The organism is Planobispora rosea, from assembly GCF_014648175.1.
Classification (GTDB): domain Bacteria; phylum Actinomycetota; class Actinomycetes; order Streptosporangiales; family Streptosporangiaceae; genus Planobispora; species Planobispora rosea.
In genome coordinates this window covers 1-55,721 of record NZ_BMQP01000008.1, presented here as the reverse complement: position 1 = coordinate 55,721, position 55,721 = coordinate 1, and the positions used below count along the sequence as shown (strand labels likewise).

55 protein-coding genes (1 of these 55 running past the window's edge) are annotated in these 55,721 nt (G+C 72.3%); 26 read left to right on the top strand and 29 right to left on the bottom strand.

All coding sequences use genetic code 11. The annotated features are described in order from the left end of the window. The 5 genes from IEZ08_RS10135 to IEZ08_RS10120 form a co-directional block, all read left to right on the top strand. A protein-coding gene (locus IEZ08_RS10135) for a YncE family protein (protein WP_189242048.1) crosses the window boundary here: on the top strand, positions 1-1,364 show its 3' portion. Its footprint begins 70 nt before the window's first position; only the last 1,364 of its 1,434 coding nucleotides appear in the window; its start codon lies off the left edge, out of view; the stop codon is at positions 1,362-1,364. 13 nt (positions 1,365-1,377) lie between these two features. Beyond that, a complete protein-coding gene (locus IEZ08_RS39450) occupies positions 1,378-2,388 on the top strand; it encodes an ABC transporter substrate-binding protein (RefSeq protein ID WP_068920621.1) in 1,011 nt (336 codons plus the stop codon). Between the two features lie 92 nt (positions 2,389-2,480). Next, positions 2,481-3,479 (top strand): FecCD family ABC transporter permease, encoded by a 999-nt coding sequence (locus IEZ08_RS10130; protein ID WP_203863487.1) that lies wholly within the window; start codon positions 2,481-2,483, stop codon positions 3,477-3,479. Continuing rightward, the gene (locus IEZ08_RS10125) at positions 3,476-4,462 is read left to right on the top strand and encodes an iron chelate uptake ABC transporter family permease subunit (RefSeq protein ID WP_084779464.1); all 987 of its coding nucleotides are present in this window, start codon (positions 3,476-3,478) and stop codon (positions 4,460-4,462) included. Before IEZ08_RS10130 ends, IEZ08_RS10125 begins: the two co-directional genes overlap by 4 nt. Positions 4,463-4,488: 26 nt before the next feature. Then, positions 4,489-5,325 carry an ABC transporter ATP-binding protein gene (locus IEZ08_RS10120; protein WP_203863486.1) on the top strand — a complete coding sequence of 279 codons (837 nt, stop codon included), beginning with the start codon at positions 4,489-4,491 and terminating at the stop codon, positions 5,323-5,325. On the opposite strand, the gene IEZ08_RS10115 is transcribed toward IEZ08_RS10120, so the two are convergent. The 5 genes from IEZ08_RS10115 to IEZ08_RS10095 form a co-directional block, all read right to left on the bottom strand. Then, positions 5,315-5,989: an NUDIX hydrolase gene (locus IEZ08_RS10115; RefSeq protein ID WP_203863485.1), complete on the bottom strand. Its 675-nt coding sequence runs from the start codon at positions 5,987-5,989 to the stop codon at positions 5,315-5,317. The genes IEZ08_RS10120 and IEZ08_RS10115 overlap by 11 nt on opposite strands. Before the next feature lie 53 nt (positions 5,990-6,042). After that, a complete protein-coding gene (locus tag IEZ08_RS10110) occupies positions 6,043-7,899 on the bottom strand; it encodes a DUF4434 domain-containing protein (protein ID WP_068920618.1) in 1,857 nt (618 codons plus the stop codon). Positions 7,900-8,055: 156 nt separating this feature from the next. Next, positions 8,056-9,144, bottom strand: a complete 1,089-nt coding sequence (locus IEZ08_RS10105) for a glycosyltransferase (protein WP_084779462.1) — start codon at positions 9,142-9,144, stop codon at positions 8,056-8,058. Positions 9,145-9,164: 20 nt separating this feature from the next. Continuing rightward, positions 9,165-10,427, bottom strand: a complete 1,263-nt coding sequence (locus IEZ08_RS10100) for a nucleotide sugar dehydrogenase (RefSeq protein WP_068920617.1) — start codon at positions 10,425-10,427, stop codon at positions 9,165-9,167. Positions 10,428-10,556: 129 nt separating this feature from the next. Beyond that, the gene (locus IEZ08_RS10095) at positions 10,557-12,224 is read right to left on the bottom strand and encodes a glycosyltransferase family 4 protein (protein WP_068920616.1); all 1,668 of its coding nucleotides are present in this window, start codon (positions 12,222-12,224) and stop codon (positions 10,557-10,559) included. 57 nt (positions 12,225-12,281) lie between these two features. On the opposite strand from IEZ08_RS10095, the gene wecB reads away from it, so the two are divergent. The 3 genes from wecB to IEZ08_RS10080 all read left to right on the top strand — a co-directional run bounded on the left by wecB (position 12,282) and on the right by IEZ08_RS10080 (position 15,980). Beyond that, positions 12,282-13,451: a non-hydrolyzing UDP-N-acetylglucosamine 2-epimerase gene (gene wecB, locus IEZ08_RS10090; RefSeq protein ID WP_068920615.1), complete on the top strand. Its 1,170-nt coding sequence runs from the start codon at positions 12,282-12,284 to the stop codon at positions 13,449-13,451. A 72-nt stretch (positions 13,452-13,523) separates the two neighbouring features. Further along, positions 13,524-15,596 carry a glycosyltransferase family protein gene (locus tag IEZ08_RS40210; RefSeq protein WP_068920614.1) on the top strand — a complete coding sequence of 691 codons (2,073 nt, stop codon included), beginning with the start codon at positions 13,524-13,526 and terminating at the stop codon, positions 15,594-15,596. A gap of 141 nt (positions 15,597-15,737) precedes the next feature. Then, entirely contained in the window at positions 15,738-15,980 is a 243-nt protein-coding gene (locus IEZ08_RS10080; RefSeq protein ID WP_189242045.1) for a hypothetical protein, read from the top strand. Between the two features lie 142 nt (positions 15,981-16,122). Here IEZ08_RS10080 and IEZ08_RS10075 read toward each other — a convergent pair whose 3' ends face one another. Next, the gene (locus tag IEZ08_RS10075) at positions 16,123-16,929 is read right to left on the bottom strand and encodes an SDR family NAD(P)-dependent oxidoreductase (RefSeq protein ID WP_068920612.1); all 807 of its coding nucleotides are present in this window, start codon (positions 16,927-16,929) and stop codon (positions 16,123-16,125) included. A 248-nt stretch (positions 16,930-17,177) separates the two neighbouring features. Here IEZ08_RS10075 and IEZ08_RS10070 point away from each other — a divergent pair, with 248 nt between their 5' ends. Continuing rightward, positions 17,178-18,158: a YihY/virulence factor BrkB family protein gene (locus tag IEZ08_RS10070; protein WP_068920611.1), complete on the top strand. Its 981-nt coding sequence runs from the start codon at positions 17,178-17,180 to the stop codon at positions 18,156-18,158. A gap of 82 nt (positions 18,159-18,240) precedes the next feature. Here the strand turns inward: IEZ08_RS10070 and IEZ08_RS10065 are convergent, their stop codons facing one another. The 3 genes from IEZ08_RS10065 to IEZ08_RS10055 all read right to left on the bottom strand — a co-directional run bounded on the left by IEZ08_RS10065 (position 18,241) and on the right by IEZ08_RS10055 (position 21,266). Continuing rightward, complete coding sequence (locus IEZ08_RS10065; protein ID WP_068920610.1) at positions 18,241-19,737, bottom strand: flotillin family protein; 1,497 nt, start codon at positions 19,735-19,737, stop codon at positions 18,241-18,243. Between the two features lie 36 nt (positions 19,738-19,773). Next, the gene (locus IEZ08_RS10060; protein ID WP_068920609.1) at positions 19,774-19,974 is read right to left on the bottom strand and encodes an NfeD C-terminal domain-containing protein; all 201 of its coding nucleotides are present in this window, start codon (positions 19,972-19,974) and stop codon (positions 19,774-19,776) included. Positions 19,975-20,237: 263 nt separating this feature from the next. Continuing rightward, positions 20,238-21,266, bottom strand: a complete 1,029-nt coding sequence (locus tag IEZ08_RS10055) for an acyltransferase family protein (protein ID WP_189242044.1) — start codon at positions 21,264-21,266, stop codon at positions 20,238-20,240. A gap of 313 nt (positions 21,267-21,579) precedes the next feature. On the opposite strand from IEZ08_RS10055, the gene IEZ08_RS10050 reads away from it, so the two are divergent. The 4 genes from IEZ08_RS10050 to IEZ08_RS10035 all read left to right on the top strand — a co-directional run bounded on the left by IEZ08_RS10050 (position 21,580) and on the right by IEZ08_RS10035 (position 25,480). Next, positions 21,580-24,111 carry a nitrate- and nitrite sensing domain-containing protein gene (locus tag IEZ08_RS10050; protein WP_189242043.1) on the top strand — a complete coding sequence of 844 codons (2,532 nt, stop codon included), beginning with the start codon at positions 21,580-21,582 and terminating at the stop codon, positions 24,109-24,111. A 61-nt stretch (positions 24,112-24,172) separates the two neighbouring features. Further along, positions 24,173-24,580 (top strand): roadblock/LC7 domain-containing protein, encoded by a 408-nt coding sequence (locus IEZ08_RS10045; RefSeq protein WP_068920606.1) that lies wholly within the window; start codon positions 24,173-24,175, stop codon positions 24,578-24,580. Beyond that, positions 24,577-24,924: a DUF742 domain-containing protein gene (locus IEZ08_RS10040; protein WP_068920605.1), complete on the top strand. Its 348-nt coding sequence runs from the start codon at positions 24,577-24,579 to the stop codon at positions 24,922-24,924. Before IEZ08_RS10045 ends, IEZ08_RS10040 begins: the two co-directional genes overlap by 4 nt. After that, positions 24,905-25,480, top strand: coding sequence for a GTP-binding protein (locus tag IEZ08_RS10035; protein WP_068920604.1), 576 nt, complete (start codon positions 24,905-24,907; stop codon positions 25,478-25,480). The genes IEZ08_RS10040 and IEZ08_RS10035 overlap by 20 nt, the downstream gene beginning before the upstream one ends. Positions 25,481-25,505: 25 nt before the next feature. Here IEZ08_RS10035 and IEZ08_RS10030 read toward each other — a convergent pair whose 3' ends face one another. The 11 genes from IEZ08_RS10030 to xylA form a co-directional block, all read right to left on the bottom strand. Next, entirely contained in the window at positions 25,506-27,293 is a 1,788-nt protein-coding gene (locus tag IEZ08_RS10030) for an ABC transporter ATP-binding protein (protein WP_068920603.1), read from the bottom strand. 1 nt (position 27,294) lies between these two features. After that, a complete protein-coding gene (locus tag IEZ08_RS10025) occupies positions 27,295-27,723 on the bottom strand; it encodes a lasso peptide biosynthesis B2 protein (protein ID WP_068920602.1) in 429 nt (142 codons plus the stop codon). Further along, positions 27,720-27,977 (bottom strand): lasso peptide biosynthesis PqqD family chaperone, encoded by a 258-nt coding sequence (locus IEZ08_RS10020; protein WP_068920601.1) that lies wholly within the window; start codon positions 27,975-27,977, stop codon positions 27,720-27,722. The genes IEZ08_RS10025 and IEZ08_RS10020 overlap by 4 nt, the downstream gene beginning before the upstream one ends. After that, positions 27,977-29,821 (bottom strand): asparagine synthase-related protein, encoded by a 1,845-nt coding sequence (locus IEZ08_RS10015; protein WP_068920600.1) that lies wholly within the window; start codon positions 29,819-29,821, stop codon positions 27,977-27,979. Before IEZ08_RS10015 ends, IEZ08_RS10020 begins: the two co-directional genes overlap by 1 nt. 18 nt (positions 29,822-29,839) lie before the next feature. Next, positions 29,840-30,073, bottom strand: coding sequence for a keywimysin-related RiPP (locus tag IEZ08_RS39440; protein WP_229803021.1), 234 nt, complete (start codon positions 30,071-30,073; stop codon positions 29,840-29,842). A 337-nt stretch (positions 30,074-30,410) separates the two neighbouring features. After that, positions 30,411-30,782: a DUF742 domain-containing protein gene (locus IEZ08_RS10005; protein ID WP_068920599.1), complete on the bottom strand. Its 372-nt coding sequence runs from the start codon at positions 30,780-30,782 to the stop codon at positions 30,411-30,413. Then, positions 30,779-31,168, bottom strand: coding sequence for a roadblock/LC7 domain-containing protein (locus IEZ08_RS10000; protein WP_068920598.1), 390 nt, complete (start codon positions 31,166-31,168; stop codon positions 30,779-30,781). The genes IEZ08_RS10005 and IEZ08_RS10000 overlap by 4 nt, the downstream gene beginning before the upstream one ends. A gap of 4 nt (positions 31,169-31,172) precedes the next feature. After that, positions 31,173-33,548 carry a sensor histidine kinase gene (locus IEZ08_RS09995; RefSeq protein ID WP_189242042.1) on the bottom strand — a complete coding sequence of 792 codons (2,376 nt, stop codon included), beginning with the start codon at positions 33,546-33,548 and terminating at the stop codon, positions 31,173-31,175. A gap of 265 nt (positions 33,549-33,813) precedes the next feature. Then, positions 33,814-34,533: a DUF998 domain-containing protein gene (locus IEZ08_RS09990; RefSeq protein WP_189242041.1), complete on the bottom strand. Its 720-nt coding sequence runs from the start codon at positions 34,531-34,533 to the stop codon at positions 33,814-33,816. A 272-nt stretch (positions 34,534-34,805) separates the two neighbouring features. Further along, positions 34,806-36,215 (bottom strand): xylulokinase, encoded by a 1,410-nt coding sequence (xylB, locus tag IEZ08_RS09985; RefSeq protein ID WP_189242040.1) that lies wholly within the window; start codon positions 36,213-36,215, stop codon positions 34,806-34,808. Beyond that, the gene (gene xylA / locus IEZ08_RS09980) at positions 36,212-37,363 is read right to left on the bottom strand and encodes a xylose isomerase (protein ID WP_189242039.1); all 1,152 of its coding nucleotides are present in this window, start codon (positions 37,361-37,363) and stop codon (positions 36,212-36,214) included. The genes xylB and xylA overlap by 4 nt, the downstream gene beginning before the upstream one ends. Positions 37,364-37,533: 170 nt before the next feature. On the opposite strand from xylA, the gene IEZ08_RS09975 reads away from it, so the two are divergent. Next, on the top strand, positions 37,534-38,859 hold the full coding sequence (locus IEZ08_RS09975; RefSeq protein ID WP_229803020.1) for an ROK family transcriptional regulator: 1,326 nt from the start codon (positions 37,534-37,536) through the stop codon (positions 38,857-38,859). Here IEZ08_RS09975 and IEZ08_RS09970 read toward each other — a convergent pair. Next, the gene (locus IEZ08_RS09970) at positions 38,828-39,067 is read right to left on the bottom strand and encodes a hypothetical protein (protein ID WP_068920594.1); all 240 of its coding nucleotides are present in this window, start codon (positions 39,065-39,067) and stop codon (positions 38,828-38,830) included. The two genes, IEZ08_RS09975 and IEZ08_RS09970, sit on opposite strands and share 32 nt — an antisense overlap. 53 nt (positions 39,068-39,120) lie before the next feature. Then, positions 39,121-39,570 (bottom strand): MarR family winged helix-turn-helix transcriptional regulator, encoded by a 450-nt coding sequence (locus IEZ08_RS09965; RefSeq protein WP_068920593.1) that lies wholly within the window; start codon positions 39,568-39,570, stop codon positions 39,121-39,123. A gap of 80 nt (positions 39,571-39,650) precedes the next feature. Here IEZ08_RS09965 and IEZ08_RS09960 point away from each other — a divergent pair, with 80 nt between their 5' ends. Continuing rightward, positions 39,651-40,160, top strand: coding sequence for a VOC family protein (locus IEZ08_RS09960; RefSeq protein WP_068920592.1), 510 nt, complete (start codon positions 39,651-39,653; stop codon positions 40,158-40,160). A 73-nt stretch (positions 40,161-40,233) separates the two neighbouring features. Here the strand turns inward: IEZ08_RS09960 and IEZ08_RS09955 are convergent, their stop codons facing one another. Together IEZ08_RS09955 and IEZ08_RS09950 are read right to left on the bottom strand one after the other, a co-directional pair. After that, entirely contained in the window at positions 40,234-40,884 is a 651-nt protein-coding gene (locus tag IEZ08_RS09955) for a response regulator transcription factor (protein ID WP_068920591.1), read from the bottom strand. 1 nt (position 40,885) lies between these two features. Beyond that, the gene (locus tag IEZ08_RS09950) at positions 40,886-42,136 is read right to left on the bottom strand and encodes a histidine kinase (protein WP_068920590.1); all 1,251 of its coding nucleotides are present in this window, start codon (positions 42,134-42,136) and stop codon (positions 40,886-40,888) included. A 159-nt stretch (positions 42,137-42,295) separates the two neighbouring features. On the opposite strand from IEZ08_RS09950, the gene IEZ08_RS09945 reads away from it, so the two are divergent. From IEZ08_RS09945 to IEZ08_RS09935, 3 genes are all read left to right on the top strand, one after another. After that, positions 42,296-43,315, top strand: a complete 1,020-nt coding sequence (locus tag IEZ08_RS09945; protein WP_084780849.1) for an ABC transporter ATP-binding protein — start codon at positions 42,296-42,298, stop codon at positions 43,313-43,315. Beyond that, the gene (locus IEZ08_RS09940) at positions 43,312-44,100 is read left to right on the top strand and encodes an ABC transporter permease subunit (protein ID WP_068920589.1); all 789 of its coding nucleotides are present in this window, start codon (positions 43,312-43,314) and stop codon (positions 44,098-44,100) included. The genes IEZ08_RS09945 and IEZ08_RS09940 overlap by 4 nt, the downstream gene beginning before the upstream one ends. An 87-nt stretch (positions 44,101-44,187) precedes the next feature. Next, positions 44,188-44,454: a hypothetical protein gene (locus IEZ08_RS09935; protein WP_068920588.1), complete on the top strand. Its 267-nt coding sequence runs from the start codon at positions 44,188-44,190 to the stop codon at positions 44,452-44,454. A gap of 52 nt (positions 44,455-44,506) precedes the next feature. Here the strand turns inward: IEZ08_RS09935 and IEZ08_RS09930 are convergent, their stop codons facing one another. Beyond that, a complete protein-coding gene (locus IEZ08_RS09930; RefSeq protein WP_068920587.1) occupies positions 44,507-44,920 on the bottom strand; it encodes a winged helix-turn-helix transcriptional regulator in 414 nt (137 codons plus the stop codon). Positions 44,921-45,025: 105 nt separating this feature from the next. Here IEZ08_RS09930 and IEZ08_RS09925 point away from each other — a divergent pair, with 105 nt between their 5' ends. After that, complete coding sequence (locus IEZ08_RS09925) at positions 45,026-45,961, top strand: NADP-dependent oxidoreductase (RefSeq protein WP_189242038.1); 936 nt, start codon at positions 45,026-45,028, stop codon at positions 45,959-45,961. Positions 45,962-46,037: 76 nt separating this feature from the next. On the opposite strand, the gene IEZ08_RS09920 is transcribed toward IEZ08_RS09925, so the two are convergent. Then, positions 46,038-47,144: an NADH:flavin oxidoreductase/NADH oxidase gene (locus tag IEZ08_RS09920; RefSeq protein WP_189242037.1), complete on the bottom strand. Its 1,107-nt coding sequence runs from the start codon at positions 47,142-47,144 to the stop codon at positions 46,038-46,040. A 132-nt stretch (positions 47,145-47,276) separates the two neighbouring features. On the opposite strand from IEZ08_RS09920, the gene IEZ08_RS09915 reads away from it, so the two are divergent. From IEZ08_RS09915 to IEZ08_RS09900, 4 genes are all read left to right on the top strand, one after another. Next, entirely contained in the window at positions 47,277-47,624 is a 348-nt protein-coding gene (locus tag IEZ08_RS09915) for an ArsR/SmtB family transcription factor (protein WP_068920585.1), read from the top strand. A 132-nt stretch (positions 47,625-47,756) separates the two neighbouring features. Further along, a complete protein-coding gene (locus tag IEZ08_RS09910) occupies positions 47,757-48,812 on the top strand; it encodes a saccharopine dehydrogenase NADP-binding domain-containing protein (protein ID WP_068920584.1) in 1,056 nt (351 codons plus the stop codon). Between the two features lie 130 nt (positions 48,813-48,942). Continuing rightward, positions 48,943-49,983 carry an alpha/beta fold hydrolase gene (locus tag IEZ08_RS09905; protein WP_203863484.1) on the top strand — a complete coding sequence of 347 codons (1,041 nt, stop codon included), beginning with the start codon at positions 48,943-48,945 and terminating at the stop codon, positions 49,981-49,983. Positions 49,984-49,987: 4 nt separating this feature from the next. Continuing rightward, the gene (locus tag IEZ08_RS09900) at positions 49,988-50,917 is read left to right on the top strand and encodes an alpha/beta hydrolase (protein ID WP_189242036.1); all 930 of its coding nucleotides are present in this window, start codon (positions 49,988-49,990) and stop codon (positions 50,915-50,917) included. 13 nt (positions 50,918-50,930) lie between these two features. On the opposite strand, the gene IEZ08_RS09895 is transcribed toward IEZ08_RS09900, so the two are convergent. After that, on the bottom strand, positions 50,931-51,266 hold the full coding sequence (locus IEZ08_RS09895; RefSeq protein ID WP_068920581.1) for a winged helix-turn-helix transcriptional regulator: 336 nt from the start codon (positions 51,264-51,266) through the stop codon (positions 50,931-50,933). A 186-nt stretch (positions 51,267-51,452) separates the two neighbouring features. On the opposite strand from IEZ08_RS09895, the gene IEZ08_RS09890 reads away from it, so the two are divergent. Both IEZ08_RS09890 and IEZ08_RS09885 read left to right on the top strand, forming a co-directional pair. After that, a complete protein-coding gene (locus IEZ08_RS09890) occupies positions 51,453-52,316 on the top strand; it encodes an NAD(P)-dependent oxidoreductase (RefSeq protein ID WP_229803019.1) in 864 nt (287 codons plus the stop codon). Positions 52,317-52,403: 87 nt separating this feature from the next. Beyond that, entirely contained in the window at positions 52,404-53,294 is an 891-nt protein-coding gene (locus IEZ08_RS09885) for an NAD(P)-dependent oxidoreductase (protein WP_068920579.1), read from the top strand. A 40-nt stretch (positions 53,295-53,334) separates the two neighbouring features. Here the strand turns inward: IEZ08_RS09885 and tsaA are convergent, their stop codons facing one another. Continuing rightward, positions 53,335-53,736: a tRNA (N6-threonylcarbamoyladenosine(37)-N6)-methyltransferase TrmO gene (gene tsaA, locus IEZ08_RS09880; protein ID WP_068920578.1), complete on the bottom strand. Its 402-nt coding sequence runs from the start codon at positions 53,734-53,736 to the stop codon at positions 53,335-53,337. Between the two features lie 247 nt (positions 53,737-53,983). On the opposite strand from tsaA, the gene IEZ08_RS09875 reads away from it, so the two are divergent. Next, on the top strand, positions 53,984-54,844 hold the full coding sequence (locus IEZ08_RS09875; protein ID WP_203863483.1) for a class I SAM-dependent methyltransferase: 861 nt from the start codon (positions 53,984-53,986) through the stop codon (positions 54,842-54,844). Positions 54,845-54,894: 50 nt separating this feature from the next. Here the strand turns inward: IEZ08_RS09875 and IEZ08_RS09870 are convergent, their stop codons facing one another. Further along, on the bottom strand, positions 54,895-55,485 hold the full coding sequence (locus tag IEZ08_RS09870) for a hypothetical protein (protein ID WP_068920577.1): 591 nt from the start codon (positions 55,483-55,485) through the stop codon (positions 54,895-54,897). Between the last annotated feature and the right edge of the window lie 236 nt (positions 55,486-55,721).

The window sequence follows — 55,721 nt, the reverse complement described above, 5'->3', positions numbered from 1 at the left end:
CCGCAACCGCGTTCACCCCCGCCGCAGCCGCGTCCCCGCAACCCGGTGAGCAGGTCACGAGCGGGGAACCCGAAGCCGCCGGGGCCACCGCCTCGCCCGGCGCGACGGACCAGACCTCCGGCACCCGGGTGGGACCCGGATCCCGCCTGGTCGTCGCCGACCCCGCCGCGAGCCAGGTGCACGTCTACGCGATCCCGTCCCACCGCAGGACCGCCACCATCACCGGCCGGACCCCGTCAGGCCACGCCGGCATGCTCCCCCTGCGCGACGGCCGGGTGCTCTTCGTCGACGAGACGAACCACGAGCTCGTCGCCCTGCAGGTGACGGGCGTCCCGCGGATCGTCGGCGCGGTCCCGCTGCCCGAGGGGGAGGTCACGCACATCGCCGTCGACCCGGCCAACCGCTACGCCGTCGTGGCCGCCGCCGAGGAGCACGACCACGAGGAGGAGTCCCAGGAGATCGGCCAGGCCGAGGAGGAAGAGGAGGGCCACGGCATCCTCACCCTCGTCGACCTCGGCACCTACACGCCTTCCAGCGTCGAGGTGCACAGCGCCCACCCCGGCGTCATGATCGGCGGGGAGCCGCTGACCATCGTGCACCGCAACGACGCCGACAACACGCTGGAGACCTTCCCCGTCTCGGCGATCCTGGCCTCCGCCGGAGGCCACCTGGAGCCGACCTCCAGCGTCCCGACCGGCGCCGCCGGGCACGGCGAGGCCCTCGCCGGCGACCTGGCGCTGACGGCGACCGACGCCGGTCTCGACACGGCCCGGCTCCGGGCGGGCTCCCTGACCCCGGTCAGGACCGTGCCCTGGCCCGCGGAGACCGGCCGCGCCTTCTACGTGCGGCTGAGCGCCGACGGACGGAACCTGGTCACCTACACCTCCAACGAGTCCGGCGACGACTGGCAGAACTGGCTGCACGACGCCTTCCTCGTCGACCCGGCCACCGGCCGGTCCGTCACCACCCGCCTGGGCACCGGCTTCCTGTTCCGGTTCGGGCTGTCCGACCGGTACGCCGGTTACGTGCTCCAGCAGCCGGGCGGGGACAAGGTCTCCTTCGTCGACGTCCGTCCCGGCTCCTCGCGCTACGGAAAGATCACCGCGAACGTCCAGCTCGGCTCCCTGCCGGGCGGCCCGGCCGTCGGCTCGCCCCCGTGGGGCACGCAGGGCCGCCGGATCGCGCTGGACCCCACCGGCGCCCTCGCCTACGTCAGCGGCGGCGGCACCGGGCGGATCAGCGTGATCTCCCCCGACCACGGCCGGACCGTGGGCACCATCACCACCCCCACCCGGCTGGACGGCGGCGGCGCCCTGACCGTCGTCACCCCCGGCCGGTCCGACGCCGACACCGTCGGCCGCTGAGGAGCAAGGCACCATGCTGCGTAGATTCCTGCCCGCCGTCCTCTGCGCCACCCTGCTGAGCGGGTGCGGCGCCGGGGCGTCCCCCTCCCCGGGGGCCGGGACGACGACGTCGGGCACGCCGGAGGCCGCGGCGGCGACATCGGCCGCGCCCTCCGTCCAGGTCACCCCGGTGACGGCCGCCCTGACCGTCACCGACCCGGCGGGCAAGCAGATCACCCTCACCGAGAAGCCGGAGCGGATCGTCTGCCTGACCGGCATCTGCGACGACATGCTCGTCGAACTCGGCCTCACCCCCGCCGGGACGACCACGCCCAAGCTCCTGGCCCGCCCGGACTACCTGGGCGCGGCCGCCGGGCAGGTCCCGGTCATCCCGGGCAGCTTCGGCGGCGAGGACGTCGCGAAGATCGCCGAACAGCGGCCGGACCTGGTCATCGGACTCGCCGGAGTGCACGACCAGCTCAGGACCGCGGTGGAGAAGTTCGCCCCGCTCTGGGTGGTGGAGGTCAAGGACTACGAGCACTCCGTCGGCTACCTGCGCGCGCTCGCCCGGCTCACCGACCGGGGCGCCCAGCAGGCCGAGGCCGAGCGGAGGTTCCGTACCAAGCTGGCCGAGGGAGCGGCCACCGCGAAGGCCAGGGGACTCGACGGCACCACCGTGCTCGCCATGTACGGCGGAAGCTCGGTGGGGGTGAACACCACCGACGACGTGCTCGGCGACTTCATGTCGGAGTTCTTCGCCTATCCCTGGCCGAGCAAGGGAGGCGGCTTCGAGACCGCCCAGGCCTACAGCGTGGAGGAGATCCTGGCCAAGGCGCCTGATGTGATCTTCATTCAGTCCTTCACCTTCGGCCCCGACGCCAAGACCGTGACCGAGACCCTCCGGGACAATCCCGTATGGAAGCGGGTCCCCGCCGTGGCCAACGGCAGGGCCTTCGAGGTCCAGCCCGAGCTGTGGGCCTCCGGCCGCGGGACGAGGGCCTTCGGCATCATCCTCGACGAGGCCCTCGCCAAGGTCTCCGGTTGAGCCAGGTGTCACCTCCGCGCGCCGCCGCCTCACCGCCGGGAGGCACGCGCGGAAGCCTGTCCGGGAGCCCGCGCCCGGGCCCGCGTGCCGCCGTGATCGTGGCGGCGGCCGTCGCCGTCCTGGCCCTGGCCGCCGTCTGCCTGGGGCAGCCGGTGATCCCGCCGCACCGGCTGCCCGCCGTGCTGGGCGACCGGGCCTCGGTGGAGTTCGTGGTGCTGTGGGAGCTGCGGGTGCCCCGGCTCGCCGTCGCCGTCTTCGGCGGCGCGGCGATCGGGGCGGCCGGGCTGCTGCTGCAGGAGGCGCTGCGCAACCCGCTGGCGGTCCCGGAACTGCTCGGGGTGTCCTCCGGGGCCGCGCTGGCGGTGGCGGTCTGCGTGGTGTGGGCGCTGCCGGTGCCGTACGGGCTGCACCCGCTGCTCGGGCTGGCCGGTGCGGCCTGCGGCGGGGCGCTGTGCCTGGCCGCGGCCCGCACCGCGCGCGGCGCCTCGGCGACGCTGCTGGTGGGCGCCGCGGTCTCCACCGCGATCCAGGCGCTGCTGCTGGCGGTGATGGCCACCGCCGAACGCATCCAGTACGACATGTTGTTCCGCTACCTCGTGGGCAGCCTGACCGGCGTCATGTGGGAGCAGGCCGCGCACGTGCTGCCGTGGTCCCTGCTCGCGGTCCCGCTGGTGGTCCTCTGCGTGCCGGTGCTCGGGCTGCTGCGGCTCGGTGACGACACCGCCGCCGCCCTCGGCAGCCGGGTGGGCCGTGCCCGGCTGGGCGTGCTGGCCGTGGCCTCGCTGCTGATCGGGTGCGTGACCGGACCGTGCGGGCCGCTGGCGTGGGTGGGTTTCGTCGCGCCGCTGCTGGCGCGGCGGCTGCGGCCCCACGACGAGGCCCGGACATGGCTGCCCTGGTCGGCCGCGCTCGGCGCGCTGGTGGTCCTGGCCGCCGACCTGGTGGCCCGGCTCGCCCTCGCCCCGGTGGAGACGCCGCTCGGCGCGTGGACCGCCCTGCTCGGCGTTCTGGCGGGAGCCGTCCTGTTGCGCGGGGAGGCGGTGCGTCCGCGCGCGGCGGCGCGGGACGGGCGAGCGGGGGGATCACGGTGAGACGGCTCGTCTGGATCCTGGCGGTCGCGCTGCCGGCGACCGTACTGGCGCACCTGCTGGCTCCCGGCATCGGGGACCTGGGCACGCTGCTCGGACCCGCCGGCACCCTGGAACACCGGATCATGTGGGAGCTGGGCGTGCCCCGGCTGCTGGCCGCGCTGCTGACCGGTGCGGCGCTCGGCGTGTCCGGGCTGGTCCTCCAGCTCACCCTCCGCAATCCGCTGGCCGCCCCCGAGCTGACCGGGGTCAACCCCGGCGCGGTGCTGGGCATCCTTGCCGGGCTGACGTTCGGGCTGTTCCCGGCCGACTCGGCGGGCGGCGCGCTGGCCGCCGCGCTCGCCGGGAGCGCCCTGGGCGGGTCGGCGACCTGGCTGCTCACCTCCAGGGATCCCGGCAGAGCCATCGTGTACGGCCTGCTCGGCAGCGCGCTGCTGGCCGGGCTGGTCACCCTCCTGCTGGCCTACCAGCCCAGCCGCTTCGGCAACGCGTTGCGCTGGCTCGTCGGGTCGGTCCAGGGGCGGGTCTGGGAGCACCTGGGGTTCACCTGGTGGTGGATCACCGGATGGATCCTGCTGATCTGGGCCGGATCGGCGGTGCTCGGCGTGCTCGCCCCCGGCGACGACCACGCCGCCGGGCTGGGCCTGCGCCCGGGAGCCGCCCGCGCGGCGGCGCTGACGGCGGCGACCGCGCTGGCGGCGGGCGCGGCGAGCCTGGCCGGGGCGGTGGCCTTCGTCGGCCTGGTCGTCCCGCACGCGGCCCGGTGGCTGGCGGGAGCCGACCCGAGGAGGACCGTACCGGTGGCCGCCCTCACCGGGGCCGCGGCGATCGCCGGCGCCGACGCGGTCGCCCAGTTCGCCGACCGCCTGATGGCCGGTGCGGAGGTCACCCAGCGGCTGGGGGTGCCCACCGGCGTGGTGACCGCCCTGGCGGGAGCCGCCGTACTGGTGACCGTGGCGCGCAGGGCCGCCCACGTCCCCGGGTGATGACGACGACAGGAGAGAGGGCTGGGATGATCACTGTCAGCGGGCTGGAGTTCGGCTACGGGGACCGCACGGTGCTCGACGGGATCGACCTGACCGTCGGGCACGGCGAACTCGTCGCGCTGGTGGGTGTGAACGGTTGCGGCAAGAGCACCCTGCTACGGCTCATCGCGGGTCTGCTGACCCCGCGCCGGGGCACCGTCCGCCTGGACGGGACGGACCTGGCGAGCCTGTCCCGGCGGGAGGTGGCCCGGCGGCTGGCCGTGCTGCACCAGGCCCTGGCGCCCGTCCCCGGCCTGACCGTGCGCCAGCTCGTACGGCAGGGCAGGTACCCGCACCGGGGCCCGCTCGGCATGCTCGGCGAGCCCGACGACGGGGTGGCCGAGGAGGCGATGGAGCTCACCGGAGTGGCCCACATGGCCGGCCGGGTGCTGGACACCCTCTCCGGCGGGGAGCGCCAGCGGGTACGGCTGGCGCTGGCCGTCGCCCAGCGCAGCCCGATCCTGCTGCTGGACGAGCCGACCGCCCACCTGGACGTCCGCCACCAGCTGGAGGTGCTCGCCCTGGTCCGCCGGTTGCGCGACAGCCGGGACCTCACCGTGCTGGCCGTACTGCACGAGCTGGACCACGCGGCCCGCTTCGCCGACCGGATCGTGGCCCTGGCCGGCGGACGGGTCGCCGCCGACGGCCCGCCCCGCGAGGTCGTCACCGAGGAGCTGCTGGCGACCGTGTTCGGCGTGCGGGGGCGGGTGGTCCACGACGAGCGCAACGACGCCCCCCACTGTTTCCTGGACCACCCGCTCGACGCGGCGCACGGCCCCGCGGTCGCCGGGCCCGCCGTCCACGGGCCCGCGGTCAGTCCTTGAGGGAGCGGAGCATCGGGGGGTGCAGCAGCTCGGCCGGGCCGCGGCGGTAGAGCTTGGCGGGGCGGCCGCCGTCGCGGGTGGTGGTCCGGCCGGTGGGGATGAGGAAGCCCTCGGCGTTGGTCACCTTGCGGTGGAAGTTGCGCGGGTCCAGCGGGCGGCCCCAGACGATCTCGTAGACCCGGCGCAGGTCGGCGACGGTGAACTCGGGCGGGCAGAAGGCCGCGCCCAGCGAGCTGTACTCCAGCTTGGCGCGGGCCCGCTCGATGCCGTCGACCATGATGCGGCGGTGGTCGAAGGCCATCGTCGCCAGGTCCTTGACCGGCTGCCAGCTCATGTGCGCCTCCCGGGAGGCGGGCAGGTCGGGGGCGAGGCCCAGGTAGGCGACGCTCAGCACGCGCTGGCGGGGGTCGCGGTCGGGGTAGCCGTACGTCTGGAGCTGCTCCAGGTGGACCGGGGCTCCGGGCAGGCCGGCCCGTTCGGCGAGGACCCGGGCCGCGGCGGCCGGCAGGTCCTCGTCGAGCTGGATGAAGCCGCCCGAAAGGGCCCAGCGTCCTTCGTAGGGCGGCTTGTCCCGCAGCCAGACGAGCGCGCTGAGCTCCTGGCCCCGCACGGTCAGGACGACCAGGTCCACGCTGACGGGGACGCGCGGCACCGGAGAGGTCACGGCAGGAACGTTACACCGATCACGGTCGTCGGGACGTGCGACGTTCGCAGGGTTCACAGGGTTATCCGGACGTGCAGCGGCTCGGCCGCCCTGCGCCCGTCGGGCCCGGTGATCTCGATCCGCACCCAGGTGTCCTCGGGGACCTGGCCCCAGTCGAACGGGACCCAGGCCGTCCCCATCCCGGCGGGCGTGCCGGGAGGCGGCGGTTCGAGGCCGACCCCGGCGACGGCGACGGTCCTGGGCGTCTCCTGCCCCTCCCAGGTGATCGTCGCCTGGCTCTCGGCGGACAGGTTGTAGCCGCGGATCTCGATGCCGTCCTGGATGTCGCGCGGGAGCCGTACGGCGTCCACCGGGATGGGCCGGTCGTGGTCGCGGGCGATCTCCTCGGCCAGCGACGGGGTTCCCGGGGCGGCGCAGGTGAAGAAGTCGCTCCACATGTAGGAGACGACCTTGGAGACGTACCGGCCGACCTGGGTGACGGCCCGGTCGAGCCGGTCCTTGTCCGTGCGTCCGCGGGTCCCGGTCCGGGTGCCGCAGGGTTCGGCCCCGGAGGGCTCGAACGCCTCGACGTTGGCCCACAGCTGCACGTCGTAACCCTGCTCGGCCATCCGGTCCCGGGCCCCGGCCATCTCCCGGTAGTAGTCGCGGGTCGAGCCGTGATATGCCTCGCCGTTGCTCAGGCCCTCCCCAACCACCGGCCGGAGCCTGTCGTCCACCGGCTCGTCGCGCTCGTCCGGCCAGAACAATCCGACCTTGCCGGTGCCCCGGCTGTCCTGCGGCGCGACGATCCCGACGCCGGTCCTGGCCAGCGCCTCGAATCCGGCCGCCACCTCCTTGGGCGTGGCGCTGAACGCCTTGCTCTTGCGCGCCTCCAGGTAGGGGCTGACGAGGATCGGCTTGTCCGGCATCACCTGCTCGACGATCCCGTGCTGGGAGGCGTAGACCCGCAGCGTCGGATTGTCCTTGGCCGCCTCGTCGGGGTCGTCCGCGCCGGAGTAGACCATGTCGCGCATCTGGAGCTCGAACGGCTGGTAGAAACCGCCGAGCGAGGCGCGGCCCTGGAAGCGGTCGCCGTAGTCCTGCAGGATGCGCCGGGTGAGCGTGGTGAGGGTGTTGACGCCCCGCTCGGAGGCCCGGGTGCTCTGGCCCGGGTCGCGCGGGGCCAGCGGCAGCGCCGGGAAGACCTTCATGCCGAACTGGTCGCCGAGATCGAGCAGCTCGGTGAGGCTGTCCTCCTTCGCGGCGGCGATCAGGATCACGTGGTAGGCGCGGCCCTGGGAGCTGAGGTTCCCGCAGCTGGCGTCGTCGCTGCCGTCCCCCGGGGCGATGAGCCGGTAGAAGACGGTGTCGTCCACCTCGATCTTCTTCTCCACCTCGGGGCAGCGGAAGATGCCCGGCCCGAACGCCTCGTCGGTCCGGTAGACGAACGTCCAGCTGACCCGGTTGCCCGGGTTCAGTGCCTTCAGGTCGTTCTCGGCCGCCGTCACGCAGGGCACGCCGTCCTCCTCGCACGGCGCGTAGCGGGAGTCCACCTCCCCGTCCTTGAGGACGCGGCCGTCCTCGTCGACCGGCCGGGCCTGCAGGCCCCACCCGATCCGGATCACGGTGTCGCCGCCGACCTGGTGGATGGCCCGGAACTGGCGGCGCCAGGTGCAGTGGTCGGTGGTCGGGATGAGCCAGTAGCCCGTCACCGCGTACGGTGCCTTCACCGCCGTGTCGAACGTTCCACACGGGTCGGTGAACGTGGCGGCCGCGGGTGTGGGGGCCGCGGTAGAGGAAGAGGCGGCGGAGGGGGAGGCGATCGGCGAGCTGTCACTGGACGGGGCGGGGTCGTCGGCCGGCAGGACCAGCATGACCGCCGCCACGGCGGCGAGGATCGCCACGCCGAGCAGAGCCGTGAACCAGCGCACGTTCAGGACACTACCGTTCTCGTGATCAGAGCGACGTAAGGAAGCCCGCCGTGCTGCGGGCCGTACGGGCCGCCGGAGCGACCACCCGGGACGTGCCGGGCACGGGTGCCGGAGCTGCCGCCCTGGGCGTGCCGGGCGTGGGTGCCGTGCACGGCGTCAGTTCTTGACCCCCGCCCAGGCCTCCAGCTGGGCGACGAAACGGCGGGCCGAGTTGGGCCAGTGATGGTTGGCACGGGCCGCCGCATACCCACGGGCGCCCTGAGCATGCCGCTCCTCGACATCGTCCCTGAGGGTGAGCACGGCCTGCGCCACCGCCTTGGGATCCCGCCAGGGCACGACCATGCCGCTGTTGTAGCGCTCGACCAGCTCCACCGCGCGCGGCGACGGGGTCGTGATCACGGGAATGCCGTGGGCCATGTACTCCACGATCTTCGTGGGCATGGAGTGCCGGTAGTTGGGCTCGTCGTGCAGGAGCGAGAGCCCGGCCAGCGCGCCGTCGAGCCGCTTGAGCGCCTCGTCGTTGGGCATGAAGTCGCGCCACTCCAGCAGGCCCTCGGTCACCGCCTCGTTCAGCGCGGGCCGCGACTGCGGGTCGGCGTAGCCGATCAACTCGACCGACACCCGGTACGGCTGGAGCAGGCGGGCCACCTCGATGGCCTCGCGCACGCCCCGCGCCTCCGACAACCAGCCGAGGTAGACGATCCGGTCGTCGCCCGGCACGACCACGTCGTCGGGGACCCACGTCTCGTTCGGCACCACCAGGTGCGCCTGGCGGAACCTCCCGGCGTAGGCGGTCTCGGCCAGCAGCAGGTGCAGGTGACGCTCGGCCGTGCCCTCCAGGAGGCGGGCCATGAACCGCACCGGCGGGCGCAGGAACGCGGGCAGCCAGGGCTTGAGCGACAGCGTCGCCGGGGTGTCCTCGTGCACGTCCCAGACCACCGGCGGGCGCCTGCGCACGCCCGCCACGGCGAACAGCAGCTCGGGGTCGTGGATGACGGCCAGGTCGACCTGGCCGCGCATGCGCTTGAACACCTTGCGCGCGGCGCGCACGGCCGCCAGCCGCTTGCGCTCCGCCGCACGGGGCAGGTCGATGCCGTTCACCCAGGGCCGGGCCATGACGCCCCGCGCGGTGTACGGCGCGGCATACGTGACCTCATGACCGGCATCCACCAGCGCCCGGATCTGCCGGTGCAGGATCCGGGCGTCCTCGGGGTGATGGACCACCGTCATGACGAGCACGTGCACTGCGCGCAGCCCCTTCGTCGCTAGAGCCGCTCGACGCGTTCACCCTCGGCGAGCACGCCTCGGGTGTCGAGCACGAGCTTGCCGTGGTCTTCGATGACCGACAGGTCGAAGGCGGCGTGCTGCTGGAGCAGCAACGTGATGTCCGCCTCGGCGACCGCCTTGGAGAGGTTGTCCTCACGCGGCACCGGGGTGCCGTCCACCGCCCACTCCCTGACGTAGGGGTCGGCGAAGACCAGGTCGGCGCCGAGCTCCAGCAGCGCCCGCGCGACCGGCAGGGCCGGGGTCTCGCGCTCGTCGGCGATGTCGGGCTTGTAGGTGACGCCGAGCAGCAGCACCCGGGAGCCGTTGACGGCCTTCCTGTGCCGGTTGAGCAGCCGCTGCGCGCGGGCCACCACGTAGGACGGCATCCGCTCGTTGATCTCCTGGGCCAGCTCCACGAACCGGAAGGGGTAGCCCAGCTTGCGCACGGTGTAGGACAGGTAGGACGGGTCGACCGGGATGCAGTGGCCGCCCACGCCCGGTCCGGGCAGGAACTTCTGGAAGCCGAACGGCTTGGTGGCCGCCGCCTCGATGGACTCCCAGAGGTTGATGCCGAGCTCGTCACAGAAGATCGCCATCTCGTTGACGAGGGCGATGTTGACGTGCCGGTAGGTGTTCTCCAGCAGCTTGGCCATCTCGGCCTCGCGGGTGCCGCTGACCGGCACGACCTGCTCGATGAACTGCGCGTAGAACGCGGTGGCCACGTCGCGGCAGGCCTCGGTGTAGCCGCCGACGACCTTGGGCGTGTTGCGCAGGCCGAACTTGGGGTTGCCCGGGTCGATGCGCTCGGGCGAGAAGGCGAGATGGAAGTCCTTGCCCGCGGTGAGCCCGGAGGCCTCCAGCAGCGGACGGGCGACCTCGTCGGTGGTGCCGGGCCAGGTGGTGGACTCCAGGACCACCAGCGCGCCCGCGCTGAGATTGCGCGCGACGGTGGCGGTGGCGCCCTCCACGGCGGACAGGTCGGGACGGTGGTCATCGTCCAGTGGGGTGGGCACGCAGATGACGATGGTGCGGCTGTCGGCCAGCACGCTCTCGTCCAGCGTCGCCCGGAAGCCGCCGACCAGCATGTGCTCGAGGTCGGCGTCGGTCAGGTCGTCGATGTAGGAGCGGCCGGCGTTGAGGGCCTCCACCTTGCGGGGGTCGACCTCGAATCCGACGACACGCAGTCCTGCCGCGACGGCCTCCTTGGCCAGCGGCATCCCGACGTATCCCAGACCGATCACGGCCAGGTCGTAGCCGGTCACTGGGAGACCCTGGGGACACGGAAACAACACTTCATGGTCGCAAAGGTTATCTCAACTCGGCACAAGCCACGTCTGATGCAACCAAACGCATGGCAAACATGAGGGTTGTCCGTGAATGTCGGCCGGACATCAGTCGAGAATGGATCTATAGAGGTCACGATAGGTCTCCGCGATCCGGCTCCACGTACGCTTCGCGGCCACCTCGGCGCGGCCCGCCTCGCCCATCAGGGCCCGCCGCCGCGGGTCGTCCCGCAGTCCGGCGATCGCCTTGGCGAGCGCCTCGGGGTCTCCCGGCGGGACCAGCAGCCCCGCGCCCTCGGAGCCCACGAGCTCCGACAGGGCGGGCAGATCGCTGAGGACGACGGGCTTGCCGAGAGCCATCGCCTCGACCGGTTTCAATGGTGTAACGAGTCGGCAAACCCGCAGGTCCTCGCGGGGGCAGACGAAGATGTCGATCGCCGACTGCGCCTGGAGCGCCTCGTCCGGGCCGACCCTGCCGGGCAGGATCGCGATGTCTTGGAGGCCGAGCGCCTCGACCTGCTCCAGCAGCGCCGGGCGCTCCGCGCCGTCGCCCACGAGCAGCACCTTGACCGGCGTGCCCTGGTCGCGCAGGAGCGCGGCGGCGCTGATCATCGTCGCGAAACCCTCGTAGGCCACGATGCTGGACACCGAGCCCATGACGATCTCGTCGTCCCGGATGCCGTACGCCGCGCGGAAGGCCGCGCCGTCGTAGGAGGCGGTCAGCAGCGAGTCGTCCACCGCGTTGGGCGCGAGGTGGATCTTCTCCCGGGGCACGCCCCGCTCGACGATTTCGGCGGCCATGGTCTCGGCGAGGGTGACCACGGCGTCGGCGGAGCGCATGATGAACGCCTCGCGGTCGCGCTGCAGCACGTGCCGCTGGCTGCCGACCCGCTTGGGGTCGCGGGAGGCCCAGGTCTCCTCCAGGAAGCCGCGGACCTCGTAGACCACGGGCGTGCCGGTCCGCTCCCGCACGGCCAGCGCCACCGAGCCGTTGCGGTGGTCGGTGGCGGCGTGCAGGATCTGCGGCCGGAGCGTCCTGACCAGCTCGGTCACCTCGCCGGCACCGCGGATCATCCGGCCGTGGCTCTCGAACGGCACCTCGCCGCTGGGCAGCAGCCGGTGGTAGGGGATCCCGTCGAGCTCCTCGTACGGCGCGGCGTCGGCGTGCCCCTGCATCATCGGCCAGCCCCAGCTGGTGACGACGTGCGGGTCCAGGCCGGCGGCCTGCTGCGCGGTGACGATCCGGTGCGTGCGCACGGTGTAGCCGGCCTGCGTGTACGGCAGCGCGTTGGTGACCAGGTGCAGCACCCGCCCCTCGACCCGCTCGCCCACGATCACCTTGGCCTTGGGCGGGATCGGGTTGGGCTGGATGGCGGCCAGCTCACCGGCGTAGTAGGCGGCCCGGCGCTTGATGAAGGGGTACTTGCTGTGCGCCCTGAGCACCTCGGCGGCCTCGGTCATCCGGCCGGCGTCGAAGTGCTCCTTCGCCTCGTTCCACGGGCCCTTGACCATCCGCATGCCGAGCTTGCGCACGACGACCTTGGCTCGGCGCGCGACGGGCCAGGCGACCCGGCCCACGACGGGACGCATGCGCGGCGGAAGGGCCTCCGCGGCGGCGTGCGCGACCCGCATGGGATCGGTCTTGACCTTGGCCGCGACGACTCGGGAAACGATGATCGGATGCTGGGCGAACCCCTTGAGAAGTCCGCGGAAACCGGCACGCGCCGACTTCGCGGAAACCTTGGGGGACTCCGGCGGACTGGCGTCAGGTACCACGGTCGTGACCGTACCATAGGCAACGTTTGCCCCACTCCCTTATGAAAGGCGAGGTCAATGAGGGACTCCGCCCCTTCGCAGGCGACTCCGGCCCCCGAGAATCCCCTCGTCCTGCACGTGCTGGGTGCCCGTCCCAACTTCGTGAAGGCCGCCCCCGTCGTGCGCGCCCTCGCCGACCTGGGTGTGCGGCAGGGCATCGTCCACACCGGCCAGCACTACGACGCGCTGATGTCGGACGTGTTCTTCGCCGACCTCGGCCTCCCCGAGCCGATCGCGAACCTGGGCGTCGGGTCCGGCTCGCACGCCCGCCAGACGGCGGCCCTGCTCACCGGCCTGGAGGAGGTCGTGCTGGAGCACGGCCCGGCGCTGGTCGTCGTCTACGGCGACGTGAACTCGACGCTGGCGGCGATCCTGGTCTGCGCCAAGCTCCACATCCCGACCGCGCACGTCGAGGCGGGTCTGCGCTCCTTCGACCGGGGCATGCCCGAGGAGGTCAACCGGATCGTCACCGACGCCCTGTCCGACATCCTGTTCGCCACCTCGCCGGACGCCCTGTCCTACCTGGCGAACGAGGGCGTGGACCCGGCGCGCGTCCACCTCGTCGGCAACCCGATGATCGACAGCCTGTTCTCCGCGCTCGACCGCCTCGACCCGGCGCCGGTGCGCGAGCGCCTGGGCCTGCCCGAGCGGTACGGCGTGGCCACCCTGCACCGTCCCGCCAACGTCGACGACCCGGCCTCGGCCAAGGAACTGGTCGACGCCGTCCTGCAGGTGAGCGAGCGCCTGCCGATCGTGGTCCCGATCCACCCGCGCGGCCGCGAGCGTCTGGCCGCGGCCGGGCTGGTGACCGGCGGGAACCTGCTGATCGTCGACCCGCTGGGCTACGTCGACTTCCTCTCCCTGGTCCGCGGCGCGGCCCTGGTCGTCACCGACTCCGGCGGCGTCCAGGAGGAGACGACCATGCTGGGCGTGCCCTGCCTGACGGTCCGGCCCAACACCGAGCGGCCGATCACCGTCACCCACGGCACCAACCGCCTGGTCACCCCGGCCCTGCTCCCGGCTGCCGCGGACAAGGCCCTGGCCGACCGCGCGGCGACGCCCTCGGGCGAGCTGCCCCCGCTCTGGGACGGCAAGGCCGGTCCCCGGATCGCCCGGGTGATCGCGGCCTGGCTCACGGGGGAGAACCTCTCGCCGGCGTCGCAGGCCGTACCTCCCAGAGACCGATAAAACCGCTATTTCGGCCCGGCTTCCGGATGGAAAGCCGTACGCTTGCACGATCCCGGACAAAGGCGATTCCCCATGACTTCCCCCCCGAGTGAAGAGACCCCTGAAGAGCCGGCGTTCCAGCGCCTCGGGCCGGTCAACTGGCTGCCCGAGGAGCGCAAGGTCATCGAGCGCTACGAGGAGCGCGTCCGGGATCTGGAGCGGCGCCTGGCCATCGCGGAGGCCCGCGCGGACTACGCCCAGTGGAAGCTGGAGTCCACCAAGGTCCAGCGGCCGTACCGGGTGGCCGAGGTCCTGGCCGGGTCGAAGGGAACGCCGGGCCTGGTACGGCTGCCCGGGAAGCTGAAGGCCGCGATGCAGCCCCGGAAGGGGCCCAAGGCGCCGCGGCCGGTCGCCGAGGTCGTCGCCGAGCTCGACAACCGCGGGCCGTCGGTGGACGTGCCCCAGGTGAAGTGGCCGAACGGGCCGATCGTGCGGCCGGACATGAAGGTCGCGGTCATCCTGGACGACTTCTCCCGGATGGCGTTCAAGTACGAGTGGGACCAGATCGAGTTCGGGCTGCGCGACTGGCCGGAGATCTTCGCCGAGCGCCGGCCGGAGATGTTGTTCGTGGAGTCGGCCTGGCACGGCAACCAGGGGCGCTGGCGCTACCAGATGACCGGGACCAACGCGCCCAAGCCCGAGCTGCGTGCGCTGATCGACTGGTGCCGCCAGGAGGGCGTCCCGACGGTCTTCTGGAACAAGGAGGACCCGCCGAACTTCGACTTCTTCATCGACACGGCCAAGCTGTTCGACTACGTGTTCACGTGCGACGGCGACATGGTGCCGAAATATCGCGAAATTCTGGGACACGATCGGATCGATGTCCTCCAGTTCGCGGCCCAGCCCCGGGTGCACAACCCGATCCAGGACAAGCAGGGCCGCATCCACGACGTCGTCTTCGCGGGCATGTACTTCCGGGACAAGCACCCCGAGCGCCGCGAGCAGATGGAGACCGTCCTCAACCCGATCCGCGAGCTCGGCCTGCACATCTTCGCGCGCAACGGGACCGTGGACGAGAAGTACGCCTGGCCGGACAAGTACGTCCCGCACATCGTCGGCGAGCTGCCGTACGACCGGATGCTGGCCGCGTACAAGATGTACAAGGTCTTCCTCAACGTGAACTCGGTGCTCGACTCGCCGACCATGTGCGCCCGCCGCGTCTTCGAGCTGTCGGCGTGCTCGACCTCGGTGGTCTCCGGCTGGTCCCGCGCCATCGAGGAGACCTTCGGCGACCTGATCCCGATCGCCCACGACGAGCTGGAGTCCTACAACCAGGTCCTCCACCTGATCAACAGCCCCGAGCTCCGTGCCCGCCAGGGCCACCTCGCCATGCGCGAGGTCTTCGACAAGCACCTGTTCTCCCACCGCGTGGACCAGATCCTCCAGCTCCTCGGCAAGCCCGTCACGCCGCGGACCCGCTCGGTCTCCGTGGTGCTGCCGACCAACCGGGCCTCGCAGATCGAGCACGCCATCTCCTCGGTCGCCAAGCAGATCCACCGGCCGCTGCAGCTGGTGATGGTCCTGCACGGCCTGGACATCGACCCGGTCGTCGTCGCCGACAAGGCCCGCATGGCCGGGATCAGCGACGTGGTGGTGCTCCCCGCCGACCCGTCGATGACCCTGGGCGCGTGCATGAACACGGGCATCGCCGCGGCCGAGGGCGAGCTGATCGCCAAGATGGACGACGACAACCTCTACGGCGAGCACTACCTGTCCGACCTGGTCCGCGCGTTCGACTACTCCGACGCCGAACTGGTGGGCAAGGGGGCGCACTACGCCTACTTCGAGAGCCGCAACACCACGATGCTGCGCATGCCCGGCCTGGAGCACCGCTACGCCTGGCTGGTCCAGGGCGGCACGTTCCTCGGCAAGGCCGACATGTTCCGCCACTACGGCTTCGAGGACGTCACCCGCGGCGAGGACACCCGCCTGGTCAAGCGGCTGCGCGAGGACCGGGTCAAGATCTACTCAGCCGACCGGTTCAACTTCGTCTACTGGCGCAGCGGCGACCCGGCGATGCACACCTGGCAGCCCGACGACCACAAGCTGACCCGCGGCGCCCAGTTCTCCTTCGTCGGCCGCCCCGAGGCCCACGTCATGATCTGACGACGCCGCACCCCGCCGCCGTCCGAGGTGGTGCGGGGTGCCGGCGCCTCGGACGGATCTTCAGTCGGATCCAACTGATCTCCAAGCCCGTGGCGGTGGACTGTGTCTCGGTTCTCCAAGGGAACGAGATCGGAGTTATCGATGTCACGCTTTTCCAGGGCAGGCAAGCGGGTCGTGACCGTGCTGTTCGGCGGGGTCGCCGCCGCACTGATAGGCGCCGCCGCCGCCACCCCCGCCCACGCGATGCCCCCGTGGTGGTCGTACCAGGACGAGTTCGGGGACGCGGGCCTGTACAAGGTCCACTACGAGGACGGGCGCCCCTTCACGGTCGAGCTCTGCTGGAGCTACGACGCGGGCCAGGTCCCCTGCGGCCGGTACTTCTGACCGATCGACCGGACCCCGCCCCGGGGTCCGGTCCTCAGGTCCCGCCCAGGTGAGGGGCGGGCGGTCGTTGGGCATGTCCCCGAAGGCCCAGACCTCGGTGGGGGCGATGCCCACGCGTGCGCAGATCTCCGCGGTCGTCCGGTCAGCTCTCCTTGAGGAAGCCGGCGTCGACGGCGAACTCCGCGCCGGTGGTGCTGGCCGAGCGCGGCGAGACGAGCAGGGCGACCACGTCGGCGACCTCCTGCGGATCGACCAGGCGCCCGGTGGTCAGCTTCATCATCTCCGGCGCCACACTGTCCAGCACGGCGTCGCGACCGGCGCCCGTCGCCGCGGCCAGGATGTCGGCCGCGCCGCCCTCCTCGGTCCACCAGGCCGTGCGCACCGGCCCCGGGGAGACCGTGTTCACCCGGATGCCCTGGGGTCCGTACTCCTCGGAGAGCGCCTTGGTGACGGTGTTCATGCCGGCCTTGGCCGCGTTGTAGTCGACGTTCATCGGGGCGGGCTGCCGCGCGAGGACCGAGGAGACGTTGACGATCGCGCCGCCGCCCCGCTGGAGCATGAGCGGGATGGCGGCCCGGATCGCGCGGACGGCGGAGAAGAGGTTGAACTCGAACATCTCCCGCCAGGCGGTGTCGTCCGGGGTGAGGAAGCCGAAGCGCGGCAGGCTCACCCCGGGCGGCGGGCCACCGGCGTTGTTGACCAGGATGTCCAGTCCGCCGAACTCCTCGGCCGCACGGGCCACGACCCGGCCGGGCGCCTCGGGGTCCATCAGATCGACCGGTACGTGCACCAGGTCCGCACCGGCGAGGGCGTCCAGCTCGGCGGTGGTCTTGCGGGAGGCCGCCACGACACGGGCGCCCTCGGCCAGCAGCGTGCGCACCACGGCCAGGCCGATTCCCTTGGAGGCCCCGGTGACGACGGCCACCTTTCCGGAAAGCTGCAGATCCATAGGAGGGTTTCCCTTCGCTCTCGTTGTGATCACGAAGGTAGTTCGAGCGCACCTCGCCCTGCTCGCGGGAATCAGACGGCCCATTGCAGAAGATTTCGGACATCAATCTGAGCCCGGCATCCGGGAGCGCCGATGGTCGATTTCCGTCGCTTTCCATCGCCTTCCACCGCTGAAACGCGTCCCTGAGGGTAGGGTGCGCCAGCATGACGTCCGCCGAGAGCCAGAACCGATCAACCGGCGGATTCGCCATGAGATGGGCCGACACGCGGCGCCGGTACGGCTGGCTCGATCACCTCGTCCGGGCCGGCATCCACTACGACCGCGTCGACGCCGGCCGTCTCTCCGCGGGGATGACCTACTACGCCTTCTACGCCACCTTCGCCCTGGCCCTGCTGGGGTTTGTGATCATAGGTCACGTGCTGGACACGCCCGCCGCGCTCGGGGAGGTGGAGCGTTACCTCAGCGACACGTTCCCGCGTCTGGACGTACAGGCGCTGCGCGACGCCCGGGACACCGCAGGGGTGATCGCCTCCATCGGCCTCCCGCTCACCGGCCTGTTCTGGATCGACTCCATGCGCTCCTCCATCCGGGCGGTCTGGGGGCTGGAGCAGTATCCCGGCAACTTCTTCCTGCGGTGGCTGATCGACCTGGGCGTGCTGGTCGCCCTGGGGCTGCTGCTGTCGCTCTCGCTGACGCTGTCCTTCGGCGCCCAGACCGCGCTGACCTGGCTGATCGGGGAGACGATCGGGACTGAGGCGGTACCCGTGCGGTGGGTGCTGTCGGCGGTCGCCTTCGCGCTCGGCCTCTGCGTGAACCTCCTGCTGGCGACGGCGCTGCTCACGCTGGCCCCCCGGCTGCGCCTGCCGCCGCGGCGGGTCATCGGCCCGGCCCTGATCATCACGATCGGGCTGGAGCTGCTGAAGACGATCGGGCAGGTCTACCTCAACATCAGCTCGGCCAACCCGGCGTACCACGTCGTCGCGGGCGCGGTCGGCATGCTGCTGTTCCTGAAGCTGCTCAACGTGTTCATCCTGTTCGCGGCCTCGCATGCCGCGACCGGCCGGAACGGCGTGGTCGTCGACCTGGCCACCCACCGGCCCGTCGGTCAGCCGCGCACGGAGGTCATCACCGCCCCGGCCATCCCCGAGGTCAAGCAGGAGCCGCAACCACCGGCGCCGTCCCGGGCCAGGCCGCGCCGCTACGACTTCCGGTCACGGCGGACACCCTGAACCGGGGCGGCGGCGCCGTACGGGTGGTGGCGCGCCGTGCCGGGAGGCACGGCACGCCGGGTGGATCAAGAGGTCGGGTGAGTCAGGAGGCGGTGTCGGCGACCTTGCGGGTGACCTCGGGGGTGGAGCCGTTCGCGACAGGGGCGGGGGTGCCGCCGTTCAGGAGGGAGCGGGCGAGGCCGAGGCCGGTGCCGCCGAGGGTCAGGGCCTTGGCCAGCATCTCCTCGATGCCCTGGGCGCCGTTCAGCACGACCATGTGGTCCACGTTCCCGAACGCCTTCGACCCGGCCTCCACGATCTGCGGCCAGTTCTCGGCGAGCTGCTGGGCGATGACCGCCTCCTGGTTCTCGGCGAGGGCCTCGGAGCGGGCTCGGATCGCCTCGGCCTCCGCCAGGCCCTTCGCCCGGGCGGCCTCGGCCTCCGCGAGTCCCTGGGCCTTGGCGGCTTCGGCCGCGGCCAGGCCGCGGGCCTTGGCGGCTTCGGCCTCGCCCATACCGGTGGCCTTGGTCGCCGCCGCGGCGGCCTCACCGCGCAGCCGCACCGACTCCGCCTCGGCCGCGGCGGCCTGCTTGACCTGGGAGGCCTGCGCGGTGGCACGGAGCTCGGTCTCGCGGGCCTCGGCCTCGGCCTGGGCGATGCGGGCGTCGCGCTCGGCCTGGGAGAGGGTCACGGTCTCGTACGCCTTGGCGTCGGCGGGCTTGCGGACCTGGGCCTGGAGGCGCTGCTCGGCGAGGGCGGCCTCCAGCTCGGCGGCGCGGGTCTCCTGGACCACGACCTCCTGCCGGGCGGAGGCCTCCGAGAGCGGACCGGCCTGACGGGCGCGGGCCTGGGCCTGGTCGATCTCGGCCTGGTAGGCGGCCTGCTTGATCTGGGAGTCGCGCCAGGCGGCGGCCTTGTTCGCCGCGGCGATCTGCTCGGCCTCGGTGGCCTCCTGGTCCCGCTGGGCCTCGGCGATGCGGGCGGAAGAAGCGATCTTGGCGGCGTGCGGCTTGCCGAGGTTGGTGATGTAACCGGTCTCGTCGTCGATCTCCTGGATCTGCAGGGAGTCGACGATCAGACCGAGCTTGATCATCTCGTCGGCGGCCGAGGCCCGGGTCTCCCCCGTCAGGCGCTCGCGGTTGAGGATGAGGTCCTCGACGGTCAGGTTGCCGATGATGGAGCGCAGGTGGCCGGTGAACAGCTCGTGGATGGCGCCGTTCATGGAGTCCTGCTGGTCGAGGAAGCGGCGGGCGGCGTTGGCGATGGAGTGCAGGTCGTCGCCGACCTTGTAGATCACGACACCCCTCACCACCACCGGGATGCCCTGCTGGGTGACGCAGGAGACCTGGAGGTTCGCGGCGCGGCTGTCCAGGCGGAGCCTGCGGGCGGTCTGGAAGCCGGGGAGCACGGCCGTGCCCTTACCAGTGACGATCTTGAAGCCCAGACTGTCGGCCGTCTCGCTCTTCCCCCTGGCCCCGAGGCCGGAGATGATCAGAGCCTCGTTGGGTTCGGCCACCCGCCAGATGGCCTTGAACAGCATGATGACGAGAAGGACTGCGGCGAGGGCCGCACCCCCGATGATGAAGTACTCCGTAGGCATCGCGACCTCCACGGCGCGGGAGAGGGGAGTCTGGAGTCAGACGAGGGCGCGGGCGACGTAGACGGTCCGGGGCGGGAAATACTCGACGACCACGACGATCGAGCCGACGGAGATCTCCTCGTCGGGGACGGTGGGGTGCGCGTAGAACGCCTCGACGCCCCCGCGGATCGGCACCATCACCTCCCCGACCAGACCAGGGCCGATCCTGCCGGTGACCCTGCCCTGCTTACCGATCACACGCAACTCCCCGCCACGTCACCGAACAGAATCCCGAATGCGGACGCTACTCCGACATGTCCGGCTTCACCACCCACCGGGGCGCGGTACGGCGGGAAGCGCGGGCACGGCCGACCCCCGTCTCGGCCCGCGTTCTTCGTCCTCGGCCCGACAACGAGCGGCCCCGCCGCCGCGTTCCCGGCCCACCGCGTTCCCGGCCCACCGCGATTCCGGCGTCCGCGCCTCAGGTGGAGCACCACCGCCCCCCTCCCGGCGCCCACGGCTCAGGCGGGGCGCCGGAGCCGCGTGAAGGCCCAGCTCATCCTGGGTTCGACCGCCCAGCGGGTCGCCCGGCGCACCGGCGGGGTGCACAACACCGCCGCCAGCCCCACCCCGGAGACCGCCACGATCGCCACACCCCAGGAGGTGGCCGCCCAGTCGCCGTAGAAGCGCTCGGCGATCTTCACCACGAACCCGTGGAGCAGGTACGCGTACATGGTCGCCATGCCGAGACCGGAGTACCAGGTCCGCCGGGACGGGGTGACCGCGAGGAACGCGGCGACCAGCAGCGCGCCCGCGGCCAGCATGCCGAGCCGGATCAGGCTCCCGGTGAGGTCGTCCACCCCGATCGCCTCGTTGGCGTGCCGCCAGCGGATCCACTCGGTCTTCACCTCGGCGTGCACGGCCAGCGCCACCGCGGCCCCGGCCACCAGCGTGACCGCTCCGGCGACGCGCACCGCCCGCCGCCTGAGCCGGGCGAAGTGCTCGGGCCGGAGCATCAGGCCGAGCACATAGAAGGGGAGCAGTCCGAGCGTGCGGTTCATCGACAGCTCGTCGGGCAGATCGCTCGTCCCGGACAGCAGCGACAGCGCCACCGCGATCACCAGGGGCCACCTGAGCTGCTGCCAGACGGGGGTGGACAGCCGCCACAGGAACAGCGACATCAGGAACCAGGTCAGGTAGTACGGGTCGAGGAGGCTGATGTCGAGCTTGCCGTACATGATCAACCGGGGCAGGGCGTAGGCCAGCTCGAAGACGACGTACGGCACGGCGAGCGCGCTGATCAACTTGCGCGCCTTACCCGAGGAAAAAGTGAAATTTCGCGACAAGTAACCGCTGAGCACGATGAACAGCGGCATGTGAAACACGTAAACGTAGAAGTAGGCCGCGTGCGCCACCGCCACGTCCCGCAGGTCCTCGATCAGATGCCCGGAGACCACCAGCGTGATCGCCAGGAATTTGGCGTTGTCGAAGAACGGATCACGGACGGACTCCCGGGGAAAGGCCATCCGGACGGGGGCGGCGACACTCACAGCTCACGGACCCTAACGATGTCGCCGCGAATCACCGGCCAACACGGGGTGAAAGCCCGGAGAACTCCTCTCCCGGGCGGGCATCCGCGAGCTTCCGGCCAGGTCGCGGGTGAATGCACAGGCGCCTCCGCCGTCAGCGGAAACACACCGGATGCCAATCCGCCACCTGCGCCGCAGCGTTATCAGTGCTAGTCTCCTGTCCGATCTTCCGGAGGCACATTCCATCCCCTAACCACACAAGCCTCCACACACTCAGAAGTTGGGACGAGTGGGCATGGGCTCTGGAAACCGCTCGATTCGGTTCAAGATCTTCTTGCTGCTGCTCCTACCCCTCCTCTCCCTGAGCGCGCTGTGGGGATTCGTGCTCAACATCACCGTCGGCGACGGGACCGCGCTGCTGCGCGCGAACACCCTCTACGAGACGGTCGGCGTCGCCTCCACCGAGCTGGGGGCGGAGCTCCAGGCCGAACGGGCGCAGTCGGCGACGGCCATCACCTCGCGGTTGATCACCAGCGGCTTCGGCCGGCAGCGCGACCGCACCGACCAGGCGATCACCCGGTTCCGCGAGGCCCTCGCCGAGCACCGGGCGGGCAGCTCCCCCGAACTCCGTTCCGCCCTGGAGGAGACGGAGCGGAGGCTCGGCGGACTCGGAGCGGTCCGGGCCGGGATCGACCAGGGACGCAGCACCCGGCTGGCCGTGCTGACGGGCTACAACCACATCCTGGACGCCGTCTTCCTCCTGTACGACCAGCTGGTCGCCGTCCCCGATCTGATGATCTTCCAGCAGGCCACGGCGATGCAGGCGATGGGCAACGCCCGCGAGATGATGGCCCGGGAGAACGCGCTGGTCAACGGGGCGCTGATCGACCTGCGGCTCTCTCCCGAGGAGCGCGCCGCCTTCGCCGACTACGCCGCGAACCGGGCCTTCCTGCACGACCGCGCCCTGTCCGCGCTGGACTCCACCCTCGGCGGGCCGTACCGGGAGGCCCTCAACTCCCCCGCCTTCGCCCGCTTCACCGCGATGGAGAACGCCATCGCCTCGGGAACCGGCGACCGGCTGCCCGCCGAGGCCGCGCAGTGGCGGGAGATCACCGATCCGCTGGTCCTCCGGCTCGACCAGCTCGCCGCCGAGTCCGCCGGGACGCTGACCGAACGGTCCGGGTCGCTGGCCACCGGCATCGTGGTCCGGATCGCCGTCGCGGGCGGCGCCGGCCTGATCGCGGTGATCGCCTCGATCGTCATCTCGGTGCGCTTCGGCCGCCGCCTGGCGAGCGAACTGGCCGGGCTGCGCTCCGCCGCGCTCGAACTCGCGGATGTACGGCTTCCGCGCCTGGTCAAGCGGCTCCGGCGCGGTGAGGAGGTGGACGTCGAGACCGATGCCCCGCTCATCGAGGTGCGCGGTTCGGCGGAGGTCCGCGACGTGGCCCGGGCGTTCGGCTCGGTGCGGCGCACCGCGATCGAGGCCGCCGTCGGCCAGGCCAACCTGCGCCGCGGCGTCAGCCAGGTCTTCGTCAACCTCGCCCGCCGCAAGCAGAGCCTGCTCCACCGCCAGCTCTCCCTGCTGGACAACATGCAGCGCCGGGCGACCGACCCCGACAACCTCGACGACCTGTTCGCCCTGGACCACCTGACCACCCGCATGCGCCGCCACGCCGAGGGCCTGATCATCCTGTCCGGCGCCGAGCCCGGCCGCGCCTGGCGCAGGCCGGTGCCGGTGATCGACGCCGTCAGGGCGGCGATCGCCGAGGTCGAGGACTACAAGCGGGTGAGCGTGGCGCCGCTGCCCGACGTCCTGCTCGACGGGGAGTCCGTCGCCGACATCACGCACCTGATCTCCGAGCTCATCGAGAACGCCACGCTCTACTCACCGCCGCAGACCATGGTCACCGTACGCGGCGACCTGGTCGCCAACGGGTTCGCCGTCGAGGTGGAGGACCGGGGCCTGGGGCTGGGGCCGGTGGAGTACGCGGAGATCAACGCGCGGCTGGCCGACCCGCCGGAGTTCGACCTGGCCGACAGCGACCGGCTCGGCCTGTTCGTGGTGGGCCGGCTCGCCGCCCGGCACGGCATCCAGGTCGTGCTCCGCGCCTCGCCGTTCGGCGGCACCACGGCCATCGTGCTCCTGCCCCGCGCGGTGATCGCCGATACCGCCGCGTCGTTGTCCCTCACCGCCGAGCGGCTCGCCGAGCAGCCTTCGAACGGGAAGCGGCGGATGGCGCTCGCCGAGCCCGCTCCGGCCGCGCTGCCCCCGGCCCGCCGGTCCGGCGGCCTGCCCCGCCGCACCAGGACGGTCCCCCGCGCCCCCGCCGCCCAGGGCGCCCAGCCCATGGCGGCGCCGACGCTCACCGTGGTGGCCGACACGCCGTCGGGTGACGCGACGACCATCGACACGGTGACCGCCGACACGGTGACCGCCGGTGCGGAGGCCGACCGGGGTGCCGTGGTCCGCGAGACCACCGGCCCCGGGAGGCTGCCCCGGCGCGTACGGCAGGCGAACCTGGCCCCGCAGCTCCGCCAGGGCACTCAGACTTCGCGATCCCCCCAGGACCTCCACGACTCCCAGGGCCCCCAGAACTCCCAGGACGCCGAGACGTCCCAGGACGTTCCCGCACCCGCGGAAACGGCGTCGGCGGGGCCCACAGGGCCTTCAGAGCCTTCACGGCCTTCAGAGTCGTCCCCTGGGGCTCCGGAGTCCGGGGCGGCCGCGGAGTCCGGGACGGCCGGGCGCTGCCCGGAGCAGGCCCGCGCGTTGTTCTCGGCCTTCCAGGCGGGCACCCGGCGGGGGCGCGCGGAGTACGAGAACGACTTCGCACAGCACAACACAGGCGAAAAGGAGGACAAGTGACCAGACGCAGCGAGGGCGTCAAAGACGGCATCACGGTCATGAGTCCTACGGAGGAGGTCACATGGCCGGAAAAGTAAGCAACACCGGCGAACTCAACTGGCTCCTCGACGACCTGACCGGCCGGGTAGGCGCGGTGCGGCAGGCGGTGATCCTGTCCACGGACGGGCTCGCCATGGGCTTCTCCTCGGGCATCAGCCGGGAGGACGCCGAGCATCTCTCGGCCGTCGCCGCCGGGTTCCAGAGCCTGGCGCGCGGCGCGGGACGCCATTTCGGCGGTGGTGACGTCCGCCAGACCATCGTGGAGATGGAGTCGGCGTTCCTCTTCGTCACGGCGGCCGGGCAGGGAACCTGTCTCGCCGTGCTCAGCAGTTCCGACGCCGATGTCGGCCACATCGCCTACGAGATGGCGATGCTGGTCAAGCGGGTCGGCCAGCACATCTCAACCAATCCACGCCAAGGTCCGTCATGACCCGCTGGATGGACGAGGAGGCCGGGCCCGTCGTCCGGCCGTACGCGCTCGTCGGAGGCCGGACCCGGTCCTCCGGCGACGCGCTGGACCTGGTCGCCCTGGTCACCGCGACCGGGGCCGCCCCATCCGGGGACTTCGTCCCCGGGCCGGAACAGGAACGGATCCTCTCCATGGTCAGCACCGCGACCCCGGTCGCCGACGTCGCCTCGGAACTCGACCTGCCCCTCGGCGTGGTCCGCGTCCTCCTGGGCGATCTGCAGGACCACGGTCTCATCTCGATCGGACGCGCCTCGGCGAGTGAGCGCATTCTCAAGGAAGTGATCAATGGACTTCGAGCCCTCTGACGAGCCCGTCGCGCTCAAGATTCTCATCGCGGGCGGCTTCGGTGTGGGCAAGACCACGCTCGTCGGCGCGATCAGCGAGATCCGCCCCCTGCGCACCGAGGAGGTGCTCTCCGACCGGGGTATCGGCATCGACGATGTCGAGGGTGTGGAGGGCAAGACCACCACCACGGTCGCGATGGACTTCGGCCGCATCACCATCCGCGAAGGCCTGGTCGTCTACCTGTTCGGCACGCCCGGCCAGGAGCGGTTCTGGTTCATGTGGGACGAGCTGTCCTACGGCGCGCTGGGTGCGGTGGTGCTGGCGGACACCCGGCGGCTGACCGACTGTTTCCCCTCGATCGACTACTTCGAGCAGCGCGGCACGCCGTTCATCGTGGCGGTCAACTGCTTCGACGGAGCCGACCGCTACGACACCGAGGAGGTGCGCTCCGCTCTCGACCTGGACCCGGACGTGCCGGTCCTCATGTGCGACGTACGGCGCCGCGCGTCGGCCAAGACCGTGCTGATCACGCTCGTGGAGCACTCTCTGAAGGTCCTGACCGCGAACCAGGCCTGACCCCGGGCCCGCCACCGCGCCGCTCCTACTCGCCCAGGGCGACGCGGTGGCGACCGCCCCGGGCGGCGTCTCCGGTGATGTCCTCCAGAGGATCACCGCCCTCCAGGGGATCACCGGCGAGCCATTCGGCGGCCAGGGCCCGGTAGTAGGGACTGCGCTCGAGGAGCTCCTCGTGCGTGCCGCAGGCGGTGACCCGGCCCCCGTCGAGCACCACGATCCGGGCGGCGCGGCGGACCGTGGTGAACCGGTGCGCGATGACCACCAGGGCGCACTCATCCGCCAGGTGCTCGATCGTACGGCGCAGCGCCGCCTCGCTCTCGGCGTCCAGGTGGGCGGTCGGCTCGTCCAGCAGCAGCAGCCGCGGCCTGGCCAGCAGGGCCCGGGCGATGGCGACGCGCTGGCGTTCCCCGCCCGACAGCGCCGTACCGCGCTCCCCGACCGGGCTGTCGAGACCCTGCGGCAACCGGGCGACCAGCCCGGACAGCCCGGCCAGCTCGATCACCCGCCGCAGGTCGTCGGCCGCGGCGTCCGGCGCGGCGTAGGTGAGGTTGTCGCGCAGCGTGCCGTGCATGATCGGGCAGTCCTGCTCGACCAGCCCGATGCCCGCGCGATGCGCGGCTCGATCCACGCGCCGCAGATCGACGCCGTCGCACAGGATGCGACCGCGGTCGGGGTCATAGAACCGTTCGACCAGGGCGAACAGCGTGGACTTGCCGGCGCCGGACGGGCCGATCAGCGCCACCTGCCCGCGCGGGGGGACCTGGAACGACACCCCGCGCAGCACCGGGCGGTCCGGCTCGTAGCCGAACCACACGTCACGGAACTCCAGCAGCGCCCGGCCGCCGTCCCGCGCGACCCGCGCCGGGTGCGGGCCGCCGTCGTCCGGCTCGCCCGGCCAGGACAGCGCCTGGCTGACGCGGTGCAGCGCCCCGGCGCCCTGCTGGATCACGCTGACCGCCTCGACCAGCGATCCCAGCGGACCGGTCAGGTAGACCATGTACATCGCGAACGCGACCAGGTCGGCCACCGAGGCGTCCCCGGCGGCCACCCGCGCCCCGCCGACCAGCAGCACCAGGAGGAACGAACCGGTGATCGCCAGGTCTCCGGCGGGAGCCACCAGTGCGTCGTGGCGGGCCATCCGCACCCCGCCCGCGTGGGCGGCATGCGCATGGGCGGTGATCCGCGCGGCCTCGCGCCGCTCCGCACGCGCGGCGCGCACGGTGCGGATCGCGCCCAGCGCCCGTTCCAGGTCGGCTGACATCTCCCCGGTCGCCTCCTGGGCCCGCAGCGACGCCGCGCGGATGGCGCGCAGCGCGCAGGCGGTGGTCGCCGCCGCCACCGCGACGAGCACGGCGACCATGGCGAACAGGGTGGCATCCAGCCAGATCATCAACGCCACGGCGCCGGCGAGACCGAGGACACCGGTCACCGCGTCGGTCAGCCCGGTGGAGACGACCCGGCGCAGCGCCACGGTGTCGGCACCCATCCGGGAGATCAGGTCACCGGTGCGGTAACGGTGGTAGAGCGGCATCGGCAGCCGGAGCAGGCGGTCGGCCAGGCGGACGCGGACCCCGAGCACCACGCCCTCACCGGTGCGCGCCAGGACGTAGCGCACCAGCGCCTCCACCGCGGCCTGGGCCAGGAAGAAGGTGACCAGCGCGCAGATCGCACCCCACGCGGTACGGCCCGCCCCGACCTCCTCGATCACCCGTTTGACCAGCAGCGGCTGTGCCAGCCCGAGTGCGGAGCCGAGCAGCGTCAGCCCCACCCCGGCGGCTAGTGACCAGCGGTGACGGGCCGCCAGCCGCAGCACCTCACCGAGCATGGCGCGGCGCGACGGTGACCAGCGGCCGGAGATAGCCGTCCGGCACGTCCTCGTCGACCGGCCGCCCCTCGGCCTCGACCCAGGCGTGCGCCGCGAACGGCGGCCTGGCGCGGACGCCCGCGCACCAGGTGGGCCACACGCCCCACAGCCTGCACAGCAGGGCGGTGGCCAGGGAGCGCGGCAGGCAGCCGTGCGACCCGAGGCAGGTCAGGCTCACCGCCAGCACCGCTTCCCGGGCCGCCTTGGCATGCGCGTACCGGGCGGGTCCGGCGCCCCTGCTCAGCAGGGCCAGAACGCCGTGCAGCCGCCGCGGCGGCAGCAGGCTCAGCGGGAGAGCCGCTCCCACCGCGATCCGTGCCGCCAGCCGCCGGACCGGCGGCACCCCGCTGGGCCGCTCCAGCGCGCTGGGGACGCTCATGGTGCCACCAGCCCGGCCGCCCGCAGCTCGTCCACCAGCTCCCGCACATCGGCCAGCGCCTGGTCGGGCCCGACCTCGAACTCCTCGGCCACCGCGGCGGCGGCCGAGGCGGGACTGTCCCCGGCCGTCAACCGCCGGATGATCAACGCTGCGGTCGGGTTGAGCTGCCAGAATTCACCACTGCGCTGGTCGAGCAGGACCGCTCCGTAGTCCGTGTCGGTGGCGGCCACATCGGTGCGCAACCGCAGGCTCATCAGGGCACCTCTCTCCTCGACGGCTCCAAGGTCCGCAGCCAGACCTCGCAGCCGATGGTCGAATACACGATCGCGTGACGCAGGTGCGGGGCGTCGGGACGGCCGGCCAGGTCCTTGAGCGCCGCGGCGTCCACGAGCCCGAGGCGGGCCAGCCGGGAGTCCTCCCACAGGGCGTACAGGTCGCCGCCGTGTCGGCGCAGCCCTTCGGCGGCGTCCAGGGACGCTTCGGCCTTGCTGGAGCGGCGCAGGCACTCCTCGGGCACGGTTCCGCGCATCGCCTCCGTCAGCAGCGGTTTGTAGCGCCAGGGCGTGACGCGGTCCTGGGGCCGTACCGCCAGGCATGCCTCGATCACCCGGTCGTCGAGATAGGGGGAGGACATGGGCAGGCCCGCGCGGGCGCTCATCTGCTCCCACTGCCGGACGATCCGGCAGGCGTCGCGGATGGCGTGCAGGTCGACGTGGCGTCCCCGGTCGGCCGCCAGCGGCTCGGCGCGCCCGGCCGCCTCGCCGATCACCTCGGCCGCCGTCTCCACCGCCTGGTCGGTGACCCAGTCGAACGCCCGGGGCGGTGACCCCCAGCCCAGCGCGCCGATCACCGGCGGCGGCGCGGGAGCGCGCAGATCGGTGGCGGCGTCCGCCAGCCAGCGCTGGTAAGGACGGCCGTCGGCCAGTGCCCGCATCATCGGCCCGGCCGGCCAGTGGAACAGCGCCCGGAAACCGCGCAGCCGCCCGATCGCCAGCAACGGGTGCCTGCGCAGCAGGCCGTGGTAGGCGGCCTCCGAGCACCAGGCGACGTGGTCGCCGCCGATCCCGGTGACGTGCAGCCTGCTGCCCCTGGCCGCCAGGGCCGGCACGTGTGACAGCACCCGGGCGCGGTCCATCACGCCGATGGTCGGTTCGTCCAGGGTGTCGTCGATCTCCAGCAGGTCGGCGTAGACCAGGGGGGAGTCTTCCGGCGGCCAGATCGCGTGCTCGACCCCCGGCAGGTGGGCGATCGCGCGCCGGGCCCAGGCGAGATCGTCGTCGGCGGGGTCGCGTCCCGGCCAGGTGGAGGCGATGAGACGGGCCTGCGGCCGGGCGGCGGCCAGGAAGCACAGCGAGGTGGAGTCCAGGCCGCCCGACAGGTCGAAGCTGACCGTGCCGCCACCCGCCGTACGGGCGGCGACCGCCTCCTCCAGCGTCCGCCGGACGTCCTCGGCCCCCGCGGCCAGCGGGCGGACCGGCTCGGGAGGAACCCACCAGCGGCGGTGCCGGGCGGTCCGCCCGTCGGTCTCGACGACCAGGCAGTCTCCCGGTTCGACCGCGCTCACCCCTCGCCACATCGGGGTGTGCTGCAGGGGGTGCGGCACCGGCCACAGCAGCCGTACCGCCACCTGCCGCCGATCGATCTCGGCCCCGGTGACGGCGGCCAGGACGTCGGCGCGGTCGGCGGCCACCGTCAGGTCGCCGACCCGGGCGTGGAACACCAGGCGCAGCCCGGAGGCGGTGCCCTGGACGCGCAGGCGGCCGTCCAGGGAGGCGACCAGGTGGAAACTGCCCGGCAGGGAGCGGGCGAGCTGGTCCAGGTGTGCCAGGTCGCGCAGCCGTCCCGCCTCGGCCGTCAGCCGCTCGGTGCCGACGGGACAGGTGCCGATCACAGCCAGTCGGGTGGCGCCCGCCTCGGCCACTGTGAGAGATCCGTCCGGCCAGTGCCCGACCAGCCAGGGGCGGCCCGAGGCATGACAGACGGTCCGGGCGGCGGGGGTGCGCAGGGCCGCGGCCACGGCGGGCGCGGATTCGCAGTCGGGAAGAACCGCGAAATACGCCTCGCCGTGGCGTGGCCGACCCAGTGTGTCAGCGACCATGAGTCGGATGGGCGACCGCTAGTTCTTGCTCAGCAGCAGACGGTCGTTACCCCTGAACTGAAGAAGGCCGGTGACCTTGCGGAAGGAGCCGGCCGCCGTCAGACGTGGCTTCTCGTAGCGCTTCATATGTTTCCCTTTCTCGCGAATGGGCTGGTATCGGCACAATGCCGATGAACTCCCTCGATTCCCCTCGGTTAACCCAGGATCACCGAGCGTCATCTCGGAAGCACGACCGATTTTCACATCGGTCACTTCATTCCGTCCAGACCCGTCAGCGATTCAGAAACAAATCACTTTACTGCCGCAATTCACACAAAAAGTGGCGGCTCATATGCTTTCAAAACACTCCATATTCCCCCTCTAACGTACCGAGAAGGAAGAAATGTATGGCTATCGCGTGCGGCCCGCCTCTCCGGCGTACCGCTTCCCGGCCGGGACCGCCGTCGGGCGCGGACAGCGGTCCCAGCGGGGACGGCGCCCACGCCGCGTCAGGTCATGTCACGTTCAGACCACGTCATGCCACGTCATGCCACGTTACGCGGTGCGGGGAGGCGCCCCGTCTACAGGGCACGGAGGCCGTTGATCACTCCTACAGGGCACGGAGGCCGTTGATCACTTCCAGGAGCAGGCTCTCCGCGGGCGAGGTGGCCGCGGGCATCGGCTGGCGGACCAGGATCAGCCCCTGGTCCAGCAGGTCTCCCAGCAGCACCCGGATCACCCCGACCGGCAGCTCGATGTCCGAGGCGATCTCCGCGATCGGCCGGGCCCGGCCGACCAGCCCGAGCAACCGCCGGTGCTGCGAGCTGAGGTGCGCTCGGGGCGAGATCTCCGCGCCCGTCGCCACCACCATCGACAGCAGGTCGAACGCCGTCGAGGACGGCTTGGTCCGTCCGCCGGTCATGGCGTAGGGACGGACGACCGGCCCCGCCTCCTCGTCGATCCACTCGAAGTCGCCGCTCATTGGCCCGCCTTCCGGGGTTCGGTGGCCAGGTGCTGACCGACCCTGCCGACCAGGCGGGCCATCTCGTAGGCGATCAGGCCGACGTCGGCCGCTCCCGTCGTCATGACGCACAGGCAGCTGCCCTGGCCCGCCGCGGTGACGAAGAGGAACGCGGAGTCCATCTCCACCATCGTCTGCCGTACGGCTCCGCCGCCGAACTGCAGGCTCGTCCCCTTGGCCAGGCTCTGAAAGCCCGAGGCCACCGCCGCCAGGTGGTCGGCGTCCTCCTTGCTCAGCCCTCTCGACGAGGCCATCTGCAGCCCGTCGTTGGACAGGATCAGCGCGTGTGAGACGTCCGCCACGCTCGTGACGAAATCATCCAGAAGCCAGTACAGCTCACCCGGCACGTGGTCAAGCCCCTTCCCCACCAGTGTGTTCGCTCTCCGACCGCCCGCGACGCCACCCCGACTGCAGCGAGCTCAGCAACGCCCTCGCCTCTTCAGGCGACCTCTCTCCGGTCCCGGAGGGCTCCGCCTCGACCGTGGGGACGGAGACCTGCGCCTCTTCCCCGGCCGGTGGAACCGCCTCGGGCCGCTGCCGCAACTGCGGCGACATGTTCGCCTGGCGTACCCGGCGGGGCAGCCCGCCGTTGCGCCGCTGAGGCGTCCGCCAGGCGTCCATCGCGGAGTGCGCCCGCGCCGGGATCTGTCCGGCGAGCGGGACGGGTTCCGCGATCTCACGGAACTCGCGGAGTTCACGGAGCTCACCGGGTTCGGTGTGCCCGTTCCCCGGACCGCTCCCGGGCTGCCGCGTGCTCCCGCCGGCACCCTCGCCGATCTTCGAGAGCTCCGCGCTCACCGGGTTCCCCGCCTTCCCGGAGCGCCCCGCCGGCTCACCGGTCACCGGCCGCGCCGACTCCCGCTCGCCCAGCAGCGTCTCGGGGATCAGGGCGACCACCGTGGTCCCCCCGTACGGCGAGGGCCGCAGGGACACGCTGACCCCGTACCGGGCGGCCAGCAGGCCGACCACCGCGAAACCCAGGCGGTCGGTCTCCGCCGGGTCGAACTCCGGCGGGGTGGCCAGCCGGGTGTTGATCGCCTCGCGCTTCTCCCGCTCCAGGCCGAGCCCCCGGTCCTCGATCTCGACCGCGAAGCCCCGGCCCACCAGCTCGCCCCGGATCGACACCTCGCTGCCGGGCGGGGAGAAGACCGCGGCGTTCTCGATGACCTCGGCGAACAGGTGCATCATGTCCGCCACCGCGCCGCCGGTCAGCGTGCTGTCCGGCATCGGGTAGATCCGCACCCGGGCGTAGTCCTCGACCTGGGCGGCCGCGCCGCGCAGCACGTCCTCCATCGGCACCGCGGAGCGCCACTTGCGGCCCGCCGCCCCGCCCGAGAGGATCACCAGGCCCTCGGCGTGCCGGCGCATGCGGGTGGTGAGGTGGTCGAGCGTGAAGAGGTTCGCCAGCGTCTCGGGATCCTCGGCCTGCTTCTGCATCGAGTCGAGCAGCTTGAGCTGGCGCTGCAGCAGGCTCTGCTTGCGCCGGGCGAGATTCTGGAAGGACCGGGCGACGCCCTCGCGCAGTTTGGCCTGCTCCACGGCGGCGTCCAGGGCGCGGCGCTGGACGCTGTCGAAGGCGGCGGCGACGTCGTGGACCTCGGCGGTGCTGCCCAGCCGCTCCAGCACGGACACCTCCGCCGCGACGTCCACCTCCTGGCCGCGGCGCAGCTTCTCCATGACGCGGGGGAGCCGCACCTCGGCCATCTCCGCGGCGGCCCGCCGTACCCCGGCCAGCTCCCGGGTGAGCCCGCGGCCCACCCGGTAGGAGATGATCAGCGACGCGACGACCGCGATGAGACCGATGGCGCCCGCGACGCCGGCCCTGACGAAGATGGCGACGGCCGCGGGGGTCGACCGTTCGACCATGAGGGCGTTGGCCATGCTGATCCGGGTCTGGAAGGCCGCCTCCAGCTCGTCGGTGACGGACCGCCACTCGCTGTGCTGCACCTCGGTCCCGGCCAGCAGGCGCTTCTCCATGTCGTTGAAGCGGGTGTGCAGCTTCGAGGCCGCCACCTCGGCGAAGGGGGCGCGCAGCGCCTCCGTCCGGAGGTCCCCCAGGCCCTGCCGCATGAGGAAGGCGTGCGTGACGGAGAGCCGGGAGAACAGGCGCGCCTCGTCCCTCGCCAGCGGCCGGTCCATCACCAGCGCCCCGGCGGCGAGCGCGCGCTGCCTGCTGAGGATGTCCTTGGCGTAGGCGATCGTGACCACGGCGCGCGCCTCGGGGGCGTTCCCGATCGTCATGCCGTTGGTGAGCCGCTGGAACACGTCGGGCATCTCCCCGAACTCCTCGGCGAGTTCGGGAAGCCTGATGCCCCCCTCGTCGACCTTGGCGCGGATGACGTCGAGCCGCTCGACACGCTCCATCATCCTGCCGAAGAGGTCCTTCAGCTGCGGGGTGAGAGCCGACTGCACCGCGTCGTCCGACGACTCCTCACGGAGCCGGGCACGGGCCTGGTCGGTCGCCACGCGCTGGCCGAGGAGCGTGGAACGGTCCGCTTCCGACCGGGTGGCCAGGTATTCGGCCGACAGGAGGTGTTCCCGCTGGAGATTGCCCAGGAGCAGGTCGGCAGGTCTGATGATGGCACCGTTCAGGGTGACCACGTCGAGCCGCTCCACCGCGGCGCCCACGGTCGTGGTCGCGGCGAAGGCCCACAGCGCCACCAGCGAGGTCAGCGGGATCGCCAGGAGCACGGAGACCTTGAACCGGATGGACCTGCTCGATGCCATGTCACCTCGACGGTTCGGTCCGGGGGCGCCGGAGGAGGGAACCCCTCCGGGCGATCGCTAGATCGGCGACGAGGATAGCACTGACTAGGCCAGATATCTGTGTCCTATTTGTGACATGTCATGAAATAGTCATGAGGAGTGACAAGTCGGCGCAGCGCGACCGATGGGGCACAGAAGGATCAGACCAGCGCAAACGGTAAGGTACGGCAGGGCGAGCCCGGCGTGAACAGTGAGGTACGAGGAGGTACGAGCGGGTGCGGACGGGTCACCCCAGGGCGACTCGCGACCTCTGTGAGCCCTGCGAGCCCTGCGCGCTCCGCGCCAGGCGGGCGAGCCGCGAGCCCCGCGGGTTCCACGGCAGGCGGGCCGCCCGCGGCCAGGTCAGCTGAGCGAGCCGTACGGCCAGCACACCCACCAGCGCGACCTCGGTGCCCAGCAGCACCCGCTCCACCAGGCCGATCAGCACCCGGTCCCCCGGCAGCGCCACGTAGGTGATCGCCAGCAGCCCGAACCCCCCGGCCAGCGCCAGCCACTCCAGCGGCCTGGCCACCGCACGCCACCGCTCGTCCCGGCCGAACCGCGCGGCCATCATCGCCCCCGCCACCGGCATCACCGTGAACGCGGTGATCGACACGTAGCGGTGCACCTGGGCGCCCAGGTCCATGGCCAGCCCCGGCGCGGTGGTCGGCACGACCGCGATGAGCAGGAGCGCCCCGCTCCACACCAGCATCAGCCGCTCCGCCACCGCGCCCGTCGGAGCCTGCGCCATCCGCAGACCCGCCACCAGCGCGAGCGATCCGACTCCCAGCGCCATCATGGAGAACTCGGTGGCCCCGCCCCGGTCCAGCACGGCGTACTCGCTGACCGTCAGGTTGAGCGGGTCGAGGTACGGGTCGGGGTCGAGCTGCCCGACCACGGCCCCGACGACCGCCAGCAGGATTCCCGCGCAGGCGATCAGGGGGAGGAGCGTCTTCAACCGGAGCATGGTCCCACCCTGTCCCGGAAACGCCTCTCCGAACATCCGGAGCGACCCCTGACCCGACCCTGATCCCACCCCTGACCCCCGGGCCCTCACAGCGGCCCCGCCCGCCCTCGGCCCCGGCCTCGGGAACCCCGCGCACCTGCCCGGCGCGGGAGCACGGCGGTCAGCCCCGACTCACCGCAGCCTCCCGCTTCCCTGATCTCCCTGCGCCTTCCGCTGCTCGCGCCGGTACGGCGAGCAGCAGCGCGGCGGAGAGCGGCGCGGGAGTGCGGCGGTCAACCCTGGTGACGGGCCTCGGCGTAACGTGTCCTGATCTCGGGGACGGCGTCGGCCTCGTAGCGTCCGGCCCGGCCCGTCTCCCAGGCGGGCGGCTCGTCGCCCCCGGCCAGCAGCCAGGCGGCCTGCCGGGCCGCGCCGTCGGCGACGTACTCCCCGGGCTCGGGCACCAGCACCGGCCGTCCGAAGACCGCGGGGGCGATCCGCCGTACCGCCTCCGACCTGGCGCCGCCCCCGATGAGCAGCACCCGGGCCGGGTCCAGCCCCAGGGCGTCGAAGGCGTCGGCCAGGTGGCAGAGCATGCCCTCCACCGCGGCCCTGGCCAGGTGGGCCGGGGTCGAGGTGGCCAGGGTCAGCCCGTGCAGCGACCCGGTGGCGTCGGGCAGGTTCGGGGTGCGCTCCCCCTCCAGGTACGGCACGCAGACCAGCCCCCCGGCTCCGGCGGGAGCCGAGAGGGCCAGCTCGCCCAGGCGGTCGAGGTCCACGCCCAGCAGCCGGGCGGCGGCGTCGAGCACCCGGGCCGCGTTGAGCGTGCACACCAGGGGCAGGAACCGCCCGGTGGCGTCGGCGAACCCGGCCACGGCCCCGGTCGGGTCCGCGTTCGGCCTCTCCGCCACCGCGAACGCCGTCCCCGACGTCCCGATCGAGACCACCACGTCCCCGGGCCGCGCCCCGACCCCGAGGGCGGCCGCCATGTTGTCCCCGGTGCCCGGTGCGAGCAGCGCCGGCCCCCGGGCCGGCGCTGCGGCGTCCGTCCCCCCCGGACGGGCGCGTAACTCGCCCGCGCTCTCCCGGGGGCCCAGCACCCGGGGCAGCCCGGGTACGGAGCCCAGGGCGGCCTGGAGCAGGTCGGTCCGGTACTCCCCGGCCGCGGGGGACCAGTAGCCGGTCCCGGAGGCGTCACCCCGGTCGGTGGCGATCTCCCCGGACGCCCCGCCCAGGCGCCACGTCAGCCAGTCGTGCGGCAGGCACACCGACACGGTGCGGCGGGCGTTGTCCGGCTCGTGCTCGGCCAACCAGCGCAGCTTGCTCACGGTGAACGACGCGACCGGCACGCTGCCGACCGCCTCGGCCCACTTCGCCGGCCCGCCCAGCTCGTCCACCAGGTCCACGGCGGCGCGCGCCGACCGGGTATCGTTCCAGAGCAACGCCTTTCTCACGACATTTCCGGACTCGTCGAGGCAGACCATGCCGTGCTGCTGCGCCGCCACGCTCACCGCCGCGACGTCGTCCAGCCCGCCCGCCCGGGCGACCGCCTCGCCCAGCGCCGTCCACCAGGCCTCGGGATCGACCTCGGTGCCCTCCGGGTGGGCCGCCCTGCCCTGCCGTACCAGGGCGCCCGTCTCCGTGTCCCGGACCACCACCTTGCAGCTCTGGGTGGAGGAGTCCACCCCGGCCACGAGCGTCATCCGCGCACCCCGAGCAGGTGCTCCAGGGCGAGCTGGTTCAGGCGGGTGAAGTGGAAGCCGCGCTCGGCCGCGGCGTCCAGGTCGAAGTCGTCGCGGGCCAGGTCCTCAAGGGTCTCGCCCGAAGCCAGCGTGGGCTGCGCCAGCTCGCCGACCCGGCTGGCGGCCAGCGCCGCCTGCACCTCGGGGTCGGCGCGGAAGGCCTTGGACTTCTCCTTCAGGATCAGGTAGGTGCGCATGTTCGCGGCGGCCGACTCCCAGACGTCGGCGGCGTCGTCGGTGCGCAGCGGCTTGTAGTCGAAGTGCCGGGGGCCGTCGTAGCCCTCGTTCTCCAGCAGGTCCACCAGGAAGAACGCGCTCTTCACGTCACCGTGACCGAAGATCAGGTCCTGGTCGTACTTGGGACCGTGCTGGCCGTTGAGGTCGATGTGGAAGAGCTTGCCCTGCCAGAGCGCCTGGGCGATGCCGTGCACGAAATTCAGCCCGGCCATCTGCTCGTGGCCCACCTCGGGGTTGAGGCCGACCCGCTCGGGGTGCTCCAGCTCGTTGATGAAGGCCAGCGCGTGGCCGACGGTCGGCAGCAGGATGTCGCCGCGCGGCTCGTTCGGCTTGGGCTCCAGGGCGAAGCGGATGTCGTAGCCCTTGTCGATCACGTAGGAGGTCAGCAGGTCGAGCCCCTCCTTGTAGCGGTCGAGCGCGGCCTTGACGTCCTTGGCGGCGTCGGACTCGGCGCCCTCGCGCCCGCCCCAGCAGACGTAGGTGGTCGCACCCAGTTCGGCGGCGAGGTCGATGTTGCGGATCACCTTGCGCAGCGCGTAGCGCCGGACGTCGCGGTCGTTGCTGGTGAACGCGCCGTCCTTGAAGACGGGGTGGGTGAACAGGTTGGTGGTGGCCATCGGGACCTTCAGTCCGGTCTCGGCCAGCGCCCCCTTGAACCGCTCGATCGCCTTGTCCCGGTCGGGCTCGACGGCCAGCAGGTCGTCGTCGTGGAAGGTCACGCCGTACGCGCCGAGCCCGGCCAGCCGGTGGACGGTCTCCACCGGATCGAGCGCGGCCCGGGTGGCGTCACCGAACGGGTCGCGGGCCTGCCATCCGACCGTCCACAGGCCGAAGGTGAAGCGGTCCTGCGGGGTGGGCGTGTAGGCGTTCATGAGGCGTTCCTCCGATTTAATCCACGTTATGGATTTAATATGGGTCGAGAGAGTGAGAACGTCAAGGGGTCGGATACCGGGCGGCCCCGCCGGGTTCCGCAGGTGGTTCCATGACACCCGGTCCGATGGCACCGGGTTCGACGACGGTGAGTTCGACGACGGTGGGTTCGATGACGACGCGGGGTTCCATGACGCAGGCCGTACGGCACGACTCGATGCGCGCACGCAACCTCGGGGTGGTCCTCTCCGAGATCCGCCGGAGCGGGCCGGTCACCCGGGCCGCGCTGGCCGAGATCACCGGGCTGACCAAGACCACCGTCTCCAAGATGGTCGGCGACCTGATCGCGGCGGGCATGGTGACCGAGACGGGGACGCTCCGGGACGGCGAGCGCGGCCGGCCGGGCACGACGCTCGCCCTGAGCGGCGAGCGGGTCGCGGCGCTCGGGCTGGAAATCAACGTCGACTACCTCTCCGTATGCGTCGTGGATCTCACGCTCGCCGTACGGCTGCGCTGTGCACAGGCTGTGGACAACCGGGCGTGCACACCCGCAGAGACCCTTACCCACCTGCGAAAACTTATCCACAAGGCTGTGGATGAAGCCCGCGCGGCGGGCCTGACGATCGCCGGTTCCACGCTCGCGGTCCCCGGCCCGGTGGACGGCGGCCTGCTGCACAGCGCGCCGAACCTCGGCTGGCGCGACGTCCGCGTCGGAGACCTCATGGACGGCCTCACCGGCGAGGTGGGCGAGCGGCCCCCCGGGGAGTTCCCCGGGAAGTTCCCCGTGGAGGTGGAGAACGAGGCCAACCTCGCCGCGCTGGGGGAACTCTGGTTCGGCTCGGCGCCCGACGACTTCCTGCACGTGTCCGGGGAGATCGGCATCGGCGCCGGACTGGTGGTCGGGGGGACGCTCTTCCGGGGCACCCGCGGCCTCGCCGGGGAACTGGGGCACGTGATCGTCACTCCGGACGGCCCGGCCTGCCGCTGCGGCGGCCGGGGCTGCCTGGAGCAGTACGCCGGCCAGGAGGCCCTGCTCCGCGCCGCCGGGCTGGACCTCCCGGCCTCTCTCCCGGCGCCCGGCGCGGACCTGCCGGGGTCCGGGCCGGGAGCGGGGCCGGGCGCCGGGTCCGGCGTCCCTCCCGCCCTGGCGGAGCTGGTCCGCCGCCTTCAGGAGGGCGACGCGTCCGCGCTGCGAGCCTGCGAGCGTGCCGGGAACGCGCTGGGGATCGCCCTCACCTCGGCGATCAACCTGCTCGATCCCGGCACGATCGTGCTGGGCGGGGTCTTCGCCCCGCTGTTCCCCTGGATCTCCGGCCCGGCCCGCGACACCATGGCCGGCCGGCTGGGGGCGATGCGCCGGGCCGTACCGGAACTGGCCGTCTCACGGCTCGGCGCCGACGCGGCCACCCTCGGCGCCGCCGGGCGGGTCCTCCAGCGGGTCGTCGCCGACCCCGGGCGCCACATGGCTACAGGCCGGAGGGATCCCGGCCCACGCTGATCTCCTCCGCGATCCGGAGGAGCTCCGGCCCGTCCAGGCCCGGCACCCCGTTCAGCCGGTGCCGGAGCACGGCGGTCACCCGCGGCACGGCCGCCCCGGCGTACTCCACCGCGACCTCGTGGACGGTCCGGAAGAGCGCGCGGTCCGCCTCGTATCCGGTGCCGGTCCGGATCGTCGTTTCGGCGCGGGCGAGAGAGGCCTCCGTCATTCGCCGTGTCCCCCTGTCGAGTCGGCTGTCGAGTGGTCGGGGGCAACGGTACGTCAGGAGTCGGGATCGCGCAGGATCGCCGCGCATATCGCCGCGAGCTGTTCGGCCTGCCCGGGGGAGATCCGGTCGAACAGGCTCCGCCGTACCGCTCCGACGTGGCCCGGGGCGGCCGCGGCGAGCGCCGCGAACCCCTCGTCCGTGAGCACGGCCCAGCTCACCCGCCGGTCGGCCGGGCATGGCTCCCGCCGGACCCAGCCGCGCTCCTCCAGCCGCGCCACCGCGTGCGAGAGCCGGCTCTGCGAGGAGTTGGCCACCGTCGCCAGCTCGCTCATCCGCATCCTGCGTCCGGGCGCCTCCGACAGCCGTACGAGAATGGCGTAGTAGGCGTGCGGCATGCCCGAATCCCGCTGCAGCTGGCGGTCGAGGTCCTCCTGGATCCGCTGCGAGGCCGCCAGGAAGGCCCGCCAGGTCCGCTGCTCGTTCTCATCCAGCCATCGCGTCATGACACCATCTTACTTGAACTCTCAACTTCTTCCAGGTAAGGTACTTGAGAGTTCAAGCTTCTATCGCTCCAGGGGGACCCATGCCCGTCCAGCGTCTCAACCACGCGGTCCTGTACGTGCGCGACGTCGAGCGCAGCGTCGCCTTCTACCGGGAGGCCCTCGGCTTCGAGGTCGTCATGGCCATGCCGGGCGCGGCCTTCCTCCAGGCGTCCGGATCCGCCAACGACCACGACCTCGGCCTGTTCCAGATCGGCGCCCAGGCGGCTCCCTCCACGGCCGGGCGGTCCACCGTCGGGCTCTACCACCTGGCCTGGGAGGTCGACACCCTGGAGGAGCTGGAGCGCGTCGCCGCCAAGCTCGGCGAGCTCGGCGCGCTGGTCGGCGCCTCCGACCACTCCACCACCAAGGCGCTGTACGCCAAGGACCCCGACGGTCTGGAGTTCGAGGTCTCCTGGCTGGTCCCCGCCGACCTCATCACCCAGGAGACGCTCGCCGGGCGTTCACGCATCAAGCCGCTGGACATCGCCCGGGAGAAGGAGCGGTACGGCGCGCGCACGCGCGGCGGAGTCGGAGTCTCCATCCCCGCCTGACGGCCACGCCCGTCCCGCTCACTCCTCACCCCCCGCTCACTCCTCACCCGATCTCCGATCCCCGCTCTCCGCGTCAGCCGCGCGGACCGGCGTCCCGGACGAGCAGCGCGGCCTGGACGCGGTTCGAGCAGCCGAGCTTGGCCAGGATCCGGCTCACGTAGGTCTTGATGGTCGTCTCGCTCATGTTCATCCGCCGGCCGATCTCGGCGTTGGACAGCCCTTCGGCCAGCAGGCCCACCACCTCCGACTCACGGGGCGCCAGCGCCGACAGCCGGTCGGCCGCCTCCCTCCGGCGGAGGGCCTCCCCCGGCGTGACCATGTCCAGAACCGTCCGGGCCACCGCGGGGGACAGGTAGGCGTCCCCGCGGTGCGCCGCCCGGACCGCGCGGATCAGCTCGTCGGGCGTGCAGTTCTTGAGGACGAAGCCGGCCACGCCGTTCTGCACGGCGCGCAGCACGTTCGGTTCCGCGCCGAAGGCCGTGAGCACCACGGTCCGCAGCCCGGGCATCCGGCGGCGCAGTTCCTGCGCCGCGCCCAGGCCGTCCAGCACCGGCATGTTGATGTCGACCAGCGCCACATCGGCCCGGTGCCTGATCGCCCCCTCGACGGCCGCTCTGCCGTCCGCCGCCTCGGCGACCACCTCGATGTCGCCCGCCGACTCCAGCACGGTGCGGATGCCCGCCGTGATCAGCGGCTCGTCGTCGGCGACCAGGACTCTGATCACCTCATCTCACTCCCACCACCACGCCCGCGGACAGGATTCCGATCATCGCGACCGCCGCGGCGAGGCCGAGCGCGACCGTTCGGAGGCGTTCCGCCCCGGACGGCCCGTCGCCGGAGGCCTCCGCGGAGACCTCCCCGCCGGTCGTCTCCCCATCGGCGGCGGGCACCATCGCGAAGAGCCGGAACCCCTCGGCCGACCGCCGGTGGTCCAGGAACCCGCCGGCGAGCCGCACCCGCTCACCCAGCCCGGCCAGACCGTGCCCGGAACCGCCGGAGCTCACGGAGCCTGTGGAGCTCACGGAAACCGGATGGTCCGGGACGGGGTTGGACACGGTGATCAGCAGCGCGTCCGGTTCCCACGCGATGTTCACCGTGACCGGCAGGCCCGGAGCGTGCTTGACCGTGTTGGTCAGCCCTTCCTCGACCACCCGGTACACCGCCTCTCCGGCCGCCGGGGACACCACCCGGGGTTCCCCCCGCCACCGCAGCTCCACCGTGACCCCGGCCGCCCGGAACTCCTCCAGCAGCGTTCCGAGCGTCTGCGCGCCGAATGACCGCACCGGCGGCTCGTCCTGCGCCCGGAGCGCCCCGACCAGCTCGTACAGCTCGTCCATCGCGGCACGGGCCGCTCCCGCCAGCTGCTGGACCGCCTGCCGCTCCGGGGCGGGCAGCGGCGACACCTCCAGCGCCGCCGCCTGGACCGACACGAGACTGAGCCGGTGACCCAGGGAGTCGTGCATGTCCCGGGCGATCCGCAGCCGCTCGCGCAGCCGCTCCCGCTCGGCGAGGAGTTCCCGCTCCTGCCGGAGCCGCCGGTTGTGCCGGTCGAGCGTCGAGACCAGCCGCTCGTGCTGGGCGAGGTAGCGGCCGACCAGCAGCGGCAACGCGACGATCACGAGGTAGGCGTACGCGGACGGGAGGATCTCCTCCCCGGGCGGAGGCAGGACCACCAGCCGCGCGGCGAGACCGCCGAGCGCCGCGCCGACGGCCACGGCCAGGCTCCGCGGTGAGGTGATCCCGCGCCCGGCGTGGTAGGCGGTCCACAGCAGGAGGAGATACGTGCCGCCGGCCAGCGAGGCGAGAGTCAGCGCCGCCACGAACGCCCCCGCCGGGGACCGGCGGCACAACACGATCACCAGCCCCGCGGCCAGCGCGTATCCCGCCGTGCCCCACGAGAGCAGCACGCCCGGCCCCATGGCCGCCACGAGCGCCGTGTCGGCCATGACCACGACGACGGCGAGAAGGGAACCCATATTGCGCCAGCCCATACTGTGCCGGCCCATACTGCGGTCTCGCCCCATAATGGGCAGACTACGTCCGGACCTCTCAGCCGCCGTGTCGACTTTCGTCGTCGGGAACCGGGCACTTTCGAGGACTGCGCCGGACCGGTCCCGATTCCTACCGTGGGCCGCGTGATCGACATACAGAACCTCAGCAAGAGGTACGGGGACACGGTCGCGGTCGACGGGCTCTCCTTCACCGTGCAACCGGGCCGGGTGACCGGGTTCCTCGGCCCGAACGGGGCCGGCAAATCCACCACGATGCGGATGGCGCTGGGCCTCGACCACCCCACCGGGGGCCGGGTCCTCATCGGCGACCGGCACTACCGCGAGCTGGCCGACCCGCTGCGGCGGGTCGGGTCCATGCTGGAGGCCCGGGACGTGCATCCCGGGCGCAGCGCGTACGGCCACCTGCTCTGGATGGCACGGAGCAACCGGATCCCCGCCGCCCGCGTCCGGGAGGTGCTGGAGCTGGTCGGGCTGGAGAAGGTCGCCCGCCACCGGGTCCGGGGCTTCTCGCTCGGCATGACCCAGCGGCTCGGCATCGCCGCGGCGCTGCTGGGAGACCCGCCGGTGCTCCTGCTCGACGAGCCGGTCAACGGGCTGGACCCCGAGGGGGTCCGGTGGATCCGGAACCTCATGAGAGGGCTGGCCGCCGAGGGCCGGACGGTGTTCGTCTCCAGCCACCTGATGAGCGAGATGGCGCTCACCGCGGACCACCTCGTCGTGATCAGCCGTGGCCGGTTGCTCGCCGACACCTCCACGCGGGAGTTCATCGAGGCCAACTCGCGCTCCCGCGTCCGGATCCGCACGCCCGAGCCGGAGCGGATGCGCCGGGCGCTGGCCGCGGCCGGCGTCCGGGTACGGCAGGCGGCGGACGGAACGCTGGAGGCGTACGGGACGGAGGCCGCGAGGGTCGGTGACCTGGCTTCGGCGAGCGGCCTGACGGTGCACGAGATCGGCACGGAGACGGCGTCGCTGGAGGAGGCGTTCATGCGGCTCACCGGAGACGGCGCGGACCACCGGACCTCGGGGCCGGACACCGGAGACGGCACGGGTCACCGGACGACAGCCTCGGACACCGGAGACGGCACGGGTCACCCGGCCGCGGGGCCGCGCTCCGGGGAGCGCCGGGCCGGGAGGCGGGGATGAACGTGATCTCCGCGCGCGCGGTCCTCTCCGCCGAATGGATCAAGCTCAGGACCCTGCGATCGACGGCCGTGACCCTGCTGCTGGGCGTCGTCCTCAGCGCCGGTCTCGGTTATCTGCTGGGACTGAGCTTCAGCGCCAACCTCTCTCGCATGGCCCGGGAGCAGACCGATCCCGCCGACCTGCTCTTCGCCACCTTCTACAGTCTCACCCTCGGCCAGCTGCCCTTGGTGGTGTTCGCGGTCCTGGCCGTGGGCGGCGAGTACGCCTCCGGGACGATCCGCGCCTCCCTGACGGCGGTGCCCCGGCGCGGCGCGTTCTACGGCGGCAAGATGCTCGCCGTGGCGCTGACGGCGCTGGGCGTCGCGGTGGTCACCGTCCCGGCCACCTTCTTCGCGGCGCAGGCGGGTCTCGGCCCCTACGGCATGTCCCCGGACGCGGACGGGGCGTCGCAGGCGATCCTCGGCTCCTGCCTCTATCTGACGCTCATCTGTGTCTTCGCCGCGGGAGTGACGGCGATGCTGCGCAGCTCGACGCTCTCGCTCGGCATCCTGCTCCCGCTGTTCTTCCTCGGTTCCCAGGGGCTCGGAAACATCCCGCAGGTGAAGGCCGTCACACAGTATCTGCCGGACCAGGCGGGAATGGTGATCATGCGTCTCACCGGCCCGCCCGGGGATCCGAACTTCGGTCGTCCGTACGGCCCGTGGGCCGGTATGGGCATTGTCGCCCTCTGGGCCGCCGCCGCCCTCATCGGCGGTTACCTGACGCTGCGCCGCCGCGACGCCTGAAGTCCTGTCGTGATGCTCCGGCATCCGACTCTCGTTTCATGACTCCTGGTAATGGGATATCGACTCTGAGTGATGGATAATGGCGGGATGGACGAGGTCGAATCACTGAGAGCCCTCCGCGTCCGCCTGGCCGAGCGCGGGGTCCCCGCCGACTTGCGCGGGGAGGCACTGGTCGTCCGCCCACCGGCGTCCCACCTGCCCGTCTGGGTGTTCGTCGGCTACGGGGGCGCGTTCTTCTGCTGGCAGTCCGCCGAGGAGCGCCACCCCGTGACCGACGTGGCCGGCGCCGCCGACGCCCTGGCCCTCTACACCGCGCCCCCGACCTCCCTGTTCGACAAGACGGCGCGCTCGTAACGCGCCGCCCGCCGTACGGCACACCGCTCCCCGCCGCGCGGCGTGCCGCCCGTCATCCGACGGGCACCGGCCGGGGCTCCTCCTGTGCCCGCAGGTCGTAGGCCTCCCGGGCGGCCAGGATCTCGTCCACGTGCTCCTCGGACCAGCGCTTGACGCCCTCCATCAGGCCCGCGACGCTCCGCCCGAGATCACTCAGCTCGTACTCCACCCGGGGCGGGATCGTCGGGTAGACGCTGCGGATCACTATGCCGTCGCGCTCCATGACGCGCAGCGTCTGGGTGAGGCTCTTCTGCGTGATCCCGTCGAGCTTGCGGCGCAGCTCGCCGAACCGCAGGGGCCCGTGCCGCAGAGCGTCGATCAGCAGGCAGGTCCACTTGTTGGCCAGCGCCTCCAGGACCGTCCGCGAGGCGCACCCCCTCAGGTACGCGTCGACGTTCCACTTTCCCGCTTCACACTTGGTATCCACAAGGTACCTATATATCGGAAAGGTGCCTTCTTTCCTAGATATACCGGCCTCCGCCACGATTGATCCCACACGGTTCGTACTGAACCCCCTGATGAGGAGATCGTGATGCGTTCTGTCACCCAGTCCGCTTTCGGCGACCCGTCCGTGCTGGAGATCGGAGAAGTGGAACGCCCGGAGCCGGGTTACGGGCAAGTTCTGATCAAGGTCGGGGCCGCCGGGATCAACCCGGTCGACGCGGCCGTGCGGTCGGGTGCCTACCCGCTCCTCGGCGAGCCGCCGTTCACCCTCGGCTGGGACGTCGCGGGCACGGTCGAGGCCGTGGGCTCGGGGATATCGGCGTTCGCCCCCGGTGACGAGGTGCTGGGCATGCCCGCCTTCCCCGCCGAGGCCGCCGCCCATGCCGACTACGTGCTCGCCTCGCCCAACGAGCTCGTGCGCAGGCCCGCCGCCCTGACCGTCGAGGAGGCGGGCGCCCTCCCGCTGGCGGGCCTGACCGCCTGGCAGGCGCTCGTCGGGATCGCGCGTGTCGAGGCGGGCCAGAGCGTGCTCATCCACCGCGCCGCCGGCGGTGTCGGCCACCTGGCCGTGCAGATCGCCAAGGCGCGCGGGGCGTACGTCATCGGCACCGCCCGGGCCGACAACCACGACTTCCTCCGCGCTCTCGGCGCGGACCGGCTGATCGACTACACCGTCGCGGACTTCGTGGCGGAGGCCGGGCCGGTGGACGTGGTCTTCGACCTGGTCGGCGGCGAGTACGGCGAGCGCTCCGCCGCCGCGCTCAAGCCCGGCGGCCTGCTCGTCGGCGCGCTCGGCGGTCCCATGGGGGGCATCACCCCGGAGCGGGCGGCCGAGCTGGGGGTGCGGCTGGAGGTGGTGTCCGTGCGCCCCTCGGCGGCGGACCTGGCCCAGCTGGTCGCACTGGCGGAGGCCGGGAGGCTCCGGGTGCACGTGGACCGGGCGCTGCCGCTGGCCGATGTCGCCAAGGCGCACGAGCTCATCTCGGGGGGCCGCACGAGGGGCAAGATCGTCCTGGTCCCGTGATCCGGCGGGAACGTCCCGTGATCCGGCGGGAACGGGGGATCATGCGGTCCGCGGCGGAGACGGAGGACGGCGCGGGTCAGACGGCCCGGTGGTACTGGTCGGGCCAGCGGGCCTCGGCCCCCAGCTCCGCGAGCTCGCGGGCGGCGAGGTTCGGCCAGTACGGGTTGCGCAGCAGCTCCCTGCCGAGGAACACGGCGTCGGCCTGTCCCGAGGCGACGATCTCCTCCGCCTGCCGGGCCTCGGTGATCAGGCCGACGGCGCCCACCGGCAGGTCGGTCTCGGACTTCACCCGGGCGGCGAACGGGACCTGGTAACCGGGACCGGTGGGGACGCGCGCGCCCGGCGCGACGCCGCCCGTGGAGGTGTCCAGCAGGTCGACCCCGTGCGCGAGCAGGTCCTTGGCGAAGCGCACCGTGTCGTCGGCGGTCCAGCCCTCCCGGTGGTCCTCGGGGTTCTCCGTCAGCCAGTCGGTGGCCGAGATGCGGAAGAAGACCGGCAGGTCCTCCGGCCACACCGCGCGGACCGCGTCGACGACCTCCAGCGCGAACCGGGTGCGGTTCTCGTAGGAGCCGCCGTAGGCGTCGGTGCGGCGGTTGCTGTGCGGCGACAGGAACTCGTTGATGAGATAACCGTGGGCGCCGTGGACCTCGGCCACCTGGAAACCGGCGGCCAGTGCCCGCCGCGCCGCGGCGGCGAACGCCTCGACGATCCCCCGGATCCCGGCCACGCTCAGCTCCGCCGGGACGGGGTGGTCCTCGGCGAAGGGGATCGGGCTCGGCGCGACCGGCTGCCAGCCGTGCTGGTCGGGGCCGACGGGCGCGCCGCCGCGCCAGGGGCGGTCGGTGGAGGCCTTGCGCCCGGCGTGCGCGAGCTGGATGCCCGGCACCGCGCCGTGCTCCCGGAGGAACCGGGTGATCCTGGCGAACCCCTCCTGCTGGCGGTCGTTCCAGAGGCCCAGGTCGGCGGGGCTGATCCGGCCCTCGGGCGTCACCGCGGTGGCCTCGGTGAGGATCAGGCCGGCGCCGCCCACCGCCCTGGCGCCCAGGTGGGTGAGGTGCCAGTCGGTCGGGACGCCCTGGTCGGGACCGTCGACCGCCGCGCAGTACTGGCACATGGGAGCCATCCAGACCCGGTTGGGGATGGTCAGGCTCCGCATCCTCAGGGGTTCGAACAACGCGCTCACGGTCATGCTCCTTGGTTCGGGGGACGGGACACCGGTGCGCCCGGTCTCCTACTACGATAAACATCGTAGTACGGGAAGTGTCAAACTACGACGGTCGTCGTACAATTGAACGGAGCAACAGGAGGAGCCGCCGTGTCGACCGCACCCACCCGGGCCCTGGAGCATCCGGAGCGCGAGGAGATCCGCCTGGAGGCCGTGCTGCACGCACTGTCCGATCCGATGCGCCTGCAGGTGGTGCGCTTCCTCGCCGAGCTGGGAGAGGAGGGGGAGGCGCCGTGCTCGGCCATCGAGCTGGCGATCAGCAAGTCGACCACCACGCACCACTTCCGGGTGCTGCGCGAGGCCGGAGTGATCAACCAGGTCTACCGGGGTACCGCGAAGATGAACGCGCTGCGCCGCGACGACCTCGACGCCCTCTTCCCCGGCCTGCTCGACAGCGTGCTGGGCGCCGACGCGGCCCAGCGGCAGCGGACCGACTGACCCCGGCCGCCCCGACCACTCCGGTCCGCCCTTCGCGCGGCGACGCCTCCCACCCCCTTGACGGACACTGGTGCAGAACATACGTTCGAATCAAGGTCAGCTCACCCCTCCCGTCATGGAAGCGAGCCGGGCATGGACGCACCGCTTTTCGCGATATACGGCGCCAACGGGCACACCGGACGTCTGGTGGCCACCGAGTTGCTCTCCCGGAACCAGAACGTCCTGCTGGCCGGGCGCAACGGCGCGGCGCTGCGAGCGCTGGCCGGCGAACTGGCCGACTTCGCGGAGTTCGCCGAGCTCGGCGCGCCCGGCCACGTGCGGACCCTGGTGGCCCCCCTGGACGATCCGGCGGCCCTGCGCGAGCTCACCGAGAGCGCAACTGTGATCATCCACTGCGCCGGGCCGTACGCGCAGACCGGTGAGCCGGTCGCCGCGGCCGCCGCGGCGGCGGGCTGCCACTACGTCGACCACGCCGTCGAGCCCCACCACGTCAAATACATGTTCGACGCCCTGCAGGCACAGGCCCAGCGCACCGGCGCCGTCATGATCCCCCAGATGAGTTTCTACGGCGGCCTCGCCGACCTGCTCGCCGCCGCCGTGACCGAGGGCATGACCGACGTCGACCGGGTGACGGTGGGCTACGCGGTGACCGGCTGGCGCATGACGGCCGGGGCGGTACGGACCGCCGAACTGCTGATCGGCGAGATCGACCGGGTGACCTTCTCCGACGGCGCCCAGCGGGTGGGCCCGGTGGAGATCCGCAACACGGTCTTCCCCTTCCCGCCGCCCGTCGGCCCCCGCACGATGATCGCGCCCTTCCCCTCGGGGGAGGTCGTCACCATCCCCCGTCACGTGCCCGCCCGCACCGTCGAGTCCCAGCTGACCGCCTCCACCTTCGAGGAGGAGCAGGTCTTCACCAGCGTGGACGCCAGCGCCGAGGCACGGTCCCAGACGGAGTTCACCGTGGCCGTCCAGGCCGTCGCATCCGCCGGCGGCGGTCGCAACGGCAACGTCAGAGGCCGGGACATCTGGTGGGCCGGCGCGCTGGCCTCGGTGGAGGCGGCCGTACGGCTGGCCGGCGGCGAGGGCCCGGCGAAACCCGGTGTGCTCAGCGCCGCCGAGGCGTTCCCCGCCACGCCCTTCCTCCGCATGCTGGAGGACCGCGGCGCCTTCACCCTCACCCTGTAGACCTCCACCCCGCAGACCTCACGGGGGTGCCGGAGCCGGCATCCGGCATGCCCGGCGACGACACCGAAACAGGAAAAATATGGCGTCCGGCCACATTGCCCGCCGGAACGCGCCTGCCAGGATGCCGTACATGGAACTCACCGCGCGTGGCCTCCGGCACAACCTGCTGGTCCGGGGGCCGATCGACGGCCCGCCCGTGCTGCTCGTCCACGGCAACTGCTCCTCCGCGGCGTTCTGGGAGCCGCTGGTACGGCTGCTGCCCGCGCACTGGCGCGTCGTCGCCCCGGACCTGCGCGGCTACGGGGAGACCGAGACGGTCCCCGTCGACGCCACCCGCGGGCTGCGTGACTTCGCCGACGACCTGGCCGCGTTGCTGGACGCCGAGCAGGTCTTCCCGGCGGGCGCGCGCCCGGTGGTGGTCGGACACTCGATGGGGGGCGGCGTGGCGATGCAGCTGCTGATCGACGCCCCGGAGCGGGTCGCCGGGCTGGTGCTGGAGGCGCCGCTGTCGCCGTACGGCTTCGGCCTGGGCGGGGCGGGCGCGGCCAATCCCGACTTCGTGGCGCGCCTGGCCGCCGGTGACCGTACCGCCGACTCCCCCGCCAGCCCCCGGACGATCCTGCGGACGTACTACGTCGCCGACCCGGAGAGCCTCGGCGCGGACGAGGAACTGCTGCTCGACACCGTGCTGTCCACCGCGATCGCCGAGGGCAACTACCCCGGTGACGCGGCCTCCGCCGAGGAGTGGCCCGGCGTCGCCGCGGGCCGGTACGGCGTGCTCAACGCCATGTCGCCGCGCTGGTTCGAGATCGCCGACGACCTGGTCGCGGTCCCCGTCAAGCCGAAGGTGACCTGGGTCCGCGGCGACGTCGACCAGATCGTCTCGGACGCGTCGCTGTTCGACCTGGCCAACCTGGGCAGGCTCGGCGCGGTCCCCGGCTGGCCGGGTGAGGAGCTGTGCCCGCCACAGCCGATGGTCACCCAGACCAGGCAGGTGCTCGAACGGTACGCCGCGGCGGGCGGCGCCTACGAGGAGATCGTCTACACCGGGGTGGGCCACAGTCCGCACATCGAGCGCGCCGCCGACTTCGCCGAGGTGCTGCGCGGTGTCGTGGACGGCGTGCCGGGCGGTTCTCCGTACGGCTCGGCGGTCGATTCCGCGGGGCGGTGACGCGGTGCCGGACCGCCGCCGGGAGCCGGGCTACCGGCGGGAGGACGTTCCCGTCCGGGGCGGCGACCTGCGGACCGGCGTGTGGGGGGACCGGGGGCCGCTGGCCGTGGCCGCCCACGGCATCACCTCCTCGCACATGGCGTGGACACTGGTCGGAGCGGAGCTGGGGCGCGATCACCGGTTCGTCGCGGTGGACCTGCGCGGCCGGGGAGGCAGCAGGGACCTGCCCGCGCCGTACGGCATGGCGGCGCACGCCGACGACCTGGCGGCGGTGATCGCCCACCACGGGGGCGGGCCCGCCGTACTGGCCGGGCACTCGATGGGCGGGTTCGTCGTGGCCGAGACCGCCCGGCGCCACCCGCACCTGGTCGACCGGCTGGTCCTGGTGGACGGCGGCGCGCCGCTGCCCCTGCCGCCCGGCGCGGGCGACGTGCCGGAGGCGATCGAGCGCACGGTGGGACCGGTGCTGGCCCGGCTGCGGCGGACCTTCGGCTCCCGGGCGGAGTACCACGATCTGTGGCGCGCGCATCCGGCGTTCGCCGACTGGACCGAGGCGTGCGCCGCCTACGCGGACTACGACCTGGTGGAGGTGACGGCCGCTCCCGCTCCCGGCCGTGCCCCGGTGGGCGGGGGAAGCGGGTTCGTGGCGGCGTGCCGCCTGGAGGCCGCGCTCGCCGACGCTCCCGAGGTGTACGCGCTGCCCGGCGTCCGTCCCCGGCCCCTGCCGGTGCCCGCCGTGTTCCTCCGCGCGGCGCGCGGCATGCTGGACGAACCGGACGCGCCGCTGTACTCCCCCGGCCGGGCCGCCGAGTGGCTGCCCGGCGTCACCGAGTCCACCGTGGACGGCGTCAACCACTACACGATCACGCTCGGCCCCGTGGGCAGCGCGGCGGTCGTGCGAGCCGTCCGGAGTACGGCCTCCGACCGGCTCTGACGAGGAATCACGGTCAGTCGCGGGGGATGGCCTCGATGGTCTCCATGTGCTTCTCACCCCATTCGCCGAGGGGGAGGAGCGCGGTGTTGAGGGAGTCGCCGAACTCGGTCAGGGAGTACTCCACCTTCGGCGGGACCTGGTGGTAGACCTCGCGGTGCACCAGGCCGTACGTCTCCATCTCCCGGAGCTGCTGGATCAGCATCTTCTCGCTGATGCCCGAGATCGCCCGTTTGAGTTCCCCGAACCGGAGGGGTTCCCGGTGGAGCGCCCACAGGATCAGCGCCTTCCACTTTCCGCCCACGACATCGACGGCGGCGTCGAGTCCGCAGTTGTAGCTCCGCTTCTTCATCCCGCTCCCCACACTTACAAAAAGGTCAGTACCTGAAAAAATAGTAGGTACTTGAGGAAGTTCCAGTAAAGCGTGAACATCGACATGCCCGGACGATCTCCCGGACCGGGGTGTCCGCACGTGGACGCGGGGTGGCTGAGCTGAACTGAACTGGAGTTTGAAATGACTGACGGCGACCGTTCACCGGTGAGCGTTCTCGGTCTGGGTGCGATGGGCAAGGCGCTGGCCGGGGCCTTCCTCGACCGCGGGCACCCCACGACCGTGTGGAACCGTACGGCGGGCAGGGCCGACGCCCTCGTGGCCCGGGGGGCGCGGCGGGCGGACACCCCCGCCGAGGCGATGGCCGCGAGCCCGGTCACGGTGGTCTGCCTGCTGGACGACGCGGCGGTGCGCGAGACCCTGGGGCCGGCGGCCGGAGCCCTGGCGGGCCGGGCGCTGGTGAACCTCACCAACGGCACCCCCGAGCAGGCCCGTGCGATGGCCGGGTGGGCGGCCGGGCAGGGCGTGGACTACGTGGACGGCGGCATCATGGCCGTACCGCCCATGATCGGGCAGGACGGCGCGCTGATCCTCTACAGCGGGTCGCGGGAGGCGTTCGGCGCCCACGAGCGGACCCTCGGCGCGCTGGGCAGCGCCGTCTACCTCGACGAGGACCCCGGCCGGGCCGCGCTGTACGACCTGGCGCTGCTCAGCGCGATGTACGGGATGTTCGGCGGGTTCTTCCACGCCCTCGCCATGACCGGATCGGAGAAGGTCCCAGCGGCGGAGTTCACTCCCATGGTGGTCGGGTGGCTCAACGCCATGATCGCGGGCCTGCCCGCCATGGCGGCGGCGATCGACTCCGGCGACCACTCGGCCGCCGACTCGAACGTGGAGATGCAGGCGGTGAGCTACGTCAACCTGCTGGACGCCAGCCGGGCGCAGGGAGTCGGCACCGAGCTGGTGGAGCCCATGGGGGCGCTCCTCCACCGGGCCGTCGCCGAGGGCCTGGGCGCGGGCGCCGTCTCAAGTCTGGTCGGCCTGCTGCGCACGGACCCCGCGCGGCGCTGAGAGCACGCGCGGCGCCGAGAGCACGCGCGGCGCCGAGACCTCGCGGCGGCGCGGCATTCCAAGATCGACGACCTTTCGGAGAACGACATGACTGACAGCGACCGCTCACCTGTGACGATCCTGGGCCTGGGCCCGATGGGCCAGGCGCTGGCCGGCGCGTTCCTGCGCGGCGGCCACCCCACGACCGTGTGGAACCGTACGGCGGGCAGAGCCGACGCCCTCGTGGCCCGAGGGGCGCGGCGGGCGGACACCGCCGCCGACGCCATCGCGGCGAGCCCGCTGGTGATCGCGTGCGTGATCGACTACGACGCGGTGCACGCGATCGTCGAGCCCGCCGCCGACGTGCTCAAGGGGCGGACCCTGGTGAACCTCACCGCGGACTCGCCCGAGCGCGCCCGCCGTACGGCCGCGTGGGCCGCCGAGCACGGCGTCGACTACCTCGACGGCGCGATCATGTCCCCGACCGAGACCATCGGGGGCCCCGCGGCCGTCATCCTGTACAGCGGGCCGGAGGATCTCTACCGCGAGCATCGGCCGGCGCTGGCGAGCCTGGGTGGCGCCGCCGCGTACCTCGGCCCCGACCCGGGCCGGGCGGCCGCGCACGACGTGGCCCTGCTCGACCTGTTCTGGACGTCCATGAGCGGCCTCGTGCACGCCTTCGCCCTGGCCGGGGCCGAGGGCGTCACGGCCGCGGAGCTCGCCCCGTTCGCCCGGGGAATCAGCGACCTGATGCCGGCCATCATCGACGAGTTCGCACAGCACATCGACGGCGGCGACCATCCGGGCGACGCGTCCACCATCGTCTCGGCCCTGGCGAGCATGGAGCACATCGCCCACGTCTCGCACACCCACGGCCTGGACACCGGGGTGATCGACGCCGCCCGGGCCGTCGCCCGGCGGGCGGTCGAGGCCGGGCACGGCGGCGACAGCTTCTCCCGCCTGACCGAGACCCTCGCCGGCCCGGCACCGGTGCGGTAGGGCCCGCCGGGCTCGCGGGCGCCGGCCGCGAGGCGCCTCGCTAGCGCGTCGCGTCCAGGACCGGTTTCACGTCGGCGATCGGGGTACCGTCGACGGCCTCGAGATCGGCCACCCGCACCCGGAGCCCGTCGGTCGCGAGCACCCGGACCCGGTGCAGGCCGATGGGGTTGGGCCGGTCGGAGGAACGGGTGCTGAAGACGCCGGTCAGCGGGTTCCGCGGATCGTCGCGCGGATGTACGGCCAGCACGGAGCGGTCGGCGAGGTGCAGCCACGTGAGAACGAACACCTCGTCGCCGACCGCGAGATCACGGATGCCGTCGGCCACCGCGGGATCGAACACCAGCCACGCCTCGGGACCGCCCTCCACACCCTGTTTCGGAGCGTTCGCGCGATCCACCAAGGGGGACTCGACGACTCCGATCGGACGGATCTCATATGTCATGACTCATCCGTACCCCAGGGCGGCCCGATGCGCCGACGGGTTTGATTCCTCCGGCCCGGAAGAGCGGGGTCCCGCCCGGCCGGGGACCGGGGCCCGGCCGCCATTCAAACAAACACGAACGACCTGTCATCAACCTCGTTATCGGCCGGATATTTGAAATTTATTTCCACCTGATATGATGGTCCCCGATAATTTAATTTCACATTTAGCATCGTCGTTCCGGGCACCGAGAAAGGAACGACGACTCATGCACGAAGCGCAGCCGAGCCAGACCGCGGTCATGGCGGCGGCCGCCCGCGCGGCCCACCTCGTGGTGGACCGGGAGCCCTTCATCTTCCGCGACACCGCCGCCGCGTCCCTCCTCGGCGGACTCGCCGAGGAGATCATCGGTTATCACCGGGCGCACGGCGACCACCTCATCCTGTCGGGCACTCGCGCGCAGGTGACGGCGCGGAGCCACTACACCGAACGCCGCCTGGCCGAGATGGCTCGCGACGGCGTCGAGCAGTACGTGGTCCTCGGCGCGGGCCTCGACACCTTCGCCTACCGCCCCGGCCCGGCCGGCCGGGTCAGGATCTTCGAGGTGGACCACCCCGCCACACAGCGGTGGAAGCGGGGCCTGCTCGCCGCCGCGGGCATCCCGCACCCGGACGGTCTGACCTTCGTCCCCGTGGACTTCGAGACCGACGACCTCACGCCCGCCCTGTCAGCCGCGGGGTTCGACCCGTCCAGGCCGGCCTTGGTCAGCTGGCTCGGGGTGTCCATGTACCTCACGCGGGACGCGATCGACGCCACGCTGGCCACCGTCCGCCGCTTCGCCTCCGGCACGGAACTGGTCATGGAGTACGCCCTGCCTGCCGGGCTCCGCGACGAGCGGGGCAGCGCCTACGCGGACTTCGCCCTCCCCGCCGCGGCCGAGCGCGGCGAGCCCTGGCTGGCGTTCTTCACTCCCGGCGAGCTGTCGGCCGCACTGGAGGGGCACGGTCTTGAGACGGCCGAGCACGTACGGCAGGCGGACAGCGTCGACTCCGCGTTGTGGCACCGTTCCGACGCCCTGCGCCCCGCCGACCTGTGCCGTCTGGTCCGCGCGGTCGTCTCCGCCCGTTGACCTCGGAGGCGCTCCGGACCGCCGGCTCCGGAGACGCCCCGTTCCCGGGCTCAGGTCCCGATGACGATCCCCATGACCATCACGACGGTGAAGGGCACCAGCACCGCGCCCGTCCAGATGATCGCCTTCTTGGATCGCGTCAGGAGAGCGGTGAGGAACGCGACGAGGGCGAAGGTGAACGGGATCGCGCTGAACGGCAGGATGACCCGCCACGCGCCCCGCGCACCGGCGGGCACCACCCTGTCCCCCTCGGGGGTCAGCACGGCCGGGAAGACCTCGCCCACCTCCACATCGGGAACGGTGTCGATGACGATCGGCTCCTTCGAGCGGTCGTCGAACACGAAGTCCGCCTCGCAGTCGTAGCGCCTGTTCTTCCCGCTGCCGGTCTGCTCGCAGGACAGGACGGTCGCGGTACCGGGCGTGCCCTCGGGGCCGAGCACATCGCCCAGTTCCCGGACGGTGACGTCGATGCCCACGACCACCAGCCAGACGAGCAGCGCGCCCGGGATGATCAGGCACAGCGCCGCCCCGATGGCCGTCCCGGTCCCCGAGCTCTCCGGGGCCGGGCGGCCGGCGGGGCTCTTCAGATCCCGCCTCTGCGTCGTGTTCTTCTTCGTCGCGTTCTTCTTCTCGCGGGTCACGCCACCACTGTGGGACACGGCACTTGGAAACCACCTGCGACCGCTTTGCAGGATGGTGACGCCCGCCGCCCCGCCGCCCCGCCGGGGCCCGGGCGGCCCACGCCCTCGGAGCACCTCTGAAAAATCTTGGGGGTCGGTGTAACCATCCGCCCCGATCGCCTCTCTTACCTGACGACACCGTCACAGACGACGACAACAGACGATGAGAAAGGCACCACCCCGATGAGCGAGTTCGT

Excerpts from the sequence above, each read along its gene's own strand:
- IEZ08_RS09905 (WP_203863484.1), top strand. The coding sequence starts at position 48,943 with ATGGAACTCACCGCGCGTGGCCTCCGGCACAACCTGCTGGTCCGGGGG.
- IEZ08_RS10120 (WP_203863486.1), top strand. The coding sequence starts at position 4,489 with ATGATCACTGTCAGCGGGCTGGAGTTCGGCTACGGGGACCGCACGGTG.
- IEZ08_RS09885 (WP_068920579.1), top strand. The coding sequence starts at position 52,404 with ATGACTGACAGCGACCGCTCACCTGTGACGATCCTGGGCCTGGGCCCG.
- IEZ08_RS10025 (WP_068920602.1), bottom strand. The coding sequence starts at position 27,723 with ATGAGCGTCCCCAGCGCGCTGGAGCGGCCCAGCGGGGTGCCGCCGGTC.
- IEZ08_RS09960 (WP_068920592.1), top strand. The coding sequence starts at position 39,651 with ATGCCCGTCCAGCGTCTCAACCACGCGGTCCTGTACGTGCGCGACGTC.
- IEZ08_RS10020 (WP_068920601.1), bottom strand. The coding sequence starts at position 27,977 with ATGAGCCTGCGGTTGCGCACCGATGTGGCCGCCACCGACACGGACTAC.
- IEZ08_RS09925 (WP_189242038.1), top strand. The coding sequence starts at position 45,026 with ATGCGTTCTGTCACCCAGTCCGCTTTCGGCGACCCGTCCGTGCTGGAG.
- IEZ08_RS09910 (WP_068920584.1), top strand. The coding sequence starts at position 47,757 with ATGGACGCACCGCTTTTCGCGATATACGGCGCCAACGGGCACACCGGA.
- IEZ08_RS09975 (WP_229803020.1), top strand. The coding sequence starts at position 37,534 with ATGACGACGCGGGGTTCCATGACGCAGGCCGTACGGCACGACTCGATG.
- IEZ08_RS09940 (WP_068920589.1), top strand. The coding sequence starts at position 43,312 with ATGAACGTGATCTCCGCGCGCGCGGTCCTCTCCGCCGAATGGATCAAG.
- IEZ08_RS10035 (WP_068920604.1), top strand. The coding sequence starts at position 24,905 with ATGGACTTCGAGCCCTCTGACGAGCCCGTCGCGCTCAAGATTCTCATC.
- xylA (WP_189242039.1), bottom strand. The coding sequence starts at position 37,363 with ATGAACGCCTACACGCCCACCCCGCAGGACCGCTTCACCTTCGGCCTG.
- IEZ08_RS09995 (WP_189242042.1), bottom strand. The coding sequence starts at position 33,548 with ATGGCATCGAGCAGGTCCATCCGGTTCAAGGTCTCCGTGCTCCTGGCG.
- IEZ08_RS10015 (WP_068920600.1), bottom strand. The coding sequence starts at position 29,821 with ATGGTCGCTGACACACTGGGTCGGCCACGCCACGGCGAGGCGTATTTC.
- IEZ08_RS09965 (WP_068920593.1), bottom strand. The coding sequence starts at position 39,570 with ATGACGCGATGGCTGGATGAGAACGAGCAGCGGACCTGGCGGGCCTTC.
- IEZ08_RS10080 (WP_189242045.1), top strand. The coding sequence starts at position 15,738 with ATGTCACGCTTTTCCAGGGCAGGCAAGCGGGTCGTGACCGTGCTGTTC.
- tsaA (WP_068920578.1), bottom strand. The coding sequence starts at position 53,736 with ATGACATATGAGATCCGTCCGATCGGAGTCGTCGAGTCCCCCTTGGTG.
- IEZ08_RS10075 (WP_068920612.1), bottom strand. The coding sequence starts at position 16,929 with ATGGATCTGCAGCTTTCCGGAAAGGTGGCCGTCGTCACCGGGGCCTCC.
- IEZ08_RS10065 (WP_068920610.1), bottom strand. The coding sequence starts at position 19,737 with ATGCCTACGGAGTACTTCATCATCGGGGGTGCGGCCCTCGCCGCAGTC.
- IEZ08_RS10070 (WP_068920611.1), top strand. The coding sequence starts at position 17,178 with ATGAGATGGGCCGACACGCGGCGCCGGTACGGCTGGCTCGATCACCTC.
- IEZ08_RS09935 (WP_068920588.1), top strand. The coding sequence starts at position 44,188 with ATGGACGAGGTCGAATCACTGAGAGCCCTCCGCGTCCGCCTGGCCGAG.
- IEZ08_RS09950 (WP_068920590.1), bottom strand. The coding sequence starts at position 42,136 with ATGGGTTCCCTTCTCGCCGTCGTCGTGGTCATGGCCGACACGGCGCTC.
- IEZ08_RS09990 (WP_189242041.1), bottom strand. The coding sequence starts at position 34,533 with ATGCTCCGGTTGAAGACGCTCCTCCCCCTGATCGCCTGCGCGGGAATC.
- IEZ08_RS09970 (WP_068920594.1), bottom strand. The coding sequence starts at position 39,067 with ATGACGGAGGCCTCTCTCGCCCGCGCCGAAACGACGATCCGGACCGGC.
- wecB (WP_068920615.1), top strand. The coding sequence starts at position 12,282 with ATGAGGGACTCCGCCCCTTCGCAGGCGACTCCGGCCCCCGAGAATCCC.
- IEZ08_RS10045 (WP_068920606.1), top strand. The coding sequence starts at position 24,173 with ATGGCCGGAAAAGTAAGCAACACCGGCGAACTCAACTGGCTCCTCGAC.
- IEZ08_RS39450 (WP_068920621.1), top strand. The coding sequence starts at position 1,378 with ATGCTGCGTAGATTCCTGCCCGCCGTCCTCTGCGCCACCCTGCTGAGC.
- IEZ08_RS10040 (WP_068920605.1), top strand. The coding sequence starts at position 24,577 with ATGACCCGCTGGATGGACGAGGAGGCCGGGCCCGTCGTCCGGCCGTAC.
- IEZ08_RS09895 (WP_068920581.1), bottom strand. The coding sequence starts at position 51,266 with ATGAAGAAGCGGAGCTACAACTGCGGACTCGACGCCGCCGTCGATGTC.
- IEZ08_RS40210 (WP_068920614.1), top strand. The coding sequence starts at position 13,524 with ATGACTTCCCCCCCGAGTGAAGAGACCCCTGAAGAGCCGGCGTTCCAG.
- xylB (WP_189242040.1), bottom strand. The coding sequence starts at position 36,215 with ATGACGCTCGTGGCCGGGGTGGACTCCTCCACCCAGAGCTGCAAGGTG.
- IEZ08_RS10005 (WP_068920599.1), bottom strand. The coding sequence starts at position 30,782 with ATGAGCGGCGACTTCGAGTGGATCGACGAGGAGGCGGGGCCGGTCGTC.
- IEZ08_RS09875 (WP_203863483.1), top strand. The coding sequence starts at position 53,984 with ATGCACGAAGCGCAGCCGAGCCAGACCGCGGTCATGGCGGCGGCCGCC.